The 43,300-nt window shown below is 66.9% G+C and carries 41 protein-coding genes and 1 riboswitch; of the genes, 18 read left to right on the top strand and 23 right to left on the bottom strand.

All coding sequences use genetic code 11. From position 1 onward, the window contains the following. Positions 1 to 59 precede the first annotated feature (59 nt). Positions 60 to 947, bottom strand: coding sequence for a hypothetical protein (locus O0K41_RS12575; protein WP_005407588.1), 888 nt, complete (start codon positions 945 to 947; stop codon positions 60 to 62). A 93-nt stretch (positions 948 to 1,040) separates the two neighbouring features. Here O0K41_RS12575 and O0K41_RS12570 point away from each other — a divergent pair, with 93 nt between their 5' ends. After that, positions 1,041 to 2,336 carry an acetyl-CoA C-acetyltransferase gene (locus O0K41_RS12570; protein ID WP_012478738.1) on the top strand — a complete coding sequence of 432 codons (1,296 nt, stop codon included), beginning with the start codon at positions 1,041 to 1,043 and terminating at the stop codon, positions 2,334 to 2,336. Between the two features lie 145 nt (positions 2,337 to 2,481). On the opposite strand, the gene O0K41_RS12565 is transcribed toward O0K41_RS12570, so the two are convergent. From O0K41_RS12565 to O0K41_RS12555, 3 genes are all read right to left on the bottom strand, one after another. Then, positions 2,482 to 3,777, bottom strand: coding sequence for a heme biosynthesis HemY N-terminal domain-containing protein (locus O0K41_RS12565; RefSeq protein WP_012478739.1), 1,296 nt, complete (start codon positions 3,775 to 3,777; stop codon positions 2,482 to 2,484). 6 nt (positions 3,778 to 3,783) lie between these two features. After that, on the bottom strand, positions 3,784 to 4,761 hold the full coding sequence (locus O0K41_RS12560) for a uroporphyrinogen-III C-methyltransferase (RefSeq protein WP_164221887.1): 978 nt from the start codon (positions 4,759 to 4,761) through the stop codon (positions 3,784 to 3,786). A gap of 104 nt (positions 4,762 to 4,865) precedes the next feature. Further along, the gene (locus tag O0K41_RS12555; RefSeq protein ID WP_164221885.1) at positions 4,866 to 5,675 is read right to left on the bottom strand and encodes a uroporphyrinogen-III synthase; all 810 of its coding nucleotides are present in this window, start codon (positions 5,673 to 5,675) and stop codon (positions 4,866 to 4,868) included. 35 nt (positions 5,676 to 5,710) lie between these two features. On the opposite strand from O0K41_RS12555, the gene O0K41_RS12550 reads away from it, so the two are divergent. The 5 genes from O0K41_RS12550 to O0K41_RS12530 all read left to right on the top strand — a co-directional run bounded on the left by O0K41_RS12550 (position 5,711) and on the right by O0K41_RS12530 (position 8,795). Further along, complete coding sequence (locus O0K41_RS12550) at positions 5,711 to 6,178, top strand: YiiD C-terminal domain-containing protein (protein ID WP_005407593.1); 468 nt, start codon at positions 5,711 to 5,713, stop codon at positions 6,176 to 6,178. Between the two features lie 32 nt (positions 6,179 to 6,210). Then, entirely contained in the window at positions 6,211 to 6,636 is a 426-nt protein-coding gene (locus O0K41_RS12545) for a hypothetical protein (RefSeq protein WP_005407594.1), read from the top strand. Between the two features lie 57 nt (positions 6,637 to 6,693). Beyond that, positions 6,694 to 7,131 carry a rhodanese-like domain-containing protein gene (locus O0K41_RS12540; protein ID WP_005411869.1) on the top strand — a complete coding sequence of 146 codons (438 nt, stop codon included), beginning with the start codon at positions 6,694 to 6,696 and terminating at the stop codon, positions 7,129 to 7,131. A 99-nt stretch (positions 7,132 to 7,230) separates the two neighbouring features. After that, entirely contained in the window at positions 7,231 to 7,749 is a 519-nt protein-coding gene (gene secB / locus O0K41_RS12535) for a protein-export chaperone SecB (protein WP_005407596.1), read from the top strand. 20 nt (positions 7,750 to 7,769) lie between these two features. Further along, positions 7,770 to 8,795 (top strand): NAD(P)H-dependent glycerol-3-phosphate dehydrogenase, encoded by a 1,026-nt coding sequence (locus O0K41_RS12530; protein WP_005407597.1) that lies wholly within the window; start codon positions 7,770 to 7,772, stop codon positions 8,793 to 8,795. A gap of 149 nt (positions 8,796 to 8,944) precedes the next feature. Here O0K41_RS12530 and O0K41_RS12525 read toward each other — a convergent pair whose 3' ends face one another. Beyond that, on the bottom strand, positions 8,945 to 9,400 hold the full coding sequence (locus tag O0K41_RS12525; RefSeq protein WP_049449279.1) for a nuclear transport factor 2 family protein: 456 nt from the start codon (positions 9,398 to 9,400) through the stop codon (positions 8,945 to 8,947). Positions 9,401 to 9,536: 136 nt separating this feature from the next. Here O0K41_RS12525 and O0K41_RS12520 point away from each other — a divergent pair, with 136 nt between their 5' ends. Continuing rightward, a complete protein-coding gene (locus O0K41_RS12520) occupies positions 9,537 to 10,211 on the top strand; it encodes an Ivy family c-type lysozyme inhibitor (RefSeq protein WP_088435801.1) in 675 nt (224 codons plus the stop codon). A 60-nt stretch (positions 10,212 to 10,271) separates the two neighbouring features. On the opposite strand, the gene O0K41_RS12515 is transcribed toward O0K41_RS12520, so the two are convergent. From O0K41_RS12515 to O0K41_RS12500, 4 genes are all read right to left on the bottom strand, one after another. Then, complete coding sequence (locus tag O0K41_RS12515) at positions 10,272 to 10,646, bottom strand: hypothetical protein (protein WP_088435800.1); 375 nt, start codon at positions 10,644 to 10,646, stop codon at positions 10,272 to 10,274. A 490-nt stretch (positions 10,647 to 11,136) separates the two neighbouring features. Next, on the bottom strand, positions 11,137 to 12,168 hold the full coding sequence (arsB, locus tag O0K41_RS12510; protein WP_049449284.1) for an ACR3 family arsenite efflux transporter: 1,032 nt from the start codon (positions 12,166 to 12,168) through the stop codon (positions 11,137 to 11,139). An 8-nt stretch (positions 12,169 to 12,176) separates the two neighbouring features. Continuing rightward, positions 12,177 to 12,680, bottom strand: a complete 504-nt coding sequence (locus tag O0K41_RS12505) for an arsenate reductase ArsC (RefSeq protein WP_049449286.1) — start codon at positions 12,678 to 12,680, stop codon at positions 12,177 to 12,179. A 37-nt stretch (positions 12,681 to 12,717) separates the two neighbouring features. Continuing rightward, positions 12,718 to 13,047 carry a winged helix-turn-helix domain-containing protein gene (locus O0K41_RS12500; protein WP_005411875.1) on the bottom strand — a complete coding sequence of 110 codons (330 nt, stop codon included), beginning with the start codon at positions 13,045 to 13,047 and terminating at the stop codon, positions 12,718 to 12,720. 17 nt (positions 13,048 to 13,064) lie between these two features. Here O0K41_RS12500 and arsH point away from each other — a divergent pair, with 17 nt between their 5' ends. After that, positions 13,065 to 13,793, top strand: a complete 729-nt coding sequence (gene arsH, locus O0K41_RS12495) for an arsenical resistance protein ArsH (protein ID WP_049449288.1) — start codon at positions 13,065 to 13,067, stop codon at positions 13,791 to 13,793. Between the two features lie 34 nt (positions 13,794 to 13,827). Here the strand turns inward: arsH and O0K41_RS12490 are convergent, their stop codons facing one another. The 3 genes from O0K41_RS12490 to O0K41_RS12480 form a co-directional block, all read right to left on the bottom strand. After that, positions 13,828 to 14,520 carry a L,D-transpeptidase gene (locus O0K41_RS12490; protein ID WP_049402849.1) on the bottom strand — a complete coding sequence of 231 codons (693 nt, stop codon included), beginning with the start codon at positions 14,518 to 14,520 and terminating at the stop codon, positions 13,828 to 13,830. A 157-nt stretch (positions 14,521 to 14,677) separates the two neighbouring features. Beyond that, positions 14,678 to 14,950 (bottom strand): hypothetical protein, encoded by a 273-nt coding sequence (locus O0K41_RS12485; RefSeq protein WP_005407606.1) that lies wholly within the window; start codon positions 14,948 to 14,950, stop codon positions 14,678 to 14,680. Between the two features lie 214 nt (positions 14,951 to 15,164). Then, positions 15,165 to 16,115 (bottom strand): DUF2268 domain-containing putative Zn-dependent protease, encoded by a 951-nt coding sequence (locus O0K41_RS12480; RefSeq protein WP_164221883.1) that lies wholly within the window; start codon positions 16,113 to 16,115, stop codon positions 15,165 to 15,167. Positions 16,116 to 16,321: 206 nt separating this feature from the next. On the opposite strand from O0K41_RS12480, the gene O0K41_RS12475 reads away from it, so the two are divergent. The 5 genes from O0K41_RS12475 (at position 16,322) to O0K41_RS12455 (ending at position 19,884) form a co-directional block, all read left to right on the top strand. Further along, complete coding sequence (locus O0K41_RS12475) at positions 16,322 to 16,897, top strand: Ax21 family protein (protein WP_005411880.1); 576 nt, start codon at positions 16,322 to 16,324, stop codon at positions 16,895 to 16,897. Positions 16,898 to 17,020: 123 nt separating this feature from the next. After that, positions 17,021 to 17,788 carry a helix-turn-helix domain-containing protein gene (locus tag O0K41_RS12470; protein WP_088435798.1) on the top strand — a complete coding sequence of 256 codons (768 nt, stop codon included), beginning with the start codon at positions 17,021 to 17,023 and terminating at the stop codon, positions 17,786 to 17,788. Positions 17,789 to 17,855: 67 nt separating this feature from the next. Continuing rightward, on the top strand, positions 17,856 to 18,224 hold the full coding sequence (locus O0K41_RS12465) for a VOC family protein (RefSeq protein WP_049449296.1): 369 nt from the start codon (positions 17,856 to 17,858) through the stop codon (positions 18,222 to 18,224). A gap of 123 nt (positions 18,225 to 18,347) precedes the next feature. Further along, positions 18,348 to 19,322 (top strand): Dyp-type peroxidase, encoded by a 975-nt coding sequence (locus O0K41_RS12460; protein ID WP_024957753.1) that lies wholly within the window; start codon positions 18,348 to 18,350, stop codon positions 19,320 to 19,322. A 145-nt stretch (positions 19,323 to 19,467) separates the two neighbouring features. Then, the gene (locus O0K41_RS12455) at positions 19,468 to 19,884 is read left to right on the top strand and encodes a hypothetical protein (RefSeq protein WP_123959357.1); all 417 of its coding nucleotides are present in this window, start codon (positions 19,468 to 19,470) and stop codon (positions 19,882 to 19,884) included. A gap of 104 nt (positions 19,885 to 19,988) precedes the next feature. Here the strand turns inward: O0K41_RS12455 and pnuC are convergent, their stop codons facing one another. The 7 genes from pnuC to O0K41_RS12420 form a co-directional block, all read right to left on the bottom strand. Beyond that, positions 19,989 to 20,558: a nicotinamide riboside transporter PnuC gene (gene pnuC / locus O0K41_RS12450; protein ID WP_005407614.1), complete on the bottom strand. Its 570-nt coding sequence runs from the start codon at positions 20,556 to 20,558 to the stop codon at positions 19,989 to 19,991. 8 nt (positions 20,559 to 20,566) lie between these two features. After that, entirely contained in the window at positions 20,567 to 22,756 is a 2,190-nt protein-coding gene (locus O0K41_RS12445; RefSeq protein WP_164221881.1) for a TonB-dependent siderophore receptor, read from the bottom strand. A 70-nt stretch (positions 22,757 to 22,826) separates the two neighbouring features. Beyond that, a riboswitch (TPP riboswitch) is annotated at positions 22,827 to 22,922 on the bottom strand. A gap of 109 nt (positions 22,923 to 23,031) precedes the next feature. Further along, a complete protein-coding gene (locus O0K41_RS12440) occupies positions 23,032 to 24,156 on the bottom strand; it encodes a phosphotransferase (RefSeq protein WP_111150937.1) in 1,125 nt (374 codons plus the stop codon). Positions 24,157 to 24,281: 125 nt separating this feature from the next. Beyond that, positions 24,282 to 24,689, bottom strand: coding sequence for a glycine zipper 2TM domain-containing protein (locus tag O0K41_RS12435; RefSeq protein ID WP_014645533.1), 408 nt, complete (start codon positions 24,687 to 24,689; stop codon positions 24,282 to 24,284). Between the two features lie 245 nt (positions 24,690 to 24,934). Then, complete coding sequence (locus tag O0K41_RS12430; RefSeq protein WP_164221903.1) at positions 24,935 to 26,926, bottom strand: peptidoglycan-binding protein; 1,992 nt, start codon at positions 26,924 to 26,926, stop codon at positions 24,935 to 24,937. A 112-nt stretch (positions 26,927 to 27,038) separates the two neighbouring features. Next, the gene (locus O0K41_RS12425) at positions 27,039 to 27,809 is read right to left on the bottom strand and encodes a hypothetical protein (protein ID WP_049449306.1); all 771 of its coding nucleotides are present in this window, start codon (positions 27,807 to 27,809) and stop codon (positions 27,039 to 27,041) included. A gap of 378 nt (positions 27,810 to 28,187) precedes the next feature. Further along, positions 28,188 to 28,826 carry a response regulator transcription factor gene (locus tag O0K41_RS12420; RefSeq protein ID WP_005407620.1) on the bottom strand — a complete coding sequence of 213 codons (639 nt, stop codon included), beginning with the start codon at positions 28,824 to 28,826 and terminating at the stop codon, positions 28,188 to 28,190. 75 nt (positions 28,827 to 28,901) lie between these two features. Between O0K41_RS12420 and O0K41_RS12415 the strand changes: the two genes are divergently transcribed. After that, entirely contained in the window at positions 28,902 to 32,501 is a 3,600-nt protein-coding gene (locus tag O0K41_RS12415; RefSeq protein ID WP_308304511.1) for a transporter substrate-binding domain-containing protein, read from the top strand. On the opposite strand, the gene O0K41_RS12410 is transcribed toward O0K41_RS12415, so the two are convergent. After that, a complete protein-coding gene (locus tag O0K41_RS12410) occupies positions 32,495 to 32,896 on the bottom strand; it encodes a c-type cytochrome (RefSeq protein ID WP_005407622.1) in 402 nt (133 codons plus the stop codon). The two genes, O0K41_RS12415 and O0K41_RS12410, sit on opposite strands and share 7 nt — an antisense overlap. A 65-nt stretch (positions 32,897 to 32,961) precedes the next feature. Then, positions 32,962 to 34,638, bottom strand: coding sequence for an electron transfer flavoprotein-ubiquinone oxidoreductase (locus O0K41_RS12405; protein WP_099605675.1), 1,677 nt, complete (start codon positions 34,636 to 34,638; stop codon positions 32,962 to 32,964). 313 nt (positions 34,639 to 34,951) lie between these two features. Between O0K41_RS12405 and O0K41_RS12400 the strand changes: the two genes are divergently transcribed. Further along, positions 34,952 to 36,115, top strand: a complete 1,164-nt coding sequence (locus O0K41_RS12400; RefSeq protein ID WP_024956299.1) for an acyl-CoA dehydrogenase family protein — start codon at positions 34,952 to 34,954, stop codon at positions 36,113 to 36,115. Between the two features lie 376 nt (positions 36,116 to 36,491). Here the strand turns inward: O0K41_RS12400 and O0K41_RS12395 are convergent, their stop codons facing one another. Continuing rightward, positions 36,492 to 36,971 (bottom strand): tRNA (cytidine(34)-2'-O)-methyltransferase, encoded by a 480-nt coding sequence (locus O0K41_RS12395; protein WP_005407625.1) that lies wholly within the window; start codon positions 36,969 to 36,971, stop codon positions 36,492 to 36,494. 69 nt (positions 36,972 to 37,040) lie between these two features. Continuing rightward, entirely contained in the window at positions 37,041 to 37,517 is a 477-nt protein-coding gene (locus tag O0K41_RS12390) for a hypothetical protein (protein ID WP_005407626.1), read from the bottom strand. Positions 37,518 to 37,932: 415 nt separating this feature from the next. On the opposite strand from O0K41_RS12390, the gene O0K41_RS12385 reads away from it, so the two are divergent. The 3 genes from O0K41_RS12385 (at position 37,933) to O0K41_RS12375 (ending at position 43,259) form a co-directional block, all read left to right on the top strand. Further along, positions 37,933 to 41,154, top strand: coding sequence for an insulinase family protein (locus O0K41_RS12385; protein ID WP_308304510.1), 3,222 nt, complete (start codon positions 37,933 to 37,935; stop codon positions 41,152 to 41,154). A 103-nt stretch (positions 41,155 to 41,257) separates the two neighbouring features. Continuing rightward, the gene (locus tag O0K41_RS12380) at positions 41,258 to 42,274 is read left to right on the top strand and encodes a 3-oxoacyl-ACP synthase III (RefSeq protein ID WP_004135358.1); all 1,017 of its coding nucleotides are present in this window, start codon (positions 41,258 to 41,260) and stop codon (positions 42,272 to 42,274) included. A 94-nt stretch (positions 42,275 to 42,368) separates the two neighbouring features. After that, on the top strand, positions 42,369 to 43,259 hold the full coding sequence (locus O0K41_RS12375; RefSeq protein ID WP_088435791.1) for an alpha/beta fold hydrolase: 891 nt from the start codon (positions 42,369 to 42,371) through the stop codon (positions 43,257 to 43,259). Positions 43,260 to 43,300 lie beyond the last annotated feature (41 nt).

The following is a 43,300-nucleotide window of genomic DNA, read 5'->3' as shown; positions in this document are numbered from 1 at the left end:
CCGCTGGCCGGCAATCGTAGATCCGGATGTTGCCGGCCAGCGGCCGGCACTACCCGTCTTCAGCGCGCCAGCAGCTCGCGCGCGTCCTGGCCGGCTTCGCAGTGCACGAACAGTACCGGCACGCCATGTGCTTCCAGCACGGCGGCCATCTGTCGCTGGCGCATCAGGAACTGCTCGTAGATGCCCTTCAGGCGGTCGCAATCGTTCTTGCCGTGATCGTAGTGCGCGCACCAGCCGGCCGGATCGAACAGCGCCATGCGTGCTTCGCCATGCGTGTAACGCAGCAGCGGCTCGGGCGCGGCGTTGAGCCATTCGTCTTCACCGGGGGCCATGATCGCGGTCTCGATCAGCGGCCACAGCGCAGCCAGACCCTGGTTGTCGTACTGCATCGACATCATCGCGGCCAGATCATTCACGGTGAAATAGCGCGCGTGCTCGATGCGGGCACCGAAGGTGTTCTGCGCCATCAACGCAGTGTCGGCATGGGCCATGCCGTTGGCCAGCAGCGTGTCTTCCAGCGCCTCGGCCACCGCATTGGTCGTCGCCACGTCGCTGCCGGTCAGCAGGAACGGCACCACGCGCAGGCCACCGCCCACCAGGCTGGCATCGGCCTGGAACGGTAGCGGCACGTCGCCCTGGGCGTCGGTACCAAAGGCCAGCAGGCGCGGGCCCTGGTTGCGGCCCGGGGCACGCATCTGCAGTTCTTCCAGGCGGCGATGGATCGGCCAGCCCGGGCGCAGCACTTCGGCCGGGTCGAAATGGGCGGCGGCGAACACCAGGTCCAGCTCGGCCACCTGCGGCACCAGCTTGGACAGGTCGCGGCCGACGCGATCGGCCAGTTCACCGGCCTGTTCGGCGCTGAGTACCGCCTGGCGGGGGATTTCGCCGCCGGCCAGTTCCAGGGCCAGCACGCCAAGGGCATTCATCGCGGGGTCGGGTTTGCTCATGGTTCCACGGTTGGCCCATCACAGGGCGGCAGCTACACTTGGCTCCATTATGCCTGCTCCGCCGTGCAGGCCATGTTGCAGACACCCTCATCCATGCCAGGTATCTCCATGCCCAACGCTCGTCCCGTCGCCATCCTCGGTGGCGTCCGCATTCCGTTCTGCCGCCAGAACACCGCGTATTCGGATGTCGGCAACCTCGGCATGTCGGTCCGTACGCTGGGCGCGCTGGTCGAACGGTTCGGCCTGCACGGCCAGCAGCTGGGTGAAGTGGCGATGGGTGCGGTGATCAAGCACTCCAGCGACTGGAACCTGGGCCGTGAAGCCACGCTGTCGTCCGGCCTGTCGCCGCTGACCCCGGGCATCACACTGCAGCGCGCCTGTGGCACCTCGCTGGACAGCATCATCACCGTCGCCAACAAGATCGCGCTGGGCCAGATCGAATCGGGCATCGGCGGCGGTTCGGACACCACCTCCGACGTGCCGATCGTCTACGGCAAGAAGCTGCGCGCGCGCCTGCTGGCCGCCAACCGTGCCAAGAGCACTGGCGACAAGATCCGCGCGCTCACTTCCGGCTTCAAGTTCTCCGAGCTCAAGCCCGAGTTCCCGGGCGTGGCCGAGCCGCGCACCGGCAAGAGCATGGGCGACCACTGCGAGGACATGGCCAAGGAATGGAACATCTCGCGCGACTCGCAGGACGAGTGGGCGGTGTCCTCGCACAAGAAGCTGGCCGCTGCCTATGAGCGCGGTTTCTTCAACGATCTGATCGCACCGTTCCGTGGCGTCGAGCGCGACAACATACTGCGTCCGGATACCTCGCTGGAAAAGCTGGCCACGCTGAAGCCGGCCTTCGACAAGGTCTCCGGCCGTGGCACCCTGACCGCCGCCAACTCCACGCCGTTGACCGATGGCGCCGCCGCGGTGCTGCTGGCCAGTGAAGAGTGGGCGCGTGCGCACGGCCATGAGCCGCAGGCGTACCTGCGCGATGCGCACGTCTCTGCGGTGGACTTCGTGCATGGCGAAGGCCTGCTGATGGCACCGACCGTGGCCGTGCCGGAGATGCTCAAGCGCAATGGCCTGACCCTGCAGGACTTCGACATCTACGAGATCCACGAGGCCTTCGCTGCACAGGTGCTGTGCACCCTGCGTGCGTGGGAGAGCGAGGATTACTGCCGCAACCGCCTGGGCCTGGATGCGCCGATGGGCCGTATCGACCCGGACAAGATCAACCTGCTGGGCTCGTCGCTGGCCACCGGCCATCCGTTCGCCGCCACCGGTGCACGTGTGATTGCTACCGCAGCCAAGCAGCTGGCCGAACGCGGCGGTGGCCGCGCGCTGGTGTCGATCTGCACCGCCGGCGGCATGGGCGTGGTGGCGATCGTCGAACGCTGATCGCATTCATCGAACAAAAAAAACGCCGCCCATCGGGCGGCGTTTTTTTGTCCGGTGGATGCCGACCGTTGGTCGGCATGGTGCGGGAAGCATCCACGCATGGCGTGGATCTATTGGGTGGGTGCCGACCGTTGGTCGGCACGCCTCACGGCAACCGCGGGTTGCCGAACTCGTCGCGCTCTTCATTGGCGTCATACACCGGCGGCTGCACCGCGATCGGCTGCTCTTCCACCGTGGCACGTAGCGGCGCCTCGCTGCCGCGCACCAGCGCCACGCTGTCCTCGCCGCGCTGCAGTCGCAGCGCATTGGCCAGGCACTGCGCGGCCAGCGCGTGCTCGCCACGCTGCGCGAACAGTTCGCCCAGCGCTTCCCACGCCGGGGCACCGGCGCCGGCGGCGATGGCCTCGTGCAGGAACGTATCGGCGGCATCCCACTGCTGCTGGGCCAGGGCCACGCGGCCCTGCGCCAGATGCAGTGCGGCCGAGCCATCATGCACATTGCGCCAGCGCGCCAGGTTGGCCTGGCGGGTGGCCAGGCGCTCGGCCGGCAGGCGGCCGTACAGCGCCACCAGTTCGTCGTCCCAGCGCTGGTCCAGCGCCTGTTCCAGCGCCAGCAGCGCCGGCTCATCCCAGTTCAGGGCCACCGCGCGGCTGGCATAGGCGCCCACCACGTCCGGGGTCGGCCGCAGCGCCTTCGGCGTGGCTTCCCACTGTGCGGCCAATGCGTTGACGTCGGCCGCTTCCAGCAGCGCCTGTGCGGCCAGGCGGGCTTCCAGTTCGCTGTTTGATTCGGCCGGCAGTACCTTGCTCTGGCGCAGCGCACCCAGCTGGCCATAGGCCTCGTGTGCGCGGCCGGCACGCGCCAGCGCTTCGGTACGCAGCCACAGGCCGCGCGGCGGCAGCGGCTGGATCGCCGCCACGTCCAATGCATTGATCGCATCCACCGGCAGATCGCGCGCCAGCAGCTGTTCGGCGCGCAGCAGTGCCTGCAGGGTGGCATCGCTCTCGCCAAGACGCTGCAGCAGCGCTTCACCGGCGGGGCCGTCGGCACGTGCCTGTGCGCTGCGCACGGCATTGGCCAGCGCCACCGCGCTCACTTCCGGGTCCTTGGCAGCGCCATCCAGCAGCTTCTCGGCACGCTGCCACTGGCCGTGCTCGTAGGCCTGCAGGCCGTCGATCAGGCGCACCCGGCCCTGCTTGCGGCGGTAGCGGCCCCAGGCGCGGAACGGTGCGGCAATCAGGCTCCACAGCAGCCACAGCACCAGCACTGCGATCACCGACAGCAGCGCCACCTTCGGCAGGTTGCTGTGGTAGTCGTAACCGCCGTAGCGCAGGGTCACTTCACCGAAACGGTTGAGGTCATCGGCGCCGAGCCATTGCGCGGCCACCACGCCGATGGCCACCGCCAGCAACAGCACAACCAGGGATTGCAGGGGTTTCATGCGGGATTACCTCCGGTCGGTCTGGGTGCGCAGTTGCTGCAGGGTGCTGCCAAGCACGGTGTTGCTGGCCTGCAGCGGAAGCTCGCGCAAGGCCTTCAGTTCAGCACGTTGCGCGCGCAGGGCCGGTGAATCCGGCCAACGCCGCTGTGCCCAGTGCTCCACGCGTTCCAGTGCGGTATCGCGGCCCGTGCGGTCGCCGCGTTCGATCGCGGCGCGCGCCAGGGTCAGTTCCAGCTGCAGGGCGTCGTCGGCATTGCGACGTTCGGCGGCGGTCAGCGGGCCATTCTGGCGGCTCGGGGTGATGTCCACGAACGGGGCCAGCGTCGATTGCCACCACGGTTTTGCGGTGTCGGTCGCAGGGTTGCCGGTCACCTGCGACGGCAGCCCCTGCAGTGCCCTGGCCAAGGCATCCAGCCGCTGCAGCGACCGCACGCGCGGGCCGGCGCCCAGCGCATCCAGTGCATCGCGCTCCTGCACCAATGCCTGGCGCAGGTTCAGGCCATCGCTGTCGGGCAGATCGGCCAGCGCGGTGGCGGCCTGTGCATACAGGCGGCGCGCGCCTTCCACGTCGTCGGCATAATTCAGCCGCTGCGCCGCCTGGGTCAGCAGCAGTTCGGCCTCGTCGCGCTGTACCGCCTGGCGGCCCTGGTTGGCGCTGTCGGCCAGCTTGGCCAGGTTCTCTTCCAGCAGCGCACTGCGCTGCGAAAGGCCCAGCATCTCGTCGCGCAGCACGCGGTTGGTGGTCGCCGCATCCTGCAGGCGCTGGCTGGTCGCGCGCTGGTCGCGGCGCAGTGCATCCAGCGTCGCCTCCAGGCCCTGCAGCTGCACGGCCATGGTCTGTGCCTGCGCTTCCTGTTCGTGCTGTTGCTGCTGCCAGACGTACCAGCCGGCATAGCCGCCCACGCCAAGCACGACCACCCCGGCCAGCGGCAGCAGCCAGCGCACGGGGCGACGGGGCGGGGAAACGGGCGGAGTCTCGTTCATGGGGCTTCCTTGTCGGCAACGTCGCCGGTCAGGATCCGGCAGGCCGCGTTGTGCACAGCATCACTGTTGCCGACCACAGCGGCAAGCGTGACCCACGTCCCTGTTCAGGTCGCTGCCGGCACGGTGAGCGTGGCGTGTGCAGCGGCCACCAGCTGTGCCGTGGTGGGCCCGGCCGCGCGCACCACGCGCTGCAGCCCCAGTGCATGCGCCTGATCGCCCAGCCGTTCGCTGGCCACGACGACGGTGGTCTGGGTCTGCAGGCGTTGCTGCAATGCCGGCGGAAGCTGCTGCCAGAAATGCAGCAACGCCTCACCACTGCTCACCGCCAACACCCACGGCTGCGCTGAATGCGCCAATCGAACCAGCGTGCGGGGCGACAGGCGCAGCAGGCGGCGCTGGTAGACATCGGCACGTTCGATCGTGGCGCCTGCGGCCTGCAGGTGTGCAGCAATCAGCCCGCGTCCGCCGGGGGCGGTCACCAGGCCGATGCGCAGGCCCTGTACGTTGGCCAGCACCGGCATCGCGAGCAGCCCCTCGCTGTCCATCCGCTGCGGTGCATGCACCTCGGCGACACCCTGCGCCCGCAGCGCGCGCGCGGTGCCTTCGCCCACGGTCAGCCACGGGCTGCGTTGCGCCTCGGCCAGTGGCAGCAGGGACGCGGCTGCGGCAACGGAGGCCGGGCTGGTGAACACCACCCGATCGCAGTTCAGCGCGCGTTGCAGCTGGCGCACCACTGGCGTGCCCTTCAGGCGCTGCAGGCGCCACGGCGAAAGGGCCAGCACATGCCCGCCCAGCCCAGCAACGGCGCGGCGCAGCGCCACATGCTGGCCCTGCGGGCGCAGTGAAACCAGGGTCCAGCCCGCGTCGGAACCGGCGGCGCCAGTGGGTATCGTATGGTCGGCCATTGCCTGCATTATGCGGGCCCTTCGTTGTCGTGGTCTCTGCTCCGATGTCCGTTGATGCTCTGACTTCCTCGCTGGCCGCCCTGCAGGACGTGCTGGACTGCATGCCGGCGGTCCGCGCCATGCAGATCCAGCTCGACGGCTATGCCGATGGCGTGCTGCGCATCACCGCGCCGCTGGCCGCCAACGTCAACGACAAGGGCAACGCCTTCGGTGGCAGCCTGGCCTCGGTGCTGACCCTGTCCGGCTGGGCGCTGGTCAGCCTGCGCCTGCGCCTGGCCGGCCACGATGCCGAGGTCTACGTGGCCGACAGCAACCTGCGCTACCTGGCCCCGGTCTACGAAGACCTGCACGCCCACGCCGAAGCGGCCGAGGCCACCGGCTGGGACGCCTTCCTGAACACCTTCCGCCAGCGCCGCAAGGCCCGCATCAGCATCATCGCCACCCAGCCCGGTGCCGATGGCAAGCCTGCCGCAGAGTTCAGCGGTCGCTTTGTTGCCTTCGCCAAAGGGTAGGATGGCAGGCTGACGTTCTGGGGAAACCACCGATGCGCCGCCTCATCCAGTTCCTGATGTGTTCCCTGCTGCTGGTCAGCGCCGTGGCTTCGGCCGACGACCTGAGCCGCAAGCAGCGCAAGCTGCTGGAAGAGACCCAGATCGCCTACGGCGCCACCATCCGCTGGGGCAGCATGGACGATGCCATCGGCTATCTGGACCCCAAGCTGCGCAAGGAAAAGCCGCCCACCGAGTTCGAGCTCAACCGCTACGCGCAGCTGCGCGTGTCGTCCTACCGCGAGCGCAGCAGCGCGGCGCTGGAAGGCGGCCTGGTCGAGCGCCGGGTCGAAATCGGGGTGATCAACCAGAACACCCAGGCCGAACGCACCGTGATGGTGGTCGAGCGCTGGCGCTGGGATCCGGAGGCCAAGCGCTGGTGGCAGACCGCCGGCCTGCCGGACCTGTGGAAGGGGCAGTGACGGGCCGCGTCCGGCTTGTGCGACAATCGGCGCCCGCTTAATCGACCCGTGACCTGAGTGAATTACGAAGAGTTGCTGGCCTTTGCAGGCCGAAACCCGATGCTGTCCGCGGCCCTGGTCGGCCTGACCGTGGCCATCATCGTCACCGAGATCCGCCGCCTGTTCCGGGGCTTCAAGGGCATCAAGCCCGCCGAACTGACCCAGCTGATGAACGCGGGCGGCACGGTGGTGGTCGACCTGTCGGCCAGCGGTGACTTCGAGAAGGGCCACATTGCCGGCAGCCGCAACGCCCAGGCCAGTGCCTTCGGCCCGGACCACAAGCTGGTGGCCAACGCCAAGCAGTCGCCGGTGGTGCTGGTGTGCCGCAGCGGCAACGCCTCGGAAACCGCCGCCAAGGCGCTGAAGAAGGCCGGCTTCGAGAAGGTCTACGTGCTCGACGGCGGCATTCCCGCCTGGCAGCAGGCCGAACTGCCGCTGGTCAAGGGCCGCAACTGATTGCCGCAGGTGGCGGATCCGGCCTTGTATGGGCCTGATCCCGCCCCCATCGCAGTAATTCGACCATCGTTTTCATTGCATTCATTGGAGTTACTGGAAATGTCCGAAGAGATCACCAACGGCGCTGCTGCGCCGGTCGATGCCGCCACCGGCCCCGCTTTCACCGTCGAGAAGATCTACGTCAAGGACGTCTCCTTCGAGTCGCCGAACGCTCCGACCATCTTCAATGACCAGGTGCAGCCGGAGCTGCAGCTGAACCTGAACCAGCAGGTGCAGCGCCTGGGTGAGAACGCCTTCGAAGTCGTCCTGGCCGTGACCCTGACCTGCCAGGCCGGTGAGCGCACCGCCTACGTGGCCGAAGTGAAGCAGGCCGGCGTGTTCGGCCTGGTCGGCCTGGACCCGCAGTCGATCGACGTGCTGCTCGGCACCCAGTGCCCGAACATCCTGTTCCCGTACGTGCGCCAGCTGATCAGCGACCTGATCCAGGCCGGCGGCTTCCCGCCCTTCTTCCTGCAGCCGATCAACTTCGAAGGCCTGTACGCAGAAACCCTGCGCCAGCGCCAGGAGCAGGGCGACGCACCGTCGCTGGCTGACTCCGAGCCGGCTGGCAACGCCTGATTCCTGCCGCGACGTCACGGATGAGCACTACCGCTGACAAGATCGCCGTGCTTGGCGCCGGTTCCTGGGGAACCGCGCTGGCCAGCCTGCTCGCACGGCACGGTCATCCGACCGTGCTGTGGGGGCGCGATGCTGCCGTGGTCGAAGCCATCGACCAGCGCCACGAGAACCCGCGTTACCTGCCGGGCATCCCGCTGCCGGACAGCCTGCGTGCCACCACCGACCTGGCGTCGGCGGTGGAGGGCGCGGCCTGGATCCTGGTGGTGACCCCCTCGCATGCCTTCGGCGAAACCGTGCGTGCGCTGGCGCCGCTGCGTCCTGCCGGTGCCGGCGTGGCCTGGGCCACCAAGGGCTTCGAACCCGGTTCGGGCCGCTTCCTGCATGAAGTGGCGCGCGAAGTGCTGGGTGAGGACGTGCCGCTGGCCGTCGTCACCGGGCCGTCGTTCGCCAAGGAAGTCACCCAGGGCCTGCCGACCGCGATCACCGTGCACGGCGACGTGCCCGAGTTCGCGCAGACGGTGGCCGAGGCGATGCATGGCCCGGCGTTCCGCGCCTATACCGGCGACGACATGGTCGGTGCCGAGCTGGGCGGCGCGATGAAGAACGTGCTGGCCGTGGCCACCGGCGTGGCCGATGGCATGCAGTTGGGCCTCAACGCCCGTGCCGGCCTGATCACCCGTGGCCTCAACGAGATGCTGCGCCTGGCCGCTGCCATCGGTGCCAAGCCGGAAACGCTGATGGGCCTGGCGGGCCTGGGCGATCTGGTGCTGACCTGCACCGGCGACCTGTCGCGCAACCGCCGGCTGGGCCTGGCCCTGGGCCGTGGCCAGACGCTGCAGGATGCCGTGCGCGAAATCGGCCAGGTGGTCGAATCGGTGCAGACCGCCGACGAAGTGATGCGACAGGCGCGCCGCCATGGCATCGACCTGCCGATCTCCGACCGCGTGCGTGCCGTGCTGCATGGCGAGCAGACGCCGGAAGAAGGCCTGCGCGCATTGCTGGCGCGGGAACAGAAACCGGAGTATCCGGACACGCTGTTCAAGTGAATCGAAAAACCCCGACCCAGTGCCGGGGTTTTTTCATCAGGGAGTACACGCGGGTGCCGGACGGGAGACAGGCTTTGGTGGGTGCCAAGCTTGCTTGGCATCATGCGCGCTGCATATCCACGCATGGCGTGGATCTACTGCAACGCCGATCACCGCGCCCGTGGCGGCGCGCTGGTGTTATCCATGTCCGAAAAGATCAACCACGGCCCGTCACTCACGCGCTTCAACGTGAGCGTGAACTTGCCGGTATCGCCCACGTTGTTGCCGTAGCTGTACGCACCAATGATGTAGCCCGTATTCCCCTCCACCGCATACGCCAACGCACGCAGCCGCAACGGACTGCTGCCCTGGCCGCCATATGCGGCCTCGATTGCGCTGCGGCCGCGCACCGGCGGCTGGTTGCTCTGCAGCACAAAACCATCCTCGGCGAACAGCGCAGCCAGTGCCTTGGCATCACCCGTGCGCCACGCCTGCTCGTAGTCGCGCAGTACACGGTCCAGCGATGCGGGCAGCGCGATATCGGGAAGCGGCTGTGCGGGCTTCGCGCCTTCTGCATCGTGGGCAATTGCCGGCGATGCCATCAGCAGGGCACTGCAGAAGATCATGGCGAGTCGTGTGCGGCGCATGCGTCCAGGCCCTGGAGATGATGGGAAGGCTTCAGACGCATCCTAGCGCGCCGCTGGTTAGAATCACGCGGCCGCCGATTTGGTGGATGCAGCGCAGATCAGACAAGGACACGGAATGAAGATGCGAATCACAGGGATGGCGATGATGGCCGCGCTGCTGGCAGCCTGCGGACAGGCACCGGAGAAGACTGGCGAGACTGCACCTGCTGTGGCGCCGGCACCGACCACCGAAGCACCGGCCGCCGCGGCGACGGTGGTCGAGAAGGAACCGTCCGCCGAAAACGGTGTGGACCCCTCGGTGTGGGATAACGAAGGCGAACCGGAAGACCCGATCGCCGGCGGGGAACTCACCTGCGCGGACAATCCGCTGGCGACGCATTTCTTCACCCTGGTGGGCGGCAATACCGTGGACGACTGCGGCCGCAAGGATCCGAAGGTGCTGGCGGCGTTCAACGCCCTGATGAAGAACACGGCCGCAGCCGAATCCGCTGACAAGGAGATTCCATCGCTGCGCGAACGCCTGTTGAGCGGGCCCAGCGGTCCTGGCGAACTGGTAGTGCTGCAGGGTGAGCCGTGGTGGTTCTACACCGCCTGCCAGGCCCACGACTGCCCCGGCACGGCGTTGGCGATGTTGTATTCGCCCGATCAGTCGAAGATGGTTGGCCGTCTTACCGCGCGCTGCCGTGTATGGTGGCTGGGCGAGCCGACGGCGGAACAACGTGCGCAGATCGAACAGCGCCAGCCACTGCAGGATGCCGCGTTGAAGGAAGACAGCGCACTCTGCGAGTGATGTGGCGCGCGCCGCAGCGCCGGGCCGTGCCCGGCGTTGCAGTGAGCGTTGTTCCCCGTATCACCCTTCCGGCCGCATGCGTGCGCTGACCTGTGCTGACAGCGACAGACTGACCATCATCAGGCCCTCCATCACACGGTCGCCCACGTACTCCTCGTCGGGTCCGTTCTGGCGCACGCGCTCGGCAGCCAGCAGCATTTCCAGCGCCACTCGCAGGCCGGTCAATGCGCAATCCGCGTCGGCCAAGGCCATGCGGCGGCCGGGCATCTGATGACGTTCCGGCCAGGGCTGGCCATCGGCGGCGGCGCCCTTGCCGATGCGGTCGAGCGTGGCGATGAAACCGTGCGGATCGTGCGGGTGCAGTGCTTCCGAGGGCGCGTCCGCGTTGGCGGGCACGTACTGCGCGCGCAGGCGGGAGGATTCGGGTGTGCTCATGGCAAGGGCTCCGTGCAGGACAGACGGTAACCGCCACATAGAGGTGGCGGGCGGAGACGTGGCTCGAAAACCGGGAGATCACGAACAAGACCGGCAGGCGCAAGGCCTCCACGCTCCGCCCGCCATAGCCGGCAGACGGAATGCCAGCCGGCGCCACGCGGGGTGACGCCGGCTGGCAAGCGCAAACAACGTTCGTGATCTAACGGGTTTTCGAGGCCCGGCCACCCATTTTCCGGCGGCCCACCATCTGTACCGCCGTCGCTGCGCAACGCCAATCAGAAGAGTTGCATTCAACGCTGGATCAAAGACGCTTTTGGCATTTTTGCATGCTGTTAAGCCGTCGCAGACGCAGGCGCCGCAACGTCCGTAGCGGCATGAGGAATATGCGACATGGGTCGAAGTTGATGACGTGGCGTACGGGTACCCCACCAGGCCGATGACGACAGTGCGGGGCGAAGAACGCAAATCGACTTCGGCGCACTCCGGTGTGTCAGTGCTCTTCGCGTCTCTCGTACCAGGCTTGAGTACGGTTCACGATCCGCACCACAGACAACATGACCGGCACCTCGATCAGTACACCCACCACCGTCGCCAGCGCAGCCCCCGAGTGCACGCCGAACAGTCCCACCGCTGTGGCCACAGCCAGTTCGAAGAAGTTGCTGGCGCCAATCAGCGCTGAAGGGCCGGCCACGCAATGCGCCACGCCCAAGCGGCGGTTGAGCAGGTAGGCCAGGCCTGAAGTGAAGTAGACCTGGATCAGGATCGGCACTGCAATCAGTGCAATCACCAGCGGTTGCTTCACGATCTGCTGGCCCTGGAACCCGAACAGCACCACCAGCGTCAGCAGCAGCGCTGACAGGGACAGCGGTCCCAGCCTTCGAAGCGCACGCTGCAGGCCCGCCTCGCCGCTGCGCGAAAGGATCCAGTGCCGCAGCAGGGCGGCCACCAGCACGGGCACCACAATGTAGAGACCCACCGACAACAGCAGCGTGTCCCACGGCACAGTGATCGCTGACAGGCCCAGCAACAGCGCCACCACCGGTGCGTATGCGACCACCATGATCGCGTCGTTCAACGCCACCTGGCTCAGGGTGAAGTTGGCATCGCCGCGGCACAGGTTGCTCCAGACGAACACCATGGCAGTGCAGGGCGCGGCTGCCAGCAGGATCAACCCGGCGACGTAGCTGTCGATCTGCCCCGCCGGCAACCAGTCGACGAAGGCATGGCGCAGGAACAGCCAGCCCAGCAGCGCCATCGAGAATGGCTTCACCGCCCAGTTGATGAACAGCGTTACGCCGATGCCCTTCCAGTGCTGCTGCAACTGGCGCATTGCGCGGAAGTCGACCTTCAGCAACATCGGGATGATCATCAGCCAGATCAGCGCGGCAACCGGCAGGTTGACCTTGGCGACTTCGGCGGACGCCAGCACCGCGAAAGCACCGGGTAGGAAGTGGCCCAGCAGCGTGCCGACCGCAATGCAAAGCCCGACCCAAAGCGTCAGGTGGCGTTCGAACAGATTCATGCGGGAAGTCACGGCATGCTGTCGGTCGGCTGCAACTGTCCAATCTGATCCAGCGCGTGCTGCAGCGCTTCGCGGTCGGACCACAATGAGTCAGGCAAGGCGAGCAATGCACGCAGTCGCGCCTTCACGATGGCATGAGCCAGCGCGAAGGCTGCGGTCTTGTCGGCATCGCTGCCTGCCACGGCGGCCGGATCGGGCAGGCCCCAGTGGCTGCGGACGAAGTCACCGAACACCACAGGGCAGGCTTCCGCTGCGGCTGCATCACACACGGTGATCACCAGATCCATCGGTGCTGCATCCACGAACTCATCCCACGACTTGCTGCGCAGCCCTTCAATGGGCATTCCTTCGGCCTGCAACTGGGCCAGCGCGAAGGAGTTGATCTGGCCAGTGGGCTGGCTGCCCGCACTGAATGCGCTGAAGCGATCACCGCCCCATGCACGCAGGGTGGCTTCGGCAAGCACGCTGCGGGCGCTGTTGCCGGTACAGAGGAACAGGACATTGCGGGTCATGGAGCAATTGCCTTGAGTGGAGAGGATCTGTGTGGGGTCAGCCCTTGCAGGCGGGCGCCGTGGGCATGCATTGCTCGGTTGGCGAGCCCGCGCAGCAGTTGTGCGTCAGGTACTCGATCAAGCCGTTCATCGCATTGAAGTTGGCGCGGTAGCAGACATGGCGACCTTGGCTTTCGCTCTCCACCAGGCCGGCCTGCACCAGCTCCTTCAGGTGGAAGCTGAGCGTGGCTGGGGGGACCTGCAGGGCCGTGGCGATGTCGCCCGCCATGCGACCTGCCGGGCCAGCCTCCACCAGCAGGCGGAAGGCAGCCAGGCGGGTGGCATGGCCCAGGGCAGTCAGGGCGGCAATTGCATTCAACGTTTCCATATTTCTAGAATAATCGAATGAATAAGCCCATCACAAGCCCTCATCTACCGAATCTGGTAGACGCCTCGCTGCCCCAGCCCGATCACCACCAGCTCGCCGCGGCAGATCCTGGACCGCCACGCATCCTCCTGCTCTACGGCTCGCTTCGGCCGCAGTCGTTCAGTCGCAAGCTGGCGCTGGAAGCCGAGCGATTGTTGCGTCACCTGGGGTGCGAGACCCGCGTGTTCGATCCGCATGCGCTGCCCATGCTGGACAGCGTGCACCCGCACCACCCTGAAGTGCAGCGACTGCGCGAATGGTCGCAGTGGTCGGAAGGCCAGGTCTGGGTCAGCCCCGAGCGGCATGGCACGGTCACCGGCGTGTTCAAGAACCAGATCGACTGGTTGCCGCTGGAAGATGGCAGCGTGCGGCCCACGCAGGGCAGGACGCTGGCGCTGCTGCAGGTGAGTGGCGGCTCGCAGTCGTTCAATACGGTCAACACGTTGCGCGTGCTCGGCCGTTGGATGCGCATGCTGACCATCCCCAACCAGTCGTCGGTGGCCAAGGCCTGGCAGGAATTCGATGACGACGGCCGGATGAAACCCTCGCCGTACTACGATCGGCTGGTGGATGTGATGGAAGAGCTGGTGAAGTTCACGCTGCTGACGCGTGGCAGGACGGACTATCTGGTGGACCGTTACAGCGAGAGGAAGGGCGATGAGCATGCCGCTGCATTGGCGCGGGCGGCGGGCGCTGCGGCTTCCTGACTTCCAGTACGCAAACGCTTTCCACTACCCACTTCTACTTGCTTGCGCGCCGCGCGCCTTTCTCGTCTTCGTCCTTCGCATCGCCACGGCTCTGCGCGAACTCCGGGAACGTCTTCGCGATCGAATCCTTGTCCGGCAGGATGTAGAACACACCGCCCTTCTCGAACGTGGACTGCACGATCTGCTCGTAGAACGCGGGCGAGACGTTGATGCAGCCGTGGGTGACGCGGTTGTCGTCCGGCGTCGGCGTTGCCAGCCGTTGGGCGCGTTTCTCTTTCGGGGTGCCTGGCGGCAGCGGGTGCATCGAGACGGCGGAATCGTAGTCCACCCACAGCACGCGCCCGGCATCGTCGGAGGGGCCGTAGCCACCAATGAAACGGCCGGCAGGGGTGGTGCGGTCATGGCCGGGAATCGCGCTCAGTGCGAGCTTGGCAACACCAGGGGCCGAGTGATCACCGATGGCCGAACCGAACAGCGCCGGCGCCGCGCCGCGCAGCTTACCGTCGCCGCCGAAGATCAGGACCTGCGCGGCGGCCTTGTCCATGATTGCGAACGGGTAGCCCTGGTTGTCCTTGCTGGCAACCACCCAGCCGGCCAGCTCGATCACTGTTTCGGACACGCTCTGGTCGGGTGGAAGTTCATCAACGGCGGCAATTCGCTGTTCAGGCGCTTCCTTGTCCTTGCCCTTGGCGCTGGCTGCGCCGCTGCACGCAACGGCCAGTGCCATCGCCAGTGCGGCATGGAGGACGCGGCGTGCAGGGGAGGAGGAGGTACGAATGGGACGGCTCCTTGCAATGCAATCCTGGGTGGAAGGATGCCAGTGGCCGGCGAAGGCCACTGGTTCCCGATACAGAGGTGGATCAATTCAAAGGATGAGGGAGCTATCAGCCGCGCGGCTTGCGACCGGCCGGTGCCCTTTCAAGCTGCTGTACGCGGCCTTCGATCTGGTCCAGACGCTGGTTGGCCTGCTGCGCCGACTGGTTGGCGGACTCGGCACTCTGGGCAGCGCCCTGCACCTTTACGTCGAGCTGATCGAGGCGCGAGTTGATGGTTGCGAACTCGTCCTTGTAGGTGGCGCAAGCGCCGAGGCTTACGGTGGCCACGATGGCGACGGTGATGGCGCGTGCTGCGTTGATGTGCTGCTTGGTCAGTTTCATTTCCAACTCCCTCCTTCGTCTGGGGAAGCTGGAATATAGCGGCGTTTGTTCCCGGCGCTAGCCCGTGCTTTCAGCTGGAATTTGAGTACGTGGATGGGCTGTGAAGGCCTGTAGATCAACAAACCTTAACAAGCGGGATCAAGCGAACTGATCTGCATCGGCGGAGCGCCTTGTGCCTGTTAAACGTTACCCATTCACCTGCATGAAGCCGGCATCACGGCATGCGCATCTGCGTGCTTCCGCCTGCTCCGCACGCAGGTTGCCATCCACTTGCTTCCAGCAGCGCTGCAGCGTTCCCAGGCTGGACATCCAGCAGTTCGGCGACGCCGCTGCGCGTGTCGGCCGCGCGCGCAACATAGGCATGGGCGATGCGATAGCCGATCCAGTAGCCGAGATCTCCGCGGCGCGCATCGTCGCCGGGACCGTTGTACAGCCACCTCGAAAGATCGGTACCCATGCTGTCCTGCAGGAACGCGCGCTCCAGCGCACACTCGCGACCCTGCGTCCAACGCTGCAGATGCGCGTTGGCCGGTTGCCCGGAGATCCGTTCGGCCACGTATTCGGCGCCCCCTTCCAGCAGCGTCTGATAGAGCAGGGTGGGCTGCTCGACGTCCACGCGTGCACCGGGCTGTTGCACGTGCACATACTCATGCGCGATCAGATGCACGAAGCGGTCACCTACATCGGCCTGCATCCAGTCGGCGTTGCACAGTGCTTCCAGTCCGACGACCACACCTGCTTCGGTAGTCACGCCACCACTGTTGCCGCGGCCCACCAGTACGGTGACCGGGGGAAAGCGCGCAGACGGCAACAGGGCGCCAAGTCGATCGACGGCAGCGGCGACGCGCGTGCGGATCGATGGCAATGCGGTCGCGCAGGTTCTCGCTTTCGCAAACAATGCCGGCTTGTCCTGGATGGCCCTGGCCAGCCGCTCCATCGAGCCGATACGGCGGTCGGTGAAGCTGCGCAGGGCATCCGTACCCGCATCCAGATAGCCGTGTTGCAGATCATCGGCGCTTGGGCGCCCTTGGTTGGCGTCCAGCACCTTGAAGAAGCGCGTGACATCGTCTGTCTGTACGACGATGTGCCTGGCAGAAACGATGCGCTCAGCGGCCTGTGCCTGCAGTAGCACAACCGGCGAGGCGATCAGGATCAGAGCCCGCATCAAGCATCGAGCGTGGTGCGCGCAAGAAGCCGACAGCGGTCCCATGCGGAGTTCCCTGAACGCCAGCCTTATTTATACACCAGTCAGTTCAATATTCAGGGTTGATTAGACCCCCTAACGGATAATTCACACCTGTCGACCGCCTCTTCTCTCTCCCCCTCCCGGGAGGCGGCCGACGAAACCAAAATAATTAAAGGTGTGTCCCGATGAACAAGAATTCGCTGCTCGCCCTGGGTCTTTTGGCTGCTCTGCCGTTCGCTGCATCGGCAACCGATGGCCTGTCGTACAACTACGTTGAAGGCGGCTACGTGAACACCGATGCCAAGGGCGGCGACGCCGACGGCTGGAAGGTGAAGGGTTCCGTGGCGGTGCACCCGAACTTCCACATCTTCGGCGACTACAGCGCGCAGGAGACCGACAAGTTCAAGAATGACGTCGACCAGTGGCGCATCGGCGCCGGCTACAACTACGGCATCGCACCGAACACCGACCTGGTGGCTCGCGTTGCGTACCAGAAGTTCGACATGAAGCATGGCCTGGACTTCAACGGCTACTCGACCGAAGTTGGCGTGCGCACCGCGTTCAACCCGTACGTGGAAGGCTACGTGATGGCCGGCTACGAGGACTACACCAAGAAGCACGGCATCAACCCGGACGGCGAGTTCTATGGCCGTGTCGGCGCCACCGCCAAGTTCAACCAGAACTGGGGCCTGAGTGGCGAAGTGAAGCTGGCCAAGGCCGGCGACCGCGAGTGGTTCGTGGGCCCGCGCTTCACCTGGTAACAAACGCCTGTCGTTAGTGCGTGTTGTGCTGGCGTGTGACTCTCTCTCTCTCCCACACGCCAACCGAAGCCCGGCCTCGCGCCGGGCTTCACTTTTATGGGCCCCGTGGCGCCACAATGCGGCATGGGCGACCCTTCCTCTCTTGCAGGCACCGGCACGACCTACCAGGAGCATCTGGCGCCTGCGCCGCTGCGCGGCCACTTTGGCCAGCTGTGGCAGAGCCAGCTTCCTGCCGATGCCGATGGGCACATCACCGTATTGCCCGATGGCTGCGTGGATATCCTCTGGCGCGACGGTGCGCTGTTCGTCGTCGGCCCGGACCGCGTGGCCGCGCACCCGGCGCTGGCACCCGGTGCGCAGGTGCTGGGCGCACGCTTCCGTCCCGGCCAGGCATTGGCCGCGCTGGGCCTGCCCTTGGCCGCGATCATCGGCCAGGCCGTGCCACTGGCCGACCTGAAGGGCGCGTGGGTGAACAAGGCGGCGGCCTCCATCGGCGACACCGCGCCTGCACAGCGCCTGCAGCGAATGGCGCACTGCCTGCAACAGCACATGGGTGCGGCCGCGCTCGATACGCCGGCGCAGCGCGCCCATGTCCTGTTCCAGGCGCTCGCCGCGGGTAATGCCACGCTGGATACGCTGGCGGCGCACTTGGGCCTGAGCCCGCGCAGCTTGCGGCGTTTCAGCCAGTCGCAGTTCGGCTACGGCGCCAAGACGCTGGAGCGGATCCTGCGGCTGCAACGTTTCCTGCGCCAGAGTCGCGCGCTGCCACTGCATTCGTTGGCGATGCTGGCCGCTGATGCCGGCTATGCCGACCAGGCCCATCTCAGCCGCGAGGCGCGTGAATTGGCGGGCATGACCGCCAGCGAGCTGCGCCTGGAGTGGGGACAATGATGGCCGTTTTGTTCAAGACCACTGTGCTGCATTGATCGATGCTGGGCTCCCACCACGGAGCCACGCCATGAATCCTGCCGCGCCCCACGATGCCGAACGCCGCATCGACAACATCGAACTCAACGTCGCCGACATCGCCCGTAGCAAGCGCTTCTACGGCGAGGTGTTCGGCTGGCATTTCACGGACTACGGCACGGCCTACACCGAGTTCGACGACGGCCGTCTGAAAGGTGGCTTCGTGGCCGACGCGCCGGTGCGTGCCCACGGGGGGCCGCTGGTGATCCTCTACTGCGCGGACCTGGCCGATGCACAGCAACGCGTGATCGCCGCCGGTGGCGAGGTGGTGCAGGCGGTGTTCGCCTTCCCGGGTGGTCGCCGCTTCCACTTCCGCGATCTGGATGGCTACGAACTGGCGGTCTGGAGTGATGTGGATTGAGGCCTTCGTAGCTTCGCCGGTGGACGGAACGAGAACCGCTCCGTCCCCGGTCAGGCGGTTCCGCTATGATCGCCCGCACATCGCCACACGCGATGCGTCCGCCTCAAGCCAGCAGGAACCGCCGTGAACTCCCAGCCCGCACCGATCACCGCCGTCAACCACACGCTCGACAACGAGCCGCAGCAGATCACCGCGCCACTGACCCATTCGGCGGCGTTTCTGGTGCTGAAGGTGAAGGATGACGAGGCGTCGATCGCCAAGGCACGCGAGGTGCTGGCCAGCACCGACGACCTGATCAAGAACACCGCCATCCGCGAGATCGAACGCACCTTCACCTGCAACGTGGCCATCGGCCACCGCGTGTGGAAGCCGCTGGTGGGCACCACGCCGCCGCGCGAGTTGCAGCCGTTCCGCGAGATCAAGGGCGCGACCCATACCGCTGTGTCCACGCCGGGCGACCTGCTGTACCACATCCGTGCACGCACGATGGATCTGATCGTGGCGTTCGAGCGCAACCTGCTGATGGCCTTTGGCGATGCGGTGGAGACGGTCGATGACGTGGCCGGCTTCCGCTATTTCGATGGCCGCGACCTGCTCGATTTCGTTGACGGCACCGCCAACCCGGAAGGGCTGTCACTGCCGGAAGCCACCATCGTGGGCGAGGAAGACCCGGAGCATGCCGGCGGCAGTTACGTGGTGGTGCAGAAGTACCTGCACAACCTCGATGCCTGGCGCGCGCAGAAGACCGAAGCGCAGGAAGCGATCATCGGCCGCACCAAGCACGACAACATCGAGCTGGACGATGCGCCGGCCGATGCGCAGAAGTCGCACAAGACGCTGTGCACCATCGAGGATGCCGACGGCGAGCACGAGATCCTGCGCGACAACATGCCGTTCGCCAACCCGGGTCGCGGCGAGTACGGCACCTACTTCATCGGCTACACGCGCCGCCTGTGGGTGATCGAGAAGATGCTCGAGCGCATGTTCATCGGTAATCCCGCACCGCTGCATGACCGCATCCTTGATTTCTCCACCGCCACCACCGGCGTGACCTTCTTCGCGCCCTCGCGCAAGGTGCTGGCCGACCTGGGCGACTGATCGCGGCTCTCGTCCTTGCGCATGCTACTGGCCGCTCTGTTCCAGTAGATCCACGCCACGCATGGCGTGGCTCTACTGTGCCGCCATCTGCCTGTCATCTACCGCGCCGACCATCAGCCGTTGGATGAGAGCGCAGGGGCGGGCGATGGCGATGGCAAGGAACACAACTGGTGCACGCCGCTGGTGGCGGCCACTGGCCGCGTTGTTCGGCGCATTGGCACTGGGGAGTGCCGGGGTGTCCGCGCAGGAAGCTCCTGCACACTGGATGGCCTATGCCGCCGCCGTGGGGGGGCAGCTGCAGCAGCGCCTGCAGCAGGAGCAGGACCCGCAGGCGCAGCGCGTGCTGGAATGGCTGCAGGCACATCCGGACGCGCCGACGCCGTTGCCGGTGAGCCTGTGGATCGCGGCGGATGGCCGCATTTCGAAGCTGGAATTCGACAGCCTGGGTGATACCCAGGTCGACGCCGCCCTGCGCGCGACCCTGCAGAGTGCACCCCTGCAGGCCGCGCCACCGGCCGACATGCGCCAGCCGCTGCGGCTGGGTTTGGTGCTTACCCAGTAGATCCACGCCATGCGTGGATGTTCTGGGTAGATGCCGACCTTGGTCGGCACGCACGCCAACCAAGGTTGGCGACTACCGGTGGCCCAGCCACGCATGGCGTGGCTCTACCGGGTTGCCACCTGTGGCTCGCGAGCGGCGGCGCTCCATGCGCGCAGGCCGAACACGGCCAAGCCGAGGAAGAACACGTACAGCGCGGCGGTCACGTGCAGCGACTTGAACAGGTACGCACCCACATAGACCACGTCCACTGCGATCCACACCCACCAGCAGGCCACGTGGCGGCGGGCCTGCCACCATTGCCCGACCAGGCTCAGACCGGTCAGCAGCGCATCCAACCACGGCAGGGCAGCGTCGGTGAAGCTGTGCATGGCTGCACCCAGCGCCACGCCACCGCACAGGCCGATGGCCAGGTCGCGCAGCAGCGTGCCGCGTGCCAGCGGCACGATGCGGATGCTGCCCTCATCGGCGGCATGCTGTCGCCAGTTGAGCCAGCCATAGACCAGGAAACCACCGAAGGCGATCTGCAGCAGGGTGTCCGAGTACAGCTTGGCCTCGGCGAACACCAGGCCATACAGCGCCACCGACAGCAGGCCCACCGGCCACGCCGCCAGCCGGCGCCGGGCCATCAGCCAGACGCCGAGGATGCTGCACAGTGCGGCGGTCCACTCGAGCATCACGCCGCTCACAGCGCGAACGTCACCGACAGGCGGGCCTGTCGCGGTGCGCCGGGGAACAGGTAGTAGTCACCGCCGCTGCTGCCGGTATCGCGCCAGTAGAAGCGGTTGAACACGTTGTCCACCGACAGGTTCCAGGTCACTGCGCGCTCGCGCAGGCGATGCTGGAAACGCAGGCCAGCGTCGAACACTGAATAGTCGGGTGCGCGCACGCCACCGTCGGCGCGGGCCACGTTGGCACCGGCATAGCGCCAGCCGCCGGTCACGTCCAGGCCCTGCACGAACGGCAGCGCATAGGCCAGGTGCACGCTGGCGCGCACCTTCGGCACGTTCACCAGCTGATGGCCTTCATAGGCCGGCGTGCCGGTGTCGCGCGCGCGCGCCTGCAGCACGCTGGCGCTGGCCACGATCTGCAGCGCATCGGTCAGCTGGCCGTTGGCGGTCAGCTCCAGGCCGGTGTGGGTCTGCGTGCCTTCCTCGACGAAGGTGTAGCCGACGTCGCTGCTGTCCGGCTTGGCGTACTGGTACGGCTGCGAAATGCGGAACACGGCCGCGCCCAGGGTCAGCGCTTCGACCGGCACGTACTTCACGCCCACTTCCAGCTGCCGCGACTGCACGGACGGCAGGAAGGTGTCGGCGTTGCTGGTCCAGAACGGCGCTTCCTGGCCCAGCGAAATGCCGCGCACGTAGCTGGCATAGGCATTGAGCTGGTCGGTGGCCTTCCACACCACCGCGGTCTGCGGCAGGAAGCGCGACAAGCGGCTGTGCCGCTGCGGGGTGCCACGCTTGTCGTAGGCGCGCTCATCGAGGCGCACGAAGCGGCCACCGGCCAGCCACTGCCAGTCATCGCCGAAGCTCATCCGGTCCAGCGCGAAGAACGCGGTCTGGCGGCTGTCCAGGCGACGTGCGGACGGTCCCGGCATCTTCGGCGACGGCGCGAATACCGGCACCGGTGCTTCGTGGATGTTGCTGGTGCCGACGTACTCGTTGACGCTCGGGCGCTTGTCCACGGTGCGGCGGAAGTAGTCGGCACCGACGGTCAGCTCATGGCCGACGCTGCCGGTCTCGAAGCGGCCACGCAGCTCGGCACGGGCCTGCTGGTTGCGACGGGTGTCGTCCGGGCTGCGGTAGTCGTAGACGTCATAGTCGCCGTTGGGCGCGAAGTAGTTGCCCGGCACGCTGCCATCGGCGCACAGCACGGCGTAGTAGCAGCCGTAGGCGAAGGCGACGTTGTCATCGATCACCGAACGGCTGTGGCCGACCGAGATGCGCGACTGCCAGGCCTCGTTGAAGTCGTAGGTATGCAGCGCGGTGATGTTGGTGCTGGCGATATCCACCGGGCGCTGCCACGGCTGGTAACCCAGCAGGTGTTCGCGGTCGACGCCACGCGGCAGGTCGCGTGCGCCCAGCAGTTGGTAGCCGGACACCGAACGCTGCGAGCTGGTCTGGTAATTGGCATCCACTTCCAGCTTGCCGCGCTCGCCAATCAGCCAGTCGGCGGCCAGCGAGTAGAAGTTGCGGCGACCGTCGGCGTGCTCGACATAGGAGTTGCTGGAATCCCATGCGGCATTCAGGCGCAGGCCGAAACGCGGGGTGATCCAGTGGCCGACATCGACGGCGACGTAGCGCGAGCCTTCCGAATCGGTACCGAGCGTGGCGGTGCGCACTTCGGCCGGGCGCTTGCCGATGTAGTTGATGATGCCGCCCGGCGCCATCACGCCTGCGGCCAGGCCGGCTTCACCCTTGAGGATCTCCACCGACTGCACGTTCTCCAGCGCCAGGCGCTGTTCGCCGGCGATGGACAGGCCGTTGAAGCGGTAGCCGGTGGCGGCGTCCAGGGCGAAGCCACGGATGGCGATGTTCTGGTAGTAACCCACCGGCGCATACGCATCACCCAGCGAGGCATCGTTGCTGGCCAGCTCGGACAGCGAACGCACCTGGCGACGGTCCAGGTAATCGCGCTCAAGCACGTTCACCGAGGCCGGCGTGTCCTTCCAGCTGCCGCCACCGAACGCGTTCACGCGTGAGGTATCGGCCTTCGGTTTGCCGGCCTGCACGCGTACCGCCGCCAGTTCGGTGGGCGAGCGCTCGGCGCCGGTGGCAGCCGCATCAGGGGACGCATCGGCCTCGCTGGCGTGCAGTGGCAGCGCAGCGCAGAGGGCGAGGGAGAGCAGGGTGGGGCGCAGGCAGCGGTTCATTCGGTTCGTCTTCGGACAACAAGGGAGACGAAGCGACGGCGCGCAGGTGCACCGGCCCATGATGGGGGTGTGGCTGCGGCTCAAAGCTCCCTACGCCGGTGCAAACCGGATCAGGTTCCAAGGGACTCTCTCAGCCTGGCAGATCCAGGCACCCCCGCTTCAGGTGACCATTTCACTACAAATGGTACGGATTTGCGAGCCGGCGTCCTTCAGGCTGCGGGGTCAGATCCCTTTCCGCAGGAAAGGGACCTGATCCCAATGGTGCGCCAACCGGGTCACGCCGCCGCGTGCAGCGCCTGCAGCAGTGCCTGTCCCGGCGCGCTGTGGAACCACGCCGGATGCCCCAGCATGAAGGGCTGCCACGCGACGTCGGCATTGGCGGTCGAGCCGGTGACGCCTTCGAAGTACTCCACTTCGGACAGTGCGAAGTCGAAATGAACCATCGGCAGCAGGTCGGCCAGCAGGTGCACGCGTGCCGCCGACAGCGGCAGCACCTGGCGGTAGCCGTCGAGCAGGGCCAGCGCGATATCGATGCGCACCGCCTCCATGCCGCGCTCCAGTTCCAGCCACGCCACCGCGTTGCGCTCGATCGCCGTGGCGAGGTCGAACAGCGCACTGGTGGGCGAGGCCAGGCCGAAATCCAGCACGGTACTGATCTGCCCATCGCGCCACAGCAGGTTGGAAACGTGCCAGTCGTTGTGCGCCCACAATCGTGGCTCATCGCGCAGGCGCTCGGCCAGGCCGGCATGCCACGGCAGCACGTCGCGCTGCAGCTGCGCTTCCCATGGAATGCGCGCGAGATAGCGGGCCAGCCCGGGACGCTCGTGCAGCCCTGCCTTGATGGCCGCGATCGGATCGTCGGCACGGATCAGATCGTCGCGCGCGACCAGCACATGGGTGCTGCGTTGGGGCGCGTGGTAGCTGGCGGCGGCCCGGTGCAGCTGCGCGAGTGTGCGCCCGGCTTCGCGGGCCTGCGCGACATCGGTCAGCAGCGACCACGACACGGCGTCGCGGTACAGGTCCTCGCCGACGCCGATCGCATGCAGCTCGAACGTCCATTCGCCATGTTCGGCCGCAGTGTGGCCATCGGCCGCTGGCAGCACCTGCACCACCGGTACGCCCGCTGCGGCGAGATGGGCGATGAAGTGGTGCTCTTCTTCCAGGCAGGCCGCACTGCGCACGCTGTGGTGATGGCGCTTGACGAACACCGCGCCGTTCGCGCCGTTGACGATGGCGGCAGCCGACAGCGGCCGCGGGCTGTGCCAGCGCGGTTCGCTGCCGATGTGCAGCTGCGGGTAGCGCTGGCGCAGCCACGCGATGTCCGCCGCGCTGATCGGTGGCCAGTCGGCAGCGACCTCGTCGTTGTTGAGGCCCTGCACGCGGTGGGAGGAAGAAGTCATGCCGCAGCCCCAGTGGGGAAAGTCACATCCAAGGCTGCGCATTCAACGCCATGCACGCGGCCAACGCAAACGGGCGGGTCATCGACCCGCCCGTCCGTGCATCGGCATGGAAGATGCCGCGCTGCTTACCAGCCGCGATGGCGACCGCGGTCGTGGTAGTAGCGGTTGTCGTAGTAGCGCTCGCGTTGCCAGCGACGGTCATCACCGCGGTCGTAGTAGCCGCTGCGGTAGTAGCCACGGTCGTAACGGCGATCGTAGCGGTCGTCGTAACGGCGATTGTCGTAGTAACGGCGGTCGCGGCGGTCGGAGGTGGTCAGGTTGCCGATCGCGCCGCCGGCCACGGCGCCGCCGACGGTGGCAGCGGGATCGCCGTTGGAGAGCAGGTTGCCGGCCACGCCACCGACCACGGCGCCGACCAGGGTGCGCTTGTCCTTCCTCGACATCGCGCTGGCATCGCTGACCACGGCGACACCGGCCACCAGTGCCAAGGCCATCGCCAGACCACGGAAGCTGAGTGTGGAAGTACTGAGCATGTTCGTTCTCCTGTGAGGTGCATGCCACGCTGGGCAGGGAGGGCGCGGGCGCCCCGGCTGCCGTGGAGACCACGCTGACGTTCCAACATTGCCGGAACATTGCCTGGTCCACCGTGCGGCTTGCGCATTCATCTAGCGGCAGGCGGCATGAAGCAAGGCTGAAAGCGGCCTCGGCCGCTCAGCTGGCAGAAAGGGAAAAGGCCACGCGGACGTGGCCCTCCCTTCTCTGCCAAGGCGTTGCGGGCTCAGACGCCCATCGCCTTCTGTGCCTGCCGGGCCTGCTCCTGCTGGGCGTCCTGCTGCTGGTGCAGCACGTTAGGCGCGCCCTGCACGGCACCGCTGCTGAGCGCGATGCTCTGCTCGCTGGCGGCTCGGGTCTCCACCGCCACGCGGCTGGCCGCCGGGTCACCGATCGTGCCCTGCACGGCAAACAGGCGTTCACCGTTCGGGCTGGGCACCACCGAGTCGATGCGCTGCAGGCCGGCGGCATGCGCCTCCTTGGTCAGGGCCGCGGCGGCGCTTTCCAGCGCGTGGCGATCCTTGAAGGTGCCGGCCGGCAACAGTTCCAGACCCTTGCTGGCCTGGATGAAGAGCGGATTGCGCGGGTGCCGTTCGTCGTTCAGCAGCGGGCGCTCGCGGGCTTCCTTGATGGCCTCCAGCGTCTTCGCCCCGACAATGCCGTCGACCACCAGGCCGTTGTCCTTCTGCAACTGGCGCACCGCCGCGTCGGTGTTGCGGCCGAAGCGGCCATCCTCGACCAGCGGTTTGCCGTCGGCACCGACATAGCCGAGGTGGCCCAGCTGCTCCTGCACCTTGCGCACGCCTTCGCTGTGCGCGCCCTGCTTGTACAGTTCGGCGTGCGGGGTGGCAGCGGCCTTGTGCTCGGCGGCAGGCTTGCCCTGGGCCTGCTCGTGCGACGGGGTGCGGTTTTCCAGCAGGTCGCGCGCCTTGGACAGCGGATCGGAGGCGTACAGCTTCCAGTTCGGGTGCTCCTTCACCTGCTTGAGGTAGTCCTCCACCGGCATGGTGTGCACGCCCTTGCTGCCGGTGGACTGGCTGATCAGCAGCTTGTCGGTGGTGGGGTCGCGCACCACCATCACGATGTGGTCGATGCCGTTCCAGTGCTCATGGCGGGTCCTGGCCGTATCCAGGCCGATGATCATGCCTTCCTTCAGCGCACCGGGCTTGAGGATCGCGTCGCGGTCAAGCAGCACGCCGGACTGGTCGAATGCCTTGCGCACGATGCCGCCGGAACCCAGGTTGCCCAGGTCGATACGATCGGCCTTGCTGAAGACCGCATGCCCGGCCTTCTGGTTGATCTCGTCCATGGTGCGGTTCTGCAGCGTGCCGACCCAGCCGGAACAGTCGATGTAACCCTGCTCCACGTTCTTGCCGGTCTTGCCCGGTACGTACAGCGCGTGACCCGGAATGTTGATGGCGTACTTCACGTGGTCGTACTTCACGCCGGCCTCGTAGGCGGCGTGCAGTTCGATGCCCGGCTTCGGCGCGGTAGCCGCCGCTGTGGTTGCCGCCAGCGTGGCTGCACCCGCCGCCACGGCTGCGCTGGCCTGTGCAGGCGCTGCCGGGGCCTGGCTTTGGCCCGGCGCCACTGTCTGCGGGGCGATGTTCTTTTCCGGAATGCTGATCGCCGCGTACTTGTGGATGTAGTAGCTGGAGAACGCCCGCGCCAGTTCGCCATCGTTCATGCCGCGCATCTCGGCCAGGGTGTGGCCGGTCAGCGCCTTCGCGTCGGAACCGATCTGGTTCAGCACGTTGCGGCGCATGTTGATCTCTTCGCCGTGGCCGTTGCGGACCACGCCGAAGGTGCCGGTGGCAATCGCGGTCTGCACCGAGCCATAGCCGGCGCTGCCCTGCTGGTGGGCCAGGTACAGGTCCAGGCCGGTCGGCGTACTGCCTCCGGACAGGTACGGGTGGCCGGTGCGCTCGTTGCGGCGTGCCATCGAGTCCAGGTTGTCCTGGTACATCTTTGCGGCCGCTTCGGTGTTGCGGGTCGGGTCGAACTCGTGGCCGGTCAGGTGGTACTGGCGCGCGGAGCCGGGCACGAACTGGAACAGGCCCTTGGCGCCGGACGAGGTGTTGTGGGCGCGCTCGTTGAAGGTGCCGCCGGTCTCGATGTGCGCGAAGCGCATGAAGTCATCGACCGGAAGGCCTTTCTGCCGGGCGACCTGCTCGACGATGTCCAGGACTTCCTTTCTGCTGTAGTCATGCTGTGCCATGACGTTTTCCTCGGGGTTGATGGAGCGGCGCATGCCGCGAATCGCCAACCGGACTCATCCGTGAGTCAAGAACATGTCGGTCAACAGGAAACCCGCGCGTGGGCGGGTGCTATCAGGGCGCGATGTACTGCTGGGTCGCGCTGTCGAAGGTGTAGTGCACGGCGTCGCCGGCGCCCAGTGCACGGGTCTTGCCGGGGCCTTCGATGGTGGTGCCCTTGAAGGTCACGGTCAGTCGCGGCAGGCCGTTGCCGTCGGCAGCGAAGGCCAGTTCGCCATCGCTGTCGGTGCAGGGCATCACGTTGCCTTCGTCGCAGGCGGCGCTGTTGTCCTCGCCCGTACGCACCGAGCCGACATAGCGCCAGACCTTGCTGTCCACGTCGTCTTCGCTGCGCTTGGGGTTGAACAGCAGCAGTGCATAGCCGGTGCTGCTGATGCCGCGGTCGAAGCTGCTGGTCGGCACCGCCAGCAGCAGGCGACCGTCGGCGGTGCGATGTTCAAGCGGCTTGCGCCGGGTATCGACATCGTCGGCCTTGTCGTACGCGCCCAGCGCGCCGATGGTCCATTCCTGACCACGGAACTTCCATGGCTTCTTCGCGTCGGCGCCGGCCAGCACGAAAGTGGCCTCGGCGAGGTTGGCGCGATCATCCGGGCCGGCCGGCGTCTGCTCGCCCGGCTTGCCGTAGTGCTCGCGGGTATCCCAGGAGAAACCCGTGTAATACGTGGTGCCATCGAGGGTGAAGGTGTGGCCGAACCAGAAGGTCGCCACGCTGCCGTTCTGGACCTCGTAGGAGGTCGCGCCATCACCGTCCACCTGGTAGGTGAAATACATCACGGTCGGCGCGTCGGGCGGGGTGACGGCGGTGTCGGGAGAGGTGTTCTGCATCGGGGCAACATCCTGTCGGGGCGCATCGGCAGCCTGCACGGGGGCGCCAGGCTGGGAGGACGAGGGGGCCGGATCGGCGGCGCTGCAGGCCGCAGCGGAAAGAGAGACGAGCAGGCACGCCGCGAATGCGCGCAGGGGCCGCAACGGCAGGGTCCAACATGGCTCGGGGGGGTGATGCATGCGCCTCTCCATGGTCAGCGTTGCCGGGCCAGACGGCCGGCAGGAAACCGCACCCCATCCACCTGGGACGGGAGCGAGGACATGAGCCGGTCGATTCCTTCGACCTCGCATTGAAAACCCATGCCGGGTCATCTTGGCACAGAACGGCGGCCGGTCAAAGAGGGCGGTGACAGATGCCCTTACAGTGTGATCTGGTTCTCAGATCTTGCCGTCGCGCAGGTAGTCGAACAATTCGGCGTCGCCCTTCAGGCCCAGTTTGAGCATGGCGTCGCCTTTCTGCCGGCTGATGGTGCTGACGCTCTTGTGCAGCTGCAGCGAGATCTCCTTCACCGTCATGCCGGTGCCGAGCAGCCGCAGCACTTCCACCTCGCGTGGCGACAACGGCTTGCCGTCGCCCTCGCGCATGCGCCAGCTGCCCGCAGCCTCGACCCGCTCACGCAGGCTCCGGCTGATGTAGGGCTGGCCCCGATAGACCGCCTGGATGGCCTGCGGCAGTTCGTCCATCGACGAGCTCTTGTCGACCAGGCCGAGCACGCCGCTGTCGAGCACCATGCGCAGGATCGCCAGGTTGTTGGAGACGCTGAGCATCAGCACCGGCAGGTCGGGGAAGCGGCGGCGGATCATGCCGATCATGGCGAAGCCGTCGGCCTGTGGGCTGCCCGGCATGGAATAGTCGGTCACCAGCAGGTCGCAGGGTTGGCTGCCGAGCAGGGCCATCAGCGCCTGCGCGCTGTCAGCCTCGCCGACCACGCGGCCGACCCCGCTCGATTCGATGACGGCGCGGGTACCGATACGGACCACAGGGTGGTCGTCTGCGATGATGATGCGCAAGCTCATTGCTCTAGTATGGCCACCGGGCAAGCCGGGCCGCGACCATCGCGGCCCTGTCAGGATTCTAGGAGATCGACGCCGATGCGTAGCTGGGCTGTTCGCAGGCTGGTCCTGCTGCTGGCCGTGCTGGTGCTGCCCGTGGCGCTGGCACAGGCAGTGCCCGGGCTGTTGCCGCTCAGTCCCCTGCAGCGCGAGTACCTCGCCGCCCATCCAAGCATCGTCGTGGGCCAGTATGACAGCGGCTGGCCGCCGTTCGAGTCCCTCCGTGATGGCCAGCAGGTTGGCCTGGGGCCGGATTATCTGTCGCTTCTCGCCCGTCAGCTGGGTGTGAAGGTCGAGGCGAGGCGTTATTCCGACTGGACATCCGTGCTGGATGCGGCCTGTCGTGGCGAGATCGACGTGGTAATGAATGTCGGTCTCAGTGCCGACCGCACCCAGTGCATGGTCTATACCGCTGCCTATGGCGAGGCGCCGTTGGCGCTGGTGGGGAGGCCGGGCGATCTGCGTGCTTCGAACATGCCCGACCTGGACGGATTGCGGGTGGTCATCGAGCAGGATTTCCTGACCGGACCGCAGGTGCGGGCACGTTTCCCGCGTGCGGTGCAGCTTGTCGCAAACAGCTCGTTGGCTGCGCTGCAGATGGTCAGAGACGACAAAGCTGATGTCTACATAGGCAATGCCTACGTTGCCACCGAACTGATCGCACGCCAGCACCTGCAGGGTGTCGTCCTGCTGCGTCCGAGCGACCTGCCTCCCGAACGGATGCACTTCGGCGTTCCCAACAGCAAGCAACCGCTGGCCGAAGCGCTGGACCTGGCGCTGGCCGCGACCAGCCAGGCCCAGCGCGATGCACTGGCACAACGCTGGCTGCCCCTGCCGCAGTGGTCGGCATCGGCGCAGCTGGCGCTCAGCCAGGCCGAGAAGCGGGTTCTGCAGCAGCCGTTGAAGATCGGCTTCGCGCCAAACGCCGCCCCATTGTCGTTCGCCGACGAGGATGGCAGGCCCAGCGGCCTGGCCAGCGAGTACCTGGCCAGGCTGATGCAGGCCGGTGCCAACCTGCAGGCGCAGAACAGCCATGACTGGTACGAGGTGCGCGAGAAGGCGCGCCGCGGCGAGCTGCAGGCGGTGATGGGCATTCCGGTCGATTCGCACTATCTGGGCCCGGACTGGGTGTACAGCCAACCCTTCATCAGCGTGCCGAACGTGATCGTCAGCCGCCACGACAGCCCGGCGCTGCTGGGCCTGTCCGACCTCCAGGACAAGCGCGTACTGCTGTCGGATCCGGAGCGCGTACGCGGTTACGTGCTGCAGCAGGCGCCGCAGGCCAGGATCGTCGCCGCGCGCAGCGCCGAACAGGCCATGCAACGCCTGATCGATGGTGAGGCCGACGCCTACGTGGGCAATCTGGCCCTGGTCGACCACCTGCTGCGCACGCGTTTCCCGGGGCGCCTGCAGGTTGCCGCGCCCGCGGGCTTCAACGACCAGCTGGCACTGGCCGTGGAGCGCCGGCATGCGGCGCTCGCCACGACCTTCGATCGCTTGCTGCTGCAGATGACGCCACGCGAGCGCGAAGCGCTGCGCGGCGACTGGCTGGCGGTGGAGTACCACAACGGCATCGACTGGCGAAGCACGCTGCGCTGGGGTGTACCGCTGCTGCTGGTGCTGCTGACCGCGCTGCTGGTGCATGGCATCGGCTACTGGCGCCTGCGCCGCGAGGTGGCCGGGCGCCGCCAGCTGGAACAGCGCCTGGCCGAAGTGACCGACAACCTGCCTGCCGTGGTCTACCAGGCCCGTCGCGAGGTTGATGGCACGCTCCGCTTCCCGTTCATTGCCGGTGACCTCCAGGCGCTGTTCGGGATCACCCGGCAGCAGGCTGAGCAGGACGCCACAATGTTGCTGGAACGCGTCGAAGAGGACGATCGCGCGCGCATCCTGCAGGCGGTCGAACAGGCCGCGCACCAGTTCGCACCGCTCATGCTGGAATTCCGCCTGCGGGGCAATGGAGCAGGCCCGCGTTGGGTGCGCACCCAGGCGCAACCCTATGCCGCCGAAGCCGGTGTGGTGACCTGGAGTGGCTACTGGGTGGATGCCAGCGAGGCTCGTGCACAAGCGGATGCCCTGACCGCAGCCAAGGCCGAGGCCGAGCAGGCGGCCGAAGCGAAATCCCGCTTCCTGGCCACCATGAGCCATGAGATCCGCACGCCGATGAGTGGCGTGCTGGGGATGCTGGAAGTGCTGGCGCACTTACCGCTGGATGCAGAGCAGAAACGCATCCTTGGCGTGATCGAGGATTCGGCGCAGATGCTCCGGCAGATCCTTGACGACATCCTTGACTACTCGCGGCTGGAGGCCAACGCATTGCGGCTGGAGCCGGTACCGCAGCCGCTGCGGCCGTTGCTGGAAAGCGTGTGCCGGTTGTTGTCGGCGCAGGCCAGTGCACGTGGGCTGGACCTGCACGTGCAGATTGATCCGCAGCTGGCAGCCGCGCACGAAGTGGATGGCGTGCGCCTGCGCCAGATCGTGTTCAACCTGCTCAGCAACGCCATCAAGTTCACCGTGCGCGGCGAAGTGCGGCTGCAGCTGGAAGTGCTGGGGCCGACCGCCGAAGACGGCAGCCAGCCGCTGTGCCTGAGCGTCACCGATACCGGCATCGGCATCGCACCGGAACAGTTGCAGCACCTGTTTGCGCCGTTCACCCAGGCCGGTGCGTACATCCAGCGCGACCATGGTGGAACCGGCCTGGGCCTGAGCATCTGCCAGCGCCTGGTGCAGATGATGGACGGCGAGCTGGAACTGCACAGCACGCTGGGCGAGGGCACCCGCGCCGAGGTGCGGCTGTCGCTGGTGGAAGCCGGCAGCAGTGATGTTGAAGCGCTGGTCGCCGAGCAGGAACAGGCGGCGCTGCTGCCGCCCGCACTGCGCCAGGCACGCGTGCTGGTGATCGAAGATCATCCGACCAACCAGGCGATGATGGCCTGGCGGCTGCAGCAGCTGGGTGTGCCGCATGTGCTGGTCGGCGATGGCCAGCAGGGGCTGGATCGCCTGGCATCGGAGCACTTTGATCTGGTCATTACCGATTGCCGGATGCCGGTACTGGATGGTTTCGCCTTCACCCGCCTGCTGCGCGAACGCGAAGGCCGCAACGGCCAGCCGCGGCTGACCGTACTGGCGCTGACCGCCAGCGTGCTGGACGACGATGCACGTCGTTGCCGTGAAGCCGGGATGGATGAGGTGCTGGCCAAGCCATTGTCATTGGCGACACTGCGCGCGGCACTGCTGCGCTGGTTGCCGCAGGCGCAGGGGCAACGGTTCGAGGAGCCGCTGGCCGAGTCCGCTGCCGTCGATGACAGGACGCTGCCCGATCTGGACAGCCTGCAGCGGCGCTTCGGCTCACGTGCGGTGGCCGAGCAGTTGCGCGACAGCCTGCTGCAGGCCAGTGCAGGTGACCTGGCCGCTGTGCAGCGCGCGCTGGAGGCCGGCGACCGTGAGGCTGCCGCGCTGCACCTGCATCGCCAGGCCGGTGGCTTGGGCGCGGTGGGAGCGACGGTGCTGGCCGCGCAGGCCAATGCACTGGTCGAGCGCCTGCAGGATGCGGCCGAGACCGATCCGGTGCCGTTGTTCACCGCGGTGGCGGCATTCGTGGCGCGGCTGCAACAGCAGTTGCAGCGCCTGGCTCACTGAGCCGACTGCTGCTGCAGGTAGGCGATCACCAGCGCACGTCGTTCGGCGCTGGGGAAGGCGTTGTACATGCGTGTGCCCGGTACAACATGGGTGGGTGACTGCAGGAACGCATCCAGGGTCTGCGCGGACCAGGTGATGTCGGCGCGGCGCATGCCGTCGGAATAGCCGTAGTCGGGCAGGCTGCCGGCGCGACGGCCGATCACGCCGTGCAGGTTCGGGCCGAAGCGGTGGATGCCGCCAGGCTGCACGGTGTGGCAGCCGGCACACAACTCGAACGCGCGTTGCATGGCCTGCTGCTGCGCCTGTTCCGGCGTGGCGGGCGCTGCAGGCGGGCGCTGGCAGGCCGTGGCGGCCAGGGCCACGGCAACAGCGATGAGCAGGAATGATGCACGCATGGGCGGGCAGGATAGCGGTGCGTGGCAAGCGACGGGCTGCGACGCTCGGTCGCAGCCCGTGGCGTTCACATGCCCGAGTAGTTCGGGCCCCCGCCGCCCTGCGGGGTCACCCACACGATGTTCTGGGTGGGGTCCTTGATGTCGCAGGTCTTGCAGTGCACGCAGTTCTGCGCGTTGATCTGCAGGCGCGCGCTGTCGGCTTCGCCGACGAACTCGTACACGCCGGCCGGGCAGTAGCGCGCTTCCGGGCCTGCGTACTCGGCCAGGTTCACCTTCACCGGAATGCTCGGGTCCTTCAGCGTCAGGTGGCTGGGCTGGTTCTCGTCGTGGTTGGTGCTGCTCAGGAACACCGAGCTGAGCCGGTCGAAGGTCAGCACGCCATCCGGCTTCGGGTAGGCGATGCGGGTGTGCTTGGCCGCCGGTTCCAGGCAGGCGTGGTCGGGCTGGGTGCGGTGCAGGGTCCACGGCGGGTTGCGCACGCCCAGCTTGGGAAGCAGCCACTGCTCCACGCCGGTCATCAGCGTGGCCACGGTCTGGCCCTTCTTGAACCACTGCTTGAAGTTCTTGGCCTGCTGCAGTTCGGTGAACAGCCAGCTGGCTTCGAACGCCGTCGGGTAGGCACTCAGTTCATCGTGCTGGCGGTCGGCGGCCAGTGCATCGAACGCGGCGTCGGCGCACAGCATGCCGGTCTTGATCGCGGCGTGGCTGCCCTTGATGCGGCTGGCGTTGAGGTAGCCGGCCTCGCAGCCGACCAGCGCGCCACCGGGGAACACCGTCTTCGGCAGCGACAACAGGCCACCGGCGGTGATCGCACGCGCGCCGTAACCGATGCGGGTGCCACCCTCCAGGTGCTTGCGGATGGACGGATGGGTCTTGAAACGCTGGAACTCTTCAAACGGGCTCAGCCACGGGTTCCTGTAGTCCAGGCCGACCACGTAGCCGATGGCGACCTTGCCGCCGTCGGCGTGGTACAGGAACGCGCCGCCGTAGGTGTCGCTGTCCAGCGGCCAGCCGGCGGCATGCACCACCAGGCCCGGCTCATGCTTGGCCGGGTCGATCTGCCACAGTTCCTTGATGCCGATGCCGTAGGCCTGCGGGTCCTTGCCTTCGTCCAGCTTGTAGCGGGCGATCAGCTGGCGGCCCAGGTGGCCGCGTGCGCCTTCGGCGAAGATCGTGTACCTGGCGTGCAGCGCCATGCCGCGCTCGAAGGCCGGGCCGATGCTGCCGTCCTTCTCGATGCCCATGTCGCCGGTGGCCACGCCGATCACTTCGCCGGTGTCGCCGTACAGCACCTCGGCGGCGGCGAAGCCGGGGAAGATCGCCACTTCCAGCGCCTCGGCCTGCTGCGCCAGCCAGCGGGTCACTTCGCCCAGGCTGATGATGTAGTTGCCTTCGTTGTGGAAGCACTCCGGCAGCAGCGCGTTGGGCGTGCTGCGTGCGCCGGTTTCGCTGAGGAACAGGAATTCGTCGCGGGTGACCTTCTGCTTCAGCGGTGCGCCACGCTCGGCCCAGTCCGGGAACAGTTCGGTCAGCGCGCGCGGATCCATCACCGCGCCGGACAGCACGTGCGCGCCTGGTTCGGACCCCTTCTCCAGCACGCACACCGACAATTCGCGGCCGGCTTCGATCGCGCGCTGGCGCAGGCGGATCGCGGTGGCCAGGCCGGCGGGGCCGGCGCCGACGATCACCACGTCGAATTCCATTACTTCACGCGGGGGCAGGGCGTTGGCTTCAGCGCTCATCGATTGCATGACTCGTGGGTAGGGCCGGCATCGGGGCCACCGGCGGTGCCTGGGAATCGCGCGTGCGGCCACGGGCGAAACGGTTGTTTGAATGTGTCAGGGTACCGGGACGCGCGTGATCGAGCTAGATCGCCGATGTTCACGTCATGATTGCTGCGGTGCAGCGTAATGCTCGCGGCCGGGTAGGTGCCAACCTTGGTTGGCACATTGTTTCACCGCCCGGACCCGCATCCGTGGACCAAGGTCCACACCTACCAGACGCGATGCTTGCGGATGACCGACAATGGCCCGGTCCTGACTGCGCGTGAGTGCCATGGCTTTGCATCCGTACGATCTGTTCGATGTCCGTTCCCTGCTCAACGAGGAAGAGCGCGCGGTGCAGGAGAGCGTCGCCCGTTTCACCAACGAGCGCGTGCTGCCGATCATCGGCGATGCCTTCGACCAGGCCCGCTTCCCCGATGAACTGGTGCCGGAGATCGCGTCACTGGGCCTGCTCGGTGCGACCCTGCCGACCGAGTACGGCGGTGGTGGCCTCGGCGCGGTCAGCTACGGCCTGATCTGCCAGGAGCTGGAGCGCGGCGATTCGGGCCTGCGCAGCTTCGTCTCGGTGCAGAGCTCGCTGTGCATGTACCCGATCTACGCCTATGGCAGCGAGGAACAGCGCCAGCAGTGGCTGCCGGCGATGGCGCGCGGCGAACTGATCGGCTGCTTCGGCCTGACCGAGGCGCATGGGGGTTCCGATCCGGCCAGCATGAAGACCCGCGCGGTGCGCGACGGCAGCGACTGGCGCATCAGCGGCAGCAAGATGTGGATCACCAGCGGCCCGGTGGCCGACCTGGCCATCGTCTGGGCGCAGACCGAGGACGGCATCCAGGGTTTCGTGCTGGAAAAGGGCATGGCCGGCTTCACCACGCAGGAGATCAAGCACAAGATGAGCCTGCGCGCATCGCTGACCGGGGCGCTGTTCTTCGATGACGTGCGCGTGCCTGACAGCCACCGGCTGCCGAACGTGAAGGGCCTGAAGGGGCCGCTGGGCTGCCTGACCCAGGCCCGCTATGGCATCAGCTGGGGCCCCATCGGTGCGGCGATTGCCTGCCTGGATGAAGCGCTGGGTTATGCCAAGGAGCGCGTGCTGTTCGGTCGCCCGCTGGCGGCCACGCAGAGCGCGCAGATCAAGCTGGCCGAGATGGCCCGCCGCATCACCACCGCGCAGCTGCTGGCCCTGCAGCTGGGCCGCCTGAAGGAAGCCGGCCAGCTGCAGCCGCAGCAGGTCAGCCTGGCCAAGTGGAACAACTGCCGCATGGCGATCGACATCGCCCGCGAATGCCGTGACCTGCTGGGTGGCGCCGGCATCACCACCGAACACGTGGCGATCCGGCACGCGCTGAACCTGGAATCGGTGATCACCTATGAAGGCACCGAGACCGTGCACCAGCTGGTGATCGGCCGCGAACTGACCGGCATCAACGCGTTCTGAGTGCACCGGTAGTGCCGGCCGCTGGCCGGCATTGCCCAGTAGCGTATTCGCAGGCGAGCGATCGGTGTACCGAACCGCGCACCCTACCGAGATGGGTTCAAGGACAGCCTGTACCGCGCGGCTGTTGGGTCCGCCTTGAAGCGAGCCGAGCACCGCAGGTCCGGCGGGGGCGAAGAGGCGCGGGTGTCTGAGCGCAGCGAGTTCCGCGCCGTCCCCCGGCGGGCCGAGGAGCGCAGGGCACCGGTGCGCAGCGCCGGCTCGCGGATGGCGGCGCGTTTCTTTTGGTTACTTTTCTTTCCGCGCGGAAAGAAAAGTAACGCCCATGAACGCATGCGCCCGCCACAGCAACGACCAGGCAGAAGAGAGACGCGTGGCGTTACGCGCCGCCGGCAAACCCATGCTGCCGCCACGCCTCGTACATCACCACGGCAACGGTGTTGGAAAGATTGAGGCTGCGGTTGTCCGGCCGCATCGGCAGGCGCAGGCGGCGGCCATCGGGCAAGGCATCGAGCACGTCCTGCGGCAGGCCGCGGCTTTCCGGGCCGAACAGGAAGGCATCACCGTCTTCGAACGCCACGCTGTCATAGCGGACGCTGGCACGCGTACTGAGGGCGAACAACCGCTTCGGTGCGATCCGCGCCAGCGCGGTGTCCAGGTCGGGGTGCACCTGCAGGCGCGAATACTCGTGGTAGTCCAGGCCGGCGCGCTTGAGCTGCTTGTCTTCCAGTGCGAAGCCGAGCGGCTCGACCAGGTGCAGCTGCGCGCCGGTGTTGGCGCAGAGCCGGATCACATTGCCCGTGTTGGGCGGGATTTCCGGTTGGAACAGGATCACGTGGAACTGGGGCGCGGCATTCATCGGCGCAGTGTACCTGCGACGACCGCCGCCTTTACGGCGCACGCCCTGCGCGAGGCAGGGCGGCACCGCTTACGGGCGCAGCAGGACCTGGGCGGTTTCGGTGGCCAGGGCCTGCAGGTCGGCGGCGCTCGGACGCACCTGCAGGGCCGGCAGGTTGACGATCACCTGGTTGGCGACGCTGGTGGCGGCGGCAGCCAGGGTCGCGGCGTAGCGCTGGGCTTCCAGCTCGGCGGCCAGGGCGACGCGCTGCTCCAGGCTCGGGCGCACTTCCACCGAGGCCAGGGTGGTGATCGGCATCGCGGCGGCCACCGGGGCGGCGACGTAGCCGCTGCGCTCGGCCAGCTGGTCGGCACTTGGGCGCACTTCCACGGTGGCCAGGGTCGGGATGCCGCTGGCCTGTTCCCAGGCCTGCTGGGCCAGCTGGTCGGCGGCCGGACGAACCTGCACGGTGGACAGGGTCTTGATGGATTCGGAGGCCTGCACCGACGAAACAACCGCGGTGCCGGCGATCAGGGCGATGGCGATGGCAATGGTCTTGGCGTTCATGACGGGGCCTGTTTAGTGTTGGTGATCAGTGGTGTTGTAGTAAGGTAGTACACCAATTCTGGGCTTGCAAGGAAAATTTTCGATTTCCTGCGTTTGTTCAGTCTTCAGTCAGCTTTTGTCTGAAGCCCTTCCTGGTGCAGGAACTACCAAGCAATCCCCGTGCCAACTTTTAATTATTGATTTGCAAGGGTTTTATGATCATCGAAAAGTGTCCGGCGGGCGGACACCTGTCCATTCGATGTGCTGCGGACACTGTCCGGACGTTGCTGGCGGGTGCTTGTGACGGCTCGGACAGGGCAGATCGGCGCTGCGGATGGCGCACAGGGGCAAACACCCCCAGTGACTGGCGACCGATTCCTGCCGTTGCGCGCGCACGCTAGGATCGGGGTTCACCTATGTGACCAAGGATCCGGATATGTCTCTCGCCCTTCGCCCGCGCACTGCGCTGCTGGCCGTTGCCCTCAGCACCGCCCTGGGCACGCTTGTGCCTTCCCATGCGTTGGCGGCAAAGCCGGCCGCACCGGCCAAGGTCGATATCCCGTATGAGCAGTTCACCCTGCCCAACGGCCTGCGCGTGATCGTGCACACCGATCGCAAGGCGCCGATCGTCGCGGTCAACGTCTGGTATCACGTCGGCAGCAAGGACGAACCGGCCGGCCGCACCGGCTTCGCGCACCTGTTCGAACACCTGATGTTCCAGGGCAGCGAAAACCACGACGGCGAGTTCTTCGAGCCGTTCAAGCAGGTCGGCGCCACCAACCAGAACGGCACCACCAATACCGACCGCACCAACTACTTCGAGAACGTGCCCACCACTGCGCTGGACATGGCGCTGTGGATGGAATCGGACCGCATGGGCCATCTGGTCGGTGCGATCGACCAGGCGGCGCTGGACGAGCAGCGTGGCGTGGTGCAGAACGAGAAGCGCCAGGGCGAGAACCAGCCCTACGGCCAGGCCTGGGACCAGCTCAACAAGGCGCTGTATCCAGTTGGCCACCCGTACCACCACGGCGTGATCGGTTCGATGAACGATCTGAACGCGGCGTCGCTGGATGACGTGAAGACCTGGTTCCGCACCTGGTACGGCCCGAACAACGCCGTGCTGGTGCTGGCTGGCGACATCGACCTGGCCACCGCCAAGGAAAAGGTTGGCAAGTACTTCGGCAGCATCCCGGCCGGCCCGACCATGGCGCAGCCGGCGGTGAACGTGGCCAAGCGCAGCGCCGACACGCGCGAGACGATGACCGACAAGGTGCCGCAGGCGCGTATCTACCGCGCCTGGAACGTGCCGCAGGTCGGTACCACCGAGGTCGATCAGCTGCAGCTGTTCGCGCAGGTACTGGGCGGTGCCAAGTCCTCGCGGCTGAGCCAGCGCCTGCAGCACCAGGACAAGCTGGTGGACAGCATCGCGGCAGGCCTGTCGACGTCGCAGCTGGGTTCGAACTTCGTGATCATGGCGACGGTCAAGCAGGGCCAGGACCCTGCCAAGGTCGAGAAGATCATCGACGAGGAACTGGACCGGCTGATCAAGCAGGGCCCGACCGCGGCCGAGCTGGAACGCGCCAAGACCGGTGCCCGCGCCGGTTTCATCCGCGGCATCGAACGCATCGGCGGCTTCGGCGGCAAGGCCGACGCACTGGCCGAGTGCGCGGTGTTCACCGGCGACCCGGGCTGCTTCCGCACCTCGCTGGCCAACATCGAGAAGGCCAGTGCTGCTGATCTGAGCCGTCTGGGCGCGCAGTGGCTGGACAAGGGCAGCCACACCCTGGTGATTGCACCGGGTGAGCGCGTGGCGCTGAAGGAAGACCCGAGCCAGGCGCCGAAGCCGTTCAGCGTGCCGGCGGTGGATCCCAAGTACAGCACGCTGCCCGAGCAGGTGGACCGCAAGGCCGGCGTACCGCAGACCCGCGAGTTCCCGCAGCTGAAGTTCCCGGCGCTGCAGCGCGCCACGCTGAAGAACGGCACCCAGGTGATCCTGGCCGAGCGCCACGAGATTCCGGTGGTGCAGTTCAGCTACCAGTTCCCGGGTGGCTTCAGCGCCGACCAGGGCCGCAAGCCGGGCACCGCCAACTTCACCATGAGCCTGATGACCGAAGGCGCCGGCAAGCTCGGCTCGCTGGCCTTCGCCGATGCTGCTGACGCACTGGGCGCCAGCCTGGATGCCTCGGCCGGCCTGGACTCCATGAGCGTGGACCTGTCGGCGCTGAAGGAAAACCTGGCACCGTCGCTGGCGCTGTATCGGGACCTGCTGCGCGAACCGCGCTTCGAGCAGGGCGAGATCGACCGGGTCAAGGCGAGCTGGATTGCCGGCATCCAGCAGGAGAAGGTCAACCCGGGTGCGGTGGCGATGCGCGTGCTGCCGCCGCTGCTGTACGGCAAGGGCCACCCGTATGCCATTCCGTTCACCGGCAGCGGTGACGAAGCAGCGATCAACGGCCTGACCCGCGAAGACCTGGTCGACTTCCACCACGACTGGCTGCGGCCGCAGAACGGCACCCTGATCGTGGTCGGTGACACCACCCTGGCCGAGATCGTGCCGTTGCTGGACAAGCAGCTGGGCGACTGGAAGGCTGCGGGCGACGCCCCGCAGGTGAAGGCCGCCACCGACGTGGCATTGCCGAAGGGCCCGCGCGTGTTCCTGATCGACCAGCCGGGTGCGGTGCAGGCCAACCTGTTCGCAGGGCAGGTGGTGGCGCCGTCCAGCGCCACCAGCTCGACCCGCTTCGATATTGCCAACGGCGTGATCGGCGGCGACTTCACCTCGCGCCTGAACATGAACCTGCGTGAGGACAAGCACTGGTCGTACGGTGCGCGCAGCAGCGCGATCAACTCGGTGGGCCAGCGCCCGTGGATGGCCAGCGCGCCGGTGCAGATCGACAAGACCGGCCCGGCGATGGCGGAAATGCGCAAGGAAATCGCCGCGTTCGCCGATGGCAGCAAGCCGGCCACCGCCGCCGAGGTCAACCGCATCCGCAACATCCAGACCCTGAGCCTGCCCGGTGCCTACGAGACCGCCAGCGCGGTCGCCTCGACCATCGGTTCGATCGTGCAGTTCAAGCGTCCGGACGACTACGTGCTGCGCCGCAAGGCCGAGATCGAGGCGATGACCCCGGCGCAGGTGCAGCAGGCCGCCGCCGAGATCAAGCCGCAGGCGCTGACCTGGGTGGTGGTGGGTGATCTCAAGCAGACCGAAGCGGCCGGCAACGCCGTGACCCGAAGGCGGGGTCACAACCCCCTGCGGGGGATCCGTCCCCCCACCGGCTACCCCCGATTCAGGCGGTTCAGGCAGAATCCCTCCATACCCTTCCAGGATCTGCCCATGCGCGTTCTGCTGCTTTCCTCCCTGCTGCTCACCGTCACCGCCTGTACCTGGGTGCCGATCGAACCGGCCGGCAAGGCGACCCGCGTGCTGCCGGCAGGCCCGGTTCCCGCTGGCTGCATCGCCAAGGGCGAGGTGGTGGTGACCGTGAAGAGCAAGGTCGGCTTCTACAACCGCAACCCGCTGCGCGTGCAGGAAGAGCTGGAAACCCTGGCCCGCAACGAGGCCCCGAGCGCCGGCGCCAATGCCGTGCAGGCCGCCGCGGCCCCGGCCGATGGCAGCCAGCGCTTCGCCGCATTCCAGTGCCCGCCGCGCTGAACGCTTCACCATACGGCCAAGGCTGAATTCGTAAAGATGCGGTGAAGGCCCCGGGGGTTATAGAATAGCGCCCCCTTTTGCCTGAGCCTTGGCGCTAACCTCGATGCTCTTCAAGAATGTCTCGATCGCCGGCCTGGCACACGTCGACGCGCCGCATACGCTGACCACCAAGGAAATCAACGAACGCCTGCAGCCGACGTTGGATCGCCTGGGTATCCGCACCGACGTGCTCGGCGACATCGCCGGCATCCACGCGCGCCGCCTGTGGGACAACGGCGTGCTGGCGTCCGACGCTGCCACCATGGCAGGCCGCAAGGCACTGGAAGACGCAGGCATCAATGCGACGCAGGTTGGCCTGCTGGTCAACACCTCGGTCAGCCGCGACTACCTGGAGCCGTCCACGGCCTCCATCGTCTCGGGCAACCTCGGCGTCAGCGACGAGTGCATGACCTTCGACGTCGCCAATGCCTGCCTGGCCTTCATCAACGGCATGGACATCGCCGCGCGCATGATCGAGCGCGGCGACATCGACTACGCGCTGGTGGTGGACGGCGAGACCGCCAACCTGGTGTACGAGAAGACCCTGGAGCGCATGACCGCCCCGGACGTCACCGCTGACGATTTCCGCAACGAGCTGGCCGCCCTGACCACCGGTTCGGGTGCCGCGGCGATGGTGATGGCCCGCTCGGAGCTGGTGCCGGACGCCCCGCGCTACAAGGGCGGCGTGACGCGCTCGGCCACCGAGTGGAACCAGCTGTGCCTGGGCAACCTGGACCGCATGGTCACCGACACCCGCCTGCTGCTGATCGAAGGCATCAAGCTGGCACAGAAGACCTTCACCGCCGCCAAGATCGCCTTGGGCTGGGCCGTGGAAGAGCTGGACCAGTTCGTGATCCACCAGGTCAGCCAGCCGCACACCGCCGCGTTCATCAAGAACTTCGGCATCGACCCGAAGAAGGTCATGACCATCTTCGGCGAGCACGGCAACATCGGCCCGGCCTCGGTGCCGATCGTGCTGAGCAAGCTCAAGCAGCTGGGCAAGCTGAAGAAGGGCGATCGCATCGCGCTTCTGGGTATCGGCTCGGGCCTGAACTGCTCGATGGCTGAAGTGGTCTGGTAAAAGAGTCACCGCTGACCTGCTGCACGACGGGCAGCGATGATTTTTCCAAGTGTTCAAGGGCCGGTTTACCGGCCCTTTCTACAGGTGCGATCCGATGTCCCAGCTTCCCGGTTACCCCGCCCACCCGCAGCGCTTCGAGGTACGCCCCGGCCTGTCGATGAACTATCTCGACGAAGGCCCGCGCGACGGCGAAGTGGTGGTGATGGTGCACGGCAACCCGTCGTGGAGCTATTACTGGCGCACGCTGGTCGCCGGCCTGTCGGACACGTACCGCTGCATCGTGCCGGACCACATCGGCATGGGCCTGTCGGACAAGCCCGATGACAGCCGCTACGAGTACACGCTGCAGTCGCGCGTTGACGACCTCGATGCGCTGCTCAAGCATCTGGGCATCACCGGCCCGGTGACCCTGGCGGTGCACGACTGGGGCGGCATGATCGGTTTCGGCTGGGCGCTGTCGCACCACGACCAGGTCAAGCGCCTGGTGGTGCTCAATACCGCTGCATTCCCGATGCCGGCGGCGAAGAAGATGCCGTGGCAGATCGCGCTGGGCCGCCACTGGAAGATCGGCGAGTGGATCATCCGCACCTTCAACGCGTTCTCCTCCGGTGCCTCGTGGCTGGGCGTGGAGCGGAAGATGCCGGCCGACGTGCGCCGCGCCTACGTGTCGCCGTACAACAGCTGGGCCAACCGCATCAGCACCATCCGCTTCATGCAGGACATCCCGCTGTCGCCGGCCGACAAGGCGTGGTCGCTGCTGGAGCGTGCCGGCAAGGCGCTGCCGTCGTTCGCCGACCGGCCGGCCTTCCTCGGCTGGGGCCTGCGCGACTTCGTGTTCGACCACCACTTCCTGAAGGGCTTCCAGGCCGCGCTGCCGCGGGCCCAGGTACATGCGTTCGAGGACGCCGGGCATTACGTGCTGGAAGACAAGCACGAGGTGCTGGTGCCGGAGATCCGCGCGTTCCTGGACGCCAACCCGATCTGATCGGTGTGCCGACCAACGGTCGGCACCCACCCCTTCCTCTT

The sequence above is a fragment of the Stenotrophomonas sp. Sm2128 genome (genome assembly GCF_030985535.1).
Classification (GTDB): Bacteria; Pseudomonadota; Gammaproteobacteria; order Xanthomonadales; family Xanthomonadaceae; genus Stenotrophomonas; species Stenotrophomonas maltophilia.
The sequence above is the reverse complement of the archived record's forward strand: the minus strand, read 5'-3'. Positions and strand labels throughout refer to the sequence as shown.

What these genes read in the sequence shown, in the direction of transcription:
- O0K41_RS12575 (WP_005407588.1), bottom strand. Translation starts at nt 947, where the DNA reads ATGAGCAAACCCGACCCCGCGATGAATGCCCTTGGCGTGCTGGCCCTG.
- O0K41_RS12570 (WP_012478738.1), top strand. Translation starts at nt 1,041, where the DNA reads ATGCCAGGTATCTCCATGCCCAACGCTCGTCCCGTCGCCATCCTCGGT.
- O0K41_RS12565 (WP_012478739.1), bottom strand. Translation starts at nt 3,777, where the DNA reads ATGAAACCCCTGCAATCCCTGGTTGTGCTGTTGCTGGCGGTGGCCATC.
- O0K41_RS12560 (WP_164221887.1), bottom strand. Translation starts at nt 4,761, where the DNA reads ATGAACGAGACTCCGCCCGTTTCCCCGCCCCGTCGCCCCGTGCGCTGG.
- O0K41_RS12555 (WP_164221885.1), bottom strand. Translation starts at nt 5,675, where the DNA reads ATGCAGGCAATGGCCGACCATACGATACCCACTGGCGCCGCCGGTTCC.
- O0K41_RS12550 (WP_005407593.1), top strand. Translation starts at nt 5,711, where the DNA reads ATGTCCGTTGATGCTCTGACTTCCTCGCTGGCCGCCCTGCAGGACGTG.
- O0K41_RS12545 (WP_005407594.1), top strand. Translation starts at nt 6,211, where the DNA reads ATGCGCCGCCTCATCCAGTTCCTGATGTGTTCCCTGCTGCTGGTCAGC.
- secB (WP_005407596.1), top strand. Translation starts at nt 7,231, where the DNA reads ATGTCCGAAGAGATCACCAACGGCGCTGCTGCGCCGGTCGATGCCGCC.
- O0K41_RS12530 (WP_005407597.1), top strand. Translation starts at nt 7,770, where the DNA reads ATGAGCACTACCGCTGACAAGATCGCCGTGCTTGGCGCCGGTTCCTGG.
- O0K41_RS12525 (WP_049449279.1), bottom strand. Translation starts at nt 9,400, where the DNA reads ATGATCTTCTGCAGTGCCCTGCTGATGGCATCGCCGGCAATTGCCCAC.
- O0K41_RS12520 (WP_088435801.1), top strand. Translation starts at nt 9,537, where the DNA reads ATGAAGATGCGAATCACAGGGATGGCGATGATGGCCGCGCTGCTGGCA.
- O0K41_RS12515 (WP_088435800.1), bottom strand. Translation starts at nt 10,646, where the DNA reads ATGAGCACACCCGAATCCTCCCGCCTGCGCGCGCAGTACGTGCCCGCC.
- arsB (WP_049449284.1), bottom strand. Translation starts at nt 12,168, where the DNA reads ATGAATCTGTTCGAACGCCACCTGACGCTTTGGGTCGGGCTTTGCATT.
- O0K41_RS12505 (WP_049449286.1), bottom strand. Translation starts at nt 12,680, where the DNA reads ATGACCCGCAATGTCCTGTTCCTCTGTACCGGCAACAGCGCCCGCAGC.
- O0K41_RS12500 (WP_005411875.1), bottom strand. Translation starts at nt 13,047, where the DNA reads ATGGAAACGTTGAATGCAATTGCCGCCCTGACTGCCCTGGGCCATGCC.
- arsH (WP_049449288.1), top strand. Translation starts at nt 13,065, where the DNA reads ATGAATAAGCCCATCACAAGCCCTCATCTACCGAATCTGGTAGACGCC.
- O0K41_RS12490 (WP_049402849.1), bottom strand. Translation starts at nt 14,520, where the DNA reads ATGGCACTGGCCGTTGCGTGCAGCGGCGCAGCCAGCGCCAAGGGCAAG.
- O0K41_RS12485 (WP_005407606.1), bottom strand. Translation starts at nt 14,950, where the DNA reads ATGAAACTGACCAAGCAGCACATCAACGCAGCACGCGCCATCACCGTC.
- O0K41_RS12480 (WP_164221883.1), bottom strand. Translation starts at nt 16,115, where the DNA reads ATGCGGGCTCTGATCCTGATCGCCTCGCCGGTTGTGCTACTGCAGGCA.
- O0K41_RS12475 (WP_005411880.1), top strand. Translation starts at nt 16,322, where the DNA reads ATGAACAAGAATTCGCTGCTCGCCCTGGGTCTTTTGGCTGCTCTGCCG.
- O0K41_RS12470 (WP_088435798.1), top strand. Translation starts at nt 17,021, where the DNA reads ATGGGCGACCCTTCCTCTCTTGCAGGCACCGGCACGACCTACCAGGAG.
- O0K41_RS12465 (WP_049449296.1), top strand. Translation starts at nt 17,856, where the DNA reads ATGAATCCTGCCGCGCCCCACGATGCCGAACGCCGCATCGACAACATC.
- O0K41_RS12455 (WP_123959357.1), top strand. Translation starts at nt 19,468, where the DNA reads ATGGCGATGGCAAGGAACACAACTGGTGCACGCCGCTGGTGGCGGCCA.
- pnuC (WP_005407614.1), bottom strand. Translation starts at nt 20,558, where the DNA reads ATGCTCGAGTGGACCGCCGCACTGTGCAGCATCCTCGGCGTCTGGCTG.
- O0K41_RS12445 (WP_164221881.1), bottom strand. Translation starts at nt 22,756, where the DNA reads ATGAACCGCTGCCTGCGCCCCACCCTGCTCTCCCTCGCCCTCTGCGCT.
- O0K41_RS12440 (WP_111150937.1), bottom strand. Translation starts at nt 24,156, where the DNA reads ATGACTTCTTCCTCCCACCGCGTGCAGGGCCTCAACAACGACGAGGTC.
- O0K41_RS12435 (WP_014645533.1), bottom strand. Translation starts at nt 24,689, where the DNA reads ATGCTCAGTACTTCCACACTCAGCTTCCGTGGTCTGGCGATGGCCTTG.
- O0K41_RS12430 (WP_164221903.1), bottom strand. Translation starts at nt 26,926, where the DNA reads ATGGCACAGCATGACTACAGCAGAAAGGAAGTCCTGGACATCGTCGAG.
- O0K41_RS12425 (WP_049449306.1), bottom strand. Translation starts at nt 27,809, where the DNA reads ATGCAGAACACCTCTCCCGACACCGCCGTCACCCCGCCCGACGCGCCG.
- O0K41_RS12420 (WP_005407620.1), bottom strand. Translation starts at nt 28,826, where the DNA reads ATGAGCTTGCGCATCATCATCGCAGACGACCACCCTGTGGTCCGTATC.
- O0K41_RS12415 (WP_308304511.1), top strand. Translation starts at nt 28,902, where the DNA reads ATGCGTAGCTGGGCTGTTCGCAGGCTGGTCCTGCTGCTGGCCGTGCTG.
- O0K41_RS12410 (WP_005407622.1), bottom strand. Translation starts at nt 32,896, where the DNA reads ATGCGTGCATCATTCCTGCTCATCGCTGTTGCCGTGGCCCTGGCCGCC.
- O0K41_RS12405 (WP_099605675.1), bottom strand. Translation starts at nt 34,638, where the DNA reads ATGAGCGCTGAAGCCAACGCCCTGCCCCCGCGTGAAGTAATGGAATTC.
- O0K41_RS12400 (WP_024956299.1), top strand. Translation starts at nt 34,952, where the DNA reads ATGGCTTTGCATCCGTACGATCTGTTCGATGTCCGTTCCCTGCTCAAC.
- O0K41_RS12395 (WP_005407625.1), bottom strand. Translation starts at nt 36,971, where the DNA reads ATGAATGCCGCGCCCCAGTTCCACGTGATCCTGTTCCAACCGGAAATC.
- O0K41_RS12390 (WP_005407626.1), bottom strand. Translation starts at nt 37,517, where the DNA reads ATGAACGCCAAGACCATTGCCATCGCCATCGCCCTGATCGCCGGCACC.
- O0K41_RS12385 (WP_308304510.1), top strand. Translation starts at nt 37,933, where the DNA reads ATGTCTCTCGCCCTTCGCCCGCGCACTGCGCTGCTGGCCGTTGCCCTC.
- O0K41_RS12380 (WP_004135358.1), top strand. Translation starts at nt 41,258, where the DNA reads ATGCTCTTCAAGAATGTCTCGATCGCCGGCCTGGCACACGTCGACGCG.
- O0K41_RS12375 (WP_088435791.1), top strand. Translation starts at nt 42,369, where the DNA reads ATGTCCCAGCTTCCCGGTTACCCCGCCCACCCGCAGCGCTTCGAGGTA.